The following is a 56,923-nucleotide window of genomic DNA, read 5'->3' as shown; positions in this document are numbered from 1 at the left end:
GTAGCCCCATCAAAAATACTGCCGAAGCAAATGTAAAAGATGCAGTTAAAAAGTTTGGCCCCACTGCCACAGAAGCGACCACTGCCTTATCGCAAGAAACAACGGATCTGCATGGAGCGATTGCAAAACGCTATGAGTGCGTAGTTGATGAAATGGCGCTGGATCGTTGGATTAAAAAAATTGAAGGCGCTGCTCTTACGGCAGTTGATACTGAGACCACTAGCTTAGATGCACTGGCTGCAGAGCTTGTCGGTATTTCGCTTTGCGTCACCCCTGGAGAGGCTTGTTATATACCGGTAGCGCATCGTAATGGAGAAGCTCAGCTCAGTCGAGAACTGGTTTTGGCGCGCATGAAGCCTTGGCTAGAAAGCGCGACTAATTTAAAGCTAGGGCAAAACCTCAAGTACGACAGTCATATCTTTGCGAACTATGGCGTTGCTTTGCAAGGTATTACTTTTGACACCATGTTGGAATCTTATGTGCTCGAATCGCATATGCCTCACAACATGGATAACTTAGCCGAGCGACATCTCGGCATGAAAACTATTAAGTATGAAGAGGTATGCGGTAAGGGCGTCCATCAGATTGGCTTTGATCAAGTAGATCTGAAAATTGCCACCGACTACGCAGCAGAAGATGCTGACATTACTCTACGGTTGCACCATGTATTGTGGCCACAAATTCAGGCAAGTCCTGGCCTTCTTTACATTTATGGAAATATCGAGATGCCAGCAATGCGGGTCTTGGGCATCATGGAGCGTAATGGGATTCGGATTGACTCTGCCTTGCTATCTCAGCAAGGTCAAGAAGTTGGCAAACGACTGTTAGCTCTAGAGGGTGAGATTCATAAGCTAGCTGGGCAACCATTTAATATTCAATCCCCTAAGCAGATCGCAGAGATTTTATTTGGGCAGTTAGAGCTCCCCGTAATTAAAAAGACACCATCGGGTGCGCCATCGACTGATGAGGAAGTGCTGCAAAAGTTGGCGGAAGACTATCCCTTACCTGCGCGTATCTTGGATTACCGCAGTCTCGCTAAATTGATGTCGACTTATATCGAGAAGCTCCCACGTATGGCTGACCCTAAAACGGGACGAGTACATACGAGTTTTTCTCAGGCGACTGCGGTGACTGGACGTTTGGCTTCAAGCGATCCGAACTTGCAGAACATTCCTGTGCGCACGGAAGAGGGCCGTCGCATTCGGGAAGCGTTCATTCCGGCTGAGGGTTGTAAGTTACTTTCTGCCGACTATTCTCAAATTGAATTGCGCATCATGGCGCACATTGCTGAGGATGAAAATCTATTAGCTGCATTCGCTGCTGGTAAAGACGTACACCAAGCTACCGCTGCTGAGATCTTTGGAGTGCCATTAGAAAGCGTTAATTCAGAGCAGCGCCGCTATGCCAAGGTCATTAACTTTGGCTTAATTTATGGCATGAGTGCCTTTGGTCTAGCCGGTAATCTGGGTATTGAGCGCTCAGCAGCCCAAAACTACATTGCTAAGTACTTTGATCGTTATCCGGGAGTGGCTCAGTATATGGAGCGCACTCGCTTGGAGGCCAGAGAGAATGGTTATGTCGAGACGGTCTTTGGTAGGCGTCTATGGCTCCCAGAAATTAAGGGGAGTGGTCCTCGCCGCCAAGGAGCAGAGCGGGCTGCAATTAATGCGCCAATGCAGGGGACAGCGGCCGACCTGATCAAATTGGCCATGATTGCGGTCGAAAACTGGTTAGAACAAGAGCAGTTGAAGACCCGCATGCTCCTTCAGGTCCACGATGAGCTGGTATTTGATGTGCCGCTAGATGAGCTGGAGCTTTTGCAAGCAAAGCTACCTGATTTAATGTGCAAGGTAGCTGAACTAAAGGTTCCTTTGGTAGTTGGTATTGGGATTGGCGATAATTGGGAAGAAGCGCACTAAATTAGGAGACTAAGAGATGACAACGAAAAAAGATCAGGGTTCAAACATGGTGTCCAGCGATAGAAGGGGTTTTATGAAAGCCTCTGCTGTCACAGCAACAACTATGGGAATTGGTTTTGTAGCCGCTTCTGAGCCAGTCATGGCCGCAGCGATCCAAACGGATTTCACTGGCATTAAGGCGGGCGAGCAAATGATTCCAGTAGGAAGTTTTCAGATGCCTGCCTATGTTTCACGTCCAGAAAAAGCCAAAGGTAATTTGCCGATTGTGATTGTTGCTAGCGAAATCTTTGGTGTACACGAATACATTGCAGATGTCACTAGACGTTTTGCTAAATTGGGTTACCTAGCGATTGCCCCAGAATTTTTTACTCGTGCTGGCGATCCGAATACTTACGGCACCATTGCCGAGATTCAAAAAAATATCGTTGCCCCAACGGGAGATACTCAAGTTCTCAATGACTTACAAGCAGCCTTAGTATGGGCCGGCAAGAACGGTGGCAACTTGAAAAAAGTTGGCGTTACTGGATTTTGCTGGGGTGGTCGCATTACTTGGTTATCGGCCACACTGCCTCAGGTTAAGGCTGGCGTAGCTTGGTATGGTCGTGTTATTGGTGAGAAAACGGAAGGTAATCCGCGCCACCCAGTCGATATTGCTGCTGATCTCAAGGCGCCAGTACTTGGCTTGTATGGTGGCGCTGATACTGGCATCTCCCTAGAGAGTGTTGAGCAAATGCGTGAAGCGCTTGCAAAAGCAGCCCCCAAAAATCCAGCAGCCAAAGCCTCTCGCTTTGAGATTTATCCTGATGCACCGCATGCCTTCCATGCAGATTACCGAGCTACTTATCGCGAAGGTCCTGCAAAAGATGGTTGGGAAAAATGTATTGCTTGGTTTAAACAAAACGGGGTTGCCTAACTTCCATGTCAGTACTGCAAAGCATCTTGTTGGTAACGGCGCTAGCGGGAACCGCTAGCGTTCTCGTTGCCGCAAGTTTTTCTTTGTCTTTTCTGTCGAAGATGGTTCACAGCATGGTGAGTGTGTCAGTGGGTATTTTGCTGGCCACCGCCTTGCTGCATTCATTACCCGAGGCATTTACGATGCCGGGTGTGAATCCTCAGCTCTTATTTGCCACCTTGCTTGCAGGGCTCTTAGGTTTTTTCTTGCTTGAGAAAATCTCTTTATTACGTCATAGCCATCATCACGAAGGGGATGGTCATGATCATCACCATGGTCATGATGCAGAAGTAGCGGGTCGCAGTGGTTGGATGATTTTGGTCGGCGATGGCATACACAACTTTGTTGATGGTGTTTTGATTGCTGCTGCCTTTATGGCGGATTACCAGGTGGGTATCTTTACTGCGATCGCCATCATTGCTCACGAGATTCCGCAAGAAATTGGTGATTTCATCGTACTGCTGAATGCTGGATTTACTCGCACTCGTGCTTTGATGTACAACTTAATTTGTGGCTTAGCTGCGGTGCTAGGTGGCGTCTTGGCGTACTTCTTTTTGGAGAGGGCGCATGCGGCAATGCCGTATTTGTTAGTCATTGCCTCAAGTAGTTTTATTTATATTGCGGTGAGCGATCTGATACCACAAATGCACCGGCGCCCACATTGGGCTGAGTCTTTGCGTCAAACGATTTTGATTGCCTGTGGTGTTGGCTTGGTAATTCTGCTTTCACTCTTGCATTAAAGAGCTACTGGTCGGCTTGGGTCGGCACACCATTCACTCCAGCTACCTGCGTATACACGTGAGCCCTTGAGGCCAGCGAGTTCCATGGCTAGTAGGTTATGACAGGCCGTAACTCCAGAGCCACATTGATGAATCACCTCGGAAGGTTTGGTTGAGCCCAAGAGATCTACAAAGTCTTTAAAAAGTTGTTCTGGAGCCTTAAAACTTTTTCTGGAAAGATTTTCTCTAAAACAGTAATTAATTGCGTTAGGGATATGTCCACCTACAGGATCTAAAGTTTCATTTTGACCATGGAAGCGATCATTTGCACGAGCATCAATAATGAGATTTGTTTTTGCCTGGAGATTGTGAACAACTTCTTCTACTGTCACTAAGCCAACATAAGGCATTGTAGGCACTGGCGTTGTTGTTGGATTGGATTCGCGTGGCATAGTGCCAATCGGACCATTCCAAGCATCTAGACCGCCATCTAATACTTGAACATTGGCATGGCCAGTAGCTTTAAGCATCCACCAGAGGCGACTGGCATATACAGAACCCTGATTGTCGTAGGCAATCACTAAGGTATTGGAGTCAATGCCCAGACGCGATTTGGTTTGGGCCCAGGCTTCTGGGGTGGGAAGTGGGTGACGACCATTCTTGCCCGTCTTTTCACCAGATAAATCGTGGTCTAGGTCCACAAAGAGTGCGCCTGGAATATGGCCTTCTAAATAAGACTTACGACCAGCTAGCGGATCGACTAAATCAAAGCGGCAATCGCACAGCAAAACATTCTCACCACTATTAATGATTTCTTCTAACTGGTTTGCAGTAATGAGAGGCGTCATGATGGTTTCCTATTGAGGGCGAGATTGGTGTTGCTTAATTATGCGCCTTGATAATTCATGGCACGACGATACCATTCATGGAAATGTTGCATGCCATCTTCCATGGGGCTTTGGTATGGACCCACTTCATTTTGACCGCGAGCTAACAGAGCAGCGCGACCAGCATCCATACGCTCCGCAATTTCATCATCCTCAATACAAGTTTCCATATAGGCTGCACGCTCTGCCTCTACGAATTCGCGTTCAAAGAGCGCGATTTCTTCAGGGTAATAAAACTCCACTACATTACGTGTTTTATTAGGGCCCATTGGATGTAAGGTGGAAACACATAAAACACCGGGGTACCACTCGACCATCACGTTAGGGTAGTAGGTAAGCCAGATGGCGCCATGGCGCGGGGTCTTGCCTTCATGGTGGCGCAATACTGCTTCATGCCACTTTTGATACACGGGTGAGCCAGGTTTCTCTAAATTCTTGTGAATACCGACCGTCTGCACGCTGTGCCAGTCACCGAATTCCCAGCGCAAGTCTTCGCAAGAAACAAACTTACCTAAGCCTGGATGAAAGGGCACTACGTGATAGTCCTCAAGATAGACCTCAATAAAAGTCTTCCAGTTGTAATTGCATTCATGGACCTCAACATGATCTAGAACGTAGCCTTCAAAGTTGAGATCATCAGCTACGCCAAGCTTGGCAAGATCGGTACGCACATCACGTGGACCTTCAAATAAGAGTCCTTGCCAATTCTGCAAAGGTGATTTACCGAGATTAAGGCAAGGCTTATCTTCAAAATGGGGTGCGCCCATGAGCTGACCGTTTAAATCGTAGGTCCAGCGGTGCAGGGGGCAAACAATATTGTCTGCCTTACCTTTGCCATTGAGCATGAGTGCTTGGCGATGACGGCAGACATTAGAGAGGAGTTCAACGCCGGCTTGGTTTCTAACCAATAGGCGGCCTTCATTCTCAGATGTCAAAGTTTGGTAGGAGCCCATCTCGGGAACCATGAGTTCGTGACCAACATAGCCTGGGCCCCGCTTAAAAAGCAGTTCAATTTCACGCTGATAGAGATCAACGTCAAAATAGGCCGAAACCGGCAGTTGTAAGTTGGACGGCGCAAGCTGCTGCGCGGTAGCCAGATTAGTCATTCTCCCCACCCCCGAAAACGTCAGCCGAAGCTAAGCGGAATAACCAATCCAACCATCGACGGATCGATATTGGAAAGGAAGGAAGCGATTATACCCATCTGACCCTCATCTCGCTTTAATATAGGGGGCTACATCTCTAAGAAATTTGAAGGAAATAAGCTAATGCCAGCGAAGAAATCTGAAGATCAGAAGCCCGGTCTTGAGCTGCAAATCGACCCTAATTTGCGTTATGAGCAGGCTGTCAAGGAGCTGGAAAAGCTGATTTCGGATATGGAATCGGGCAAATTCTCTTTGGAAGAGACACTTTTGGCTTATCAGCGTGGTGCAGCACTTCTAAAACATTGCCAGGCTATGCTTGCTCAAGTTGAGCAGCAAGTTCGGGTATTTGAGGCCTAAGCCCCTCTAAGACTTTGCCTTATGAACCACGCACTTTCATTTGAAGATTGGGTTCGTGCTCACGGGCAGCGAACTGAATTGGTTCTCGAGAGTTTGCTCGATGCTGCAAATGCTAATCCTGTACGTTTGCACGCAGCCATGCGTTACGCCGCTCAAGGTGGCGGTAAGCGTATTCGTCCTTTATTGGTTTATGCCGCTGGTGAGCTAGGTGATGATTCCGGTGAAGAGAAAAATAACGCTCTAGATTCTGCTGCGTTTGCAATTGAATGTATTCACGCCTACTCTTTGGTCCACGATGATTTGCCTTGTATGGATGACGATGATTTACGCCGTGGACGTCCTACTGTACATAAGGCTTATGACGAGGCGACTGCTTTATTGGTTGGCGATGCATTACAGACTCGTGCATTTGAGGTTTTGGCAAATACGCAGTGCGATGGGAATACGCGCTTGGCAATGATCAGTGCATTGGCTAGTGCGTCTGGTTCGCGCGGTATGGCTGGTGGTCAGGCAATTGATTTGGAGAGTGTGGGTAAAAAATTAGATCTCACAGGCTTAAAACAAATGCATGCGATGAAAACAGGTGCTCTACTTTCTTGTTCTGTGCAGATGGGCGGCATTGCTGCCAAGCTCAATGCGATTCAAATGCAGCATCTCAAAAACTACTCTGAAGCTTTAGGCCTAGCCTTTCAAATTGTGGATGATGTTTTGGATGTCACCGCAGATAGTCAAACTTTGGGTAAAACCGCAGGAAAAGACGCAGCCAACGACAAGCCCACCTATGTGACCTTGATGGGTTTAGACTATGCCAAGAAAGCGGCAACCGATTTACAAGAAACGGCAATTGCCAGCTTAGAGAGTTTTGGCGCTAAAGCTCAAGCCCTGAAAGATTTGGCTCTATTAGTGGTTAATAGAGGTAAATAAGATTACTAAAGATTTGATGACTTTAAATTCCATTCATTCCCCTGCAGATCTAAAAAAACTCTCTCGCGAGCAACTGCCTGCGCTTGCAGATGAGTTGCGCCAGTTTGTGTTGGATTCAGTATCTAAGACGGGCGGACATCTTTCTTCTAACTTGGGTACGGTCGAGTTATCCATTGCCTTGCATTACGTTTTTGATACACCGCAGGATCGAATTGTGTGGGATGTGGGTCACCAAAGTTATCCGCACAAAATTTTGACTGGCCGTCGTGAGCGTATGGGTAGCTTGCGCCAGTTGGATGGTTTGTCAGGTTTCCCCCGTCGCGCTGAAAGTGAATACGATGCCTTTGGTACCGGCCATTCTTCAACGAGTATATCTGCGGCGATGGGCATGGCTCGCGCTTTTCAAACTAAGGGTGAGAAGCAAGTCGCCGTTGCAGTGATTGGCGATAGCGCCATGACGGGTGGAATGGCATTTGAAGCCATGAACAATGCGGGCGTGTATGAGGACCTACCATTAGTAGTCATCCTGAATGACAACGACATGTCGATCTCGCCAGCTGTAGGTGCACTCAATCGACATCTCGCTCGACTATTAAGTGGCAATATTTACTCTGCAACCAAGAAGGGTATCGACAGCGTTTTATCTATTGCACCGCCTTTGCGCGAGTTTGCTAAACGCTTAGAAGATCATGCAAAGGGCATGGTTTCTCCATCCACCATTTTTGAAGAGTTTGGTTTCAACTATTTCGGCCCAATCGATGGCCATGACTTAGATGCCCTCATTCCGATGTTGCAAAACGTACGCCGCTTGGCGCTTGAGGGGCGCGGTCCCCAGTTCTTGCATGTAGTCACTCGCAAAGGTCAAGGCTATGAGTTGGCTGAAGCAGACCCAGTGCTCTATCACGGTCCGAGCAAGTTCAATCCAGAAGAGGGTCTGAAGAAGTCCACCACTCCTTCTCCCAAAACCTTCACTCAAGTGTTCGGTGAGTGGTTGTGCGATATGGCGCACGCCGATCCATTATTGATTGGTATTACCCCAGCAATGCGTGAAGGCTCTGGCCTAGTGGAATTTGAAAAGAATTTCCCTAAGCGTTATTACGATGTGGGTATCGCTGAGCAGCATGCAGTGACTTTCGCTGCTGGTATGGCATGTGAAGGTATGAAGCCAGTAGTAGCTATTTACTCAACATTCTTGCAGCGCGCCTACGATCAACTGATTCATGATGTCGCGATTCAGGATTTGCCAGTGTTGTTTGCATTGGATCGTGCAGGATTAGTGGGTGCAGATGGCGCAACACATGCTGGTGCGTATGACATTCCGTTCTTACGTTGTATTCCGAATATGTTGGTCTTGACACCGGCAGACGAAGCGGAGTGTCGTGATTTATTGACGACTGCATTTCATCAGCCGCACCCAAGCGCAGTGCGCTATCCACGCGGTGCTGGTGTCGGAACGATTCCTTCTAAAGAATTACGTACTGTGCCATTAGGTAAAGGTGAAGTACGTCGTCAGTCGAGTGCGCCTGCCGGTCAGCGCATAGCGATCTTGGCTTTCGGAACTCTGCTCTATCCAGCACTTGAAGTGGCTGAACAAATCAATGCCTCAGTGGCCAATATGCGTTTTGTTAAACCATTAGATCTTGAGCTTCTCAAATCTTTGGCGCAAGACCATGATTATTTTGTGACGATTGAAGATGGTGCCATTCAGGGTGGTGCAGGCAGTGCGTGCTTGGAGGCACTTTCTGCGATGGGGATAAACAAACCCCTTTTGCAATTAGGTCTACCTGATGTATTCGTGGAGCATGGTGATTACAAACTCTTGATGAGTCAATGTGGCTTGGACGTTGCGGGGATTGCAAAGGCTATTTCCCTGCGTTTTCTAGTTAAAACTGCAACAAATCCTGTGGCTGTAGGCAAATAAGTCATTTTTGCCTGAAAATAGAGCCATGAACGACATCAATACCGCCTTCCTCAAACCGCAATCCATGCCAGACATACAGTCTTCGCATGACGAGCGCGCTTTACCAATTGAGCAGGTGGGGATTCGGGGATTACGTCATCCATTGAATATTCGCACTCAGACGGGTGTAATGCCAGCGGTTGGCCATTTTGAAATGGATGTAGCTTTGCCTGCGCATGTGAAGGGCACTCACATGTCTCGCTTCATTGCACTCTTGCAAAAACACAATGAGCCTATTGATAGTGCATCCGTTGTTGTCATGGTGCGTGAGATGCTGCCCCTGCTCAATGCCACTGAAGGTCGCATTCAATTTACCTACACCCACTTCGTAAAAAAAGCCGCGCCTGTATCTGGTGTTGAAAGCTTGATGGATTACGAAGTGACTTGGACTGCAAGAGCAAAACAAAATGCATCTGGTGCAATTGATATTGAGTTAAATCTGCGCGCTCTAGTTCCGGTGATGAGCCTATGCCCTTGCTCTAAAGAGATTTCGGAGTATGGTGCGCACAATCAACGCTCACACGTGACCATGTCAGTAGAGCTGGATTCGCAAACCAAGATGACGGTAGAAGATTTGGTTGCAGCCGCTGAGAGCCAAGCATCCAGTGAGTTGTGGGGCTTACTCAAGCGACCTGATGAGAAGTGGGTTACCGAGCGCGCTTATGACAATCCGAAGTTTGTGGAAGACTTAGTGCGCGATGTAGCGGGCCAGCTTAAAGGTGATCAGCGTATTTTGTCTTTAGTGGTTGAGGCTGAGAACTTTGAGTCGATTCATAACCATAGCGCCTACGCCAAAATTAGTCTGACTAAGTAATAAACCCCGCAATAATCTAAGTAAGATTATTGCTCGCCAAATCCCAGCGGGGTTTGATATCAAAAGCGCCTGAAGTTGTAGAGCCGTTATTTTCTGCCAACATGCGCAGTGCTCCAGCAAAAGCAATCATGACACCGTTATCGGTACATAGATTGACCGGTGGGTAGTGCACTTCGAAGCGATTCTTCTTGGCACTGGCATTCAGTGCCGCGCGTAATTGCAAATTGGCACCCACACCACCTGCTAGTACTAAGTGTTTACAGCCGGTTTGTCTGAGTGCTTTCTCTGATTTGCTCACTAGTACCGCAACTAAGGCATCGACAAAGCTTCGTGCGAGATCCGCATGAAAAGTGGCTATCTCATCAGAATCAGTAATTCCCAGCGCCTCAAATTTTTTCACCTGGTTCAGAACCGCTGTTTTAAGTCCAGAGAAAGAAAAGTCCAAATCCCCTGAGTGCAGCATTGGCCTTGGCAAATCAAATCTTCCGGATTGCCCTTTTTCTGCCAATTTGGAGATGGCGGCACCGCCTGGGTAGTCCAAGCCTAATAATTTGGCTGTTTTATCAAAGGCTTCACCCGCAGCGTCGTCCAGGGTTTCACCCAGAAGTTGGTACTTACCAACTCCGCTCACCAGCATGAGCTGGGTATGTCCACCTGAGACTAGGAGGGCGATAAAAGGAAATTCCGGTACAGAACCCCCCAAAAGTGGTGAAAGCAGGTGCCCTTCGAGGTGGTGCACCCCAATCGAGGGTAAATTGAGCCCCTGAGCTAGGGATTTGGCAAAAGCACTGCCCACGAGCAGAGCGCCAGCTAATCCAGGGCCCTGGGTATAGGCGATGGCATCAATATCCCTTAATTTAAGCCCAGCCTCATGCAAAGTGTCATCCAGAAGGGGTAAAACCCGTCTGATGTGGTCTCTGGAGGCCAATTCTGGAACAACGCCGCCATAGTCTCGATGCATAGCAATTTGGGAGTGCAGTGCCTGTCCTAGGATGCCCTGATGGGCTGGGGCATGGTTTTCCCAGGAGGTAGTGTCATAAAGGGCTACCCCGGTCTCATCGCAAGAAGTTTCTATGCCTAAAACAATCATTTTTTTGCTTGGTCGTGCTAGAATCGCATTTCAGTTAATTTATCGATATTTTTCGAGCATATACGAGTTAAACAAGTATGACTACAGTCCGCCTCCGTGAGAACGAACCTTTTGAAGTGGCATTGCGCCGTTTCAAGCGCACCATTGAAAAGAATGGCCTTTTGACAGACTTGCGTGCCCGCGAGTTCTACGAGAAGCCAACGGCTGAGCGTAAGCGTAAAAAGGCGGCTGCTGCTAAACGCCATTACAAGCGTATTCGCAGCCAGATGTTGCCTAAAAAGCTTTACTAATCGAATTTAAAAGCTCTCCTCACCGAGAGGCTTTGAAACCCGCTGACGGTGAAACGCAGCGGGTTTTTGCTTTTGAGTCGCCAGCAATTTATGAGATATTTAATACCGGGAAAAATGCCATGAGTCTAAAAGATCAAATTACTGAAGATATGAAAAACGCGATGCGTGCAAAAGAAGTAGCGCGCCTTGGAACTATTCGTCTTCTATTGGCCGCCATCAAGCAGCGCGAAGTGGATGATCGCATTGTGATGGATGATGCCAGTGTCATCGCCACCATCGAGAAGATGATTAAGCAGCGCAAAGACTCCATCTCTCAATTTGAAAAAGCCAATCGTGATGATTTAGTAGCGATCGAAGCAGCTGAGATGGTCATTCTGCAAGATTACTTACCCGCACAGTTGTCTGATGCTGAAGTAGAGGCGGCTGTGGCTGCAGCAGTTGCATCGACTGGTGCTGCTGGTCCACAGGATATGGGCAAAGTGATTGGCATTCTCAAAGGTCAATTGGCTGGTAAAGCCGATATGGGCAAAGTTTCTGGTTTAGTAAAAGCGGCGCTGGCTAAGTAAGTTAATCAGCTAAGCCTCATCCCATACTGATGGCTCTCATACCCCAATCCTTCATCGCCGATTTATTAAATCGGGTTGACATCGTGGATGTGGTTGGGCAGCACGTGAAGTTAAAAAAAGCGGGCGCGAACTTTCAAGGTTTGTGCCCCTTTCATTCTGAGAAATCTCCTTCATTTTCAGTATCACCTACCAAGCAGTTCTATCACTGCTTTGGTTGTGGAGCGCACGGCTCTGCCATTAGTTTTCTGATGGAGTACTCCGGTCTTGGTTATGTCGATGCCATTGAGGACTTAGCTCGTTCTGCAGGATTGGACGTACCGCGTGAAGAGCGAACTGCAAATGATGTTGCCCGCCAACAGCAGACTATGGCGTTAAGTGAAGTGATGAGTGCTGCTGCCGATTGGTATCGCCAACAACTCAAAGTAGCACCGCGTGCAGTGGAATATTTGAAGGGGCGCGGCCTTACCGGTGAGATCGCTAAGCGTTATGCCTTGGGTTATGCGCCTGATGGTTGGCAGGGTCTTGAAGCAGTCTTTGGCACTTATGCCAATGATGAAGTGGCAAAGACTTTGCTTGAAGGTGGTTTACTCATTCAGAGTGAGCAGACTGACAATAACCAAACTGCCAGACGCTACGATCGCTTTCGTGATCGCATCATGTTTCCGATTCGTAATCCTAAGGGTCAGACTATTGGCTTTGGTGGACGCATCTTGGATCAAGGTGAGCCCAAGTATTTAAATTCTCCAGAAACACCACTGTTCTCTAAAGGCAATACGCTGTACGGATTATTCGAGGCAAGGCAAGCTATCCGCTCGCAAGAATATGTTTTGGTGTGCGAGGGCTATATGGATGTTGTGGCACTTGCGCAATTAGGCTTTCCGAATGCTGTAGCCACATTAGGTACAGCTTGTACTGCAAACCACGTACGCATGTTGTTGCGCCAAACTGATCGTATTGTGTTTTCCTTTGATGGTGACTCTGCTGGACAACGTGCGGCGCAACGTGCCTTAGAAGCATGCCTCCCATTAATGTCAGATGACAAAGAAATACGTTTCTTATTTTTGCCGACAGAGCATGATCCCGATAGTTATGTCCGTGCCTATGGTGCGCCTGCCTTTGAAAAAGTCATCAAAGAAGCCATGTCGATTTCCAGTTTCTTCTTTAAGATTGCAAGTCAAGATCATGAGCTGACAACGCCTGAAGGAAGGGCGCAAACGCATCATGCAGCAAAACCGATGTTGCTATCCATGCCGCCAATCGCTCTGCGTACGCAAATCTTGCGTGAGCTTGCTATCCGTACGAATTCAACACCTGCAGAGTTAGAGTCTTTCTGTGGATTGACGATAGTGCCTGCACCAGTGCAGCAAGGTTCATATGCAACAACGAATCAACGCGCACCCAACTTTGTGCAAGCTAATAGCGGCAACCGAACCCAGGGCGCGCCTTGGCAGGCTTCTAAGGTTTCAGCTAAAAGAGCGCCTGTAATCAATATCCCACCTCCGCAAGCTCCTACCGATTTGGCTGAGCAAATGTTGCGCGTCTTGATTCAGTTTCCGCATTTAGGAAAAGCACTCGATGCTAACAAGAGGGCGCTTGCTTTACAGGCTTCCGAGCTGCGCTCAGAAAAAGCATTAGAGCTCATGAAGGATTTATTGACTCAGTGTGATCAGGTTGAATTGATTCCCGGTGAAAACGGTAAGCCACCAGCGGTAGGTGCTGGGGCTTTTGCTTTATTCCAAGAGCAGCTATCTCGCAGCGAGTTGGCACCGCTCTATGAAGTCTTAAGAAAGCGGGTAATGGGCTCGGATTTAGAGATTGAAGGAGCGATGGCAGATTTAGATGGGGCTTTCAAAAAACTGGAGCTGACCCATCTGAAAACAGAAATGACAGAAATCGCCCAAAAGATTGCCGGAAGCACTGCTACAGAGCAAGATCGGGCTCGATACCGCGAACTGGGCGAAAGACTGAAATTCTCCTAAGCATTTTCTGATTTAAGCCCAGAAAACCCGAAATTTACCCCATATTTTGAGTGCAGATCGGGGTAAAAAAGTCACAATCGACTATAATCCTCTATTCCCAGAAAAAAACCGATTTAATTCAGCCACTTGCGCTTTATTTTGAAGAAATTTGGGGCAAGTGGACTTAGTGGCTGCGCCTATGCAGTCGAGAACAATCATCAGTAACGTGAGTAAGTGCTAATAAATGCCTAATACCAAGAAAAAACCAGCAGCTAAATCAACTAAGCCAGCTAAGCCAGCAGCAAAAGCCAAAGCACCAACCAAGCCAGCGGCAAAAGCCAAGGCACCTGCTAAACCAGTAGCCAAAGCCAAAGCACCAGCAAAAGCATCAGCTAAGCCAGTAGCGAAAGTCAAAGCAACAGCCAAGCCAGTGGCAAAAGCTAAAGCGCCTGCTAAACCAGTAGCCAAAGCTAAAGCACTAGTAAAAACATCAGCCAAGCCAGCAGCAAAAGCTAAGGCGCTAGCTAAACCAGTAGCTAAAGCTAAGGCACCAACAAAAGTAGTAGCTAAGCTAGTGAAGGCCCCCGCTAAAGCGGTAAAAGCTGCAGTAAAGACCATCGCTAAACCAGTAGCAAAAGTGGAAGCACCTAAAAAAGGTAAAGTCGCCACTCCTAAGGTTGAGTTAAAGCCTGCTAAGGCAGCTAAAGCTTCTAAGGAAGTTCCGGAAGCCAAAGAAGTCAAAGGTAAAAAAGCAAAAGCAGTTGAGACTGAGATTGTTGCGACTGAAGAGGTAAAAAAAGGTCGTAAACCCAAAGCGGATGCTCCTGCGGAAGGTGCTGAGCCAGTTCTGACTGATCGTCAAAAAGCGCGCGAGCGTAAGGCAAAAGAAAAAGCACTCTTAAAAGAATTCGCAGCACAACAGTTAGGCTCTGAAGAGCAGCAAGAACTACGTCGTACCCGTCTAAAGACATTGATCAAAATGGGTAAGTCCAAGGGTTACTTAACTCATGGCGAAATGAATGACGTGATGTCTGATGAGTTGTCAGATGCCGATGCATTAGAAACATTGATCAGCCTCTTAAACGACATCAACATTACTGTGTATGAGCAGGCTCCAGATGCTGAGACGCTCCTCCTCAATGAAAATGCTTCAGCAACCACTTCCGAAGAAGAGGCTGAAGAAGAGGCTGAAGCTGCTTTAGCTACTGTTGACTCAGAGTTCGGCCGTACAACCGATCCAGTGCGTATGTATATGCGCGAGATGGGTACTGTCGATTTGCTGACTCGCGAAGGCGAGATCGTGATCGCGAAGAAGATTGAAGCAGGCCTTAAAGATATGGTGATGGCTTTGGCTGCTTGCCCTGTCACCATTGGCGAGATCTTGGCTAACGTAGACAAGATTGCTAGTGGCGAGATGGAGATTGATCAGTTTGTAGATGGATTGGTTGATCCTAATGCTGAAGATATTAAGCTTGGACCTGAAGAGCCAGAGATTGACCCAGATGCTGAAGAGGGCGACGATGAAGGCGGTGAAGATGAAGGCGGCGGCGGTGGTGCAGCTACAGCTAACGCTAAGCAACTCGAGGAGTTAAAGCAGATCTCTCTAGAGAAGTTTGCAATTGTGCGCACCCAGTCTGACAAGATGCGTCGTGCTTTTGATAAAGAGGGCTATAACTGTCCAGCGTATATCAAGGCGCAAGAAGCTATTCGTGGCGAGTTGCTTGGTTTCCGCTTGACTGCAAAAAGTGTTGAGAAATTATGTGACACCATGCGTTCACAAGTGGACCAAGTTTGGAAGCTCGAGCGTGGCATTGTGAGCTTGTTGGTAGATAAAGTTGGTGTTAATCGTAGCGAAGTATTAAAAGACTTCCCGAAAATGTCGATGAATCTAGAGTGGGTAACTAAGCTCCTCAAAGAAAACAAGCCATACACCGCATTGCTGCAACGTAACGTCCCAGCGATTCAGGAATTACAGCAGAAGTTGATCGACATTCAGACGCGTGTTGTATTGCCACTCCCAGAATTAAAAGAAGTAAACAAGCAGATGATTGCTGGTGAGAAGCGTGCGCGTGAAGCGAAACGTGAGATGACGGTTGCCAACTTACGTTTGGTAATCTCGATTGCTAAGAAATACACTAACCGTGGTTTGCAGTTCTTGGACTTGATTCAGGAAGGTAATATCGGTTTGATGAAGGCGGTAGATAAGTTTGAATACCGTCGTGGTTATAAGTTCTCTACTTATGCGACTTGGTGGATTCGTCAGGCGATTACCCGTTCTATTGCTGACCAGGCACGTACGATCCGTATCCCAGTTCATATGATTGAGACGATCAACAAGATGAACCGTATTAGCCGTCAAATCTTGCAAGAGACTGGTCATGAGCCAGATGCTGCAACCTTGGCTCTCAAGATGGAAATTCCTGAGGACAAGATTCGTAAGATTATGAAGATTGCTAAAGAGCCAATCTCCATGGAAACACCAATTGGTGACGATGCGGACTCAAACTTGGGTGACTTCATTGAAGATAGCAATACTTTGGCACCAGCTGAAGCAGCTTTGCATGACTCGATGCGCGATGTAGTGAAGGACGTTCTAGATTCATTAACACCACGCGAAGCAAAAGTATTGCGTATGCGCTTTGGTGTTGAGATGAGCACAGACCATACTCTCGAAGAAGTGGGTAAGCAGTTTGATGTGACACGTGAGCGTATTCGTCAGATTGAAGCTAAGGCCTTGAGAAAAATGCGTCATCCAAGCCGTAGCGACAAACTCAAGACCTTCCTCGAAGAGGATTGATCCAAAGACTAACGGGCCTATAGCTCAGTTGGTTAGAGCAGAGGACTCATAATCCTTTGGTCCCAGGTTCAAGTCCTGGTGGGCCCACCAGAAATGAAAATACCAGTCTTCGGGCTGGTATTTTTTTTCATTTCTTTTGATTCTATTTTGAGGTTAAATATATAAATGCCTATAAATCACACCACTTTTGAAGCTCTGTTAAAAGAAAAGGGATTTCCTGCGGCTGTGTTGGTTGAGCGTGATGCTGGTGAGCTAGGTCCGCATCGCCATGATTTTGAGCCCATGGCTCTTGTTCTCGATGGGGAAATAGAGATCGAGATTAATGGAAAAACGACTGTCTATCGATCTGGGGATGTCTTTCATTTAGAGCCGAATCAATTACATTCTGAGCGTTATGGCGTGAAAGGTGTGCGCTACTTGGCCAGCCGTAAAGAATAAAGTGATTGGATTAATTGCTATAAGCTAGCCTTCAGTTTATAGGGCTGAATTATTTTTTTATGACACACTTTTCGGTCCTATTTGTTAGATTAATAATCTAATATCCTAGAACCTAGATTCAGGTCTTGGTGGACTCACCAGAAATATCAACGACTTAGGGGAAAATTCCTAGGTCGTTTTTTATTTGCGCTTAGGTTGACAGTTTTTATTCAGAAACTCGACTAACAGGGCAGAGGATGGAGATAGTGCGGAGCCTGCATTGGTAGCTAACAAGAGATTTCGTGCCGACCAAGGATCCCTGATTTTTATGGCAGCAAGATCCATAGCCTGCAAGTGAGCGGAGCAAGCTTGAATCGGCATCACTCCGATTCCTAAATTGGCAGAGATCATTTTGCACATCGCATCATAACTACGTACCTGAATACGCAGGCGCATCCGTTCCCCCAACTTTTCTGCATGCCTTGACGTGAGTTCCAGCAAGGCGCTACCGCGATTTAGGCCAACAAAGTCATATTGAAGACAATCTTTAAACGAAACGATCTTATTTTTATTTTTGTGGAGCGGGTGATCTTTACTGCATGCAATCACAAGTTCATCACCGCCTATAACTACAGTGTCTAGGCCGGTGACCGGTGTCCCCTCGGCAAATACGCCAATATCTGCAATACCATCAACCAACGCTTTGACGATATCGCTACTGAGTTGCTCCTCAACCTCAACCTGGATTTGGGGGTGCTGTAATAAAAAAGAGGCAAGTGCTGAGGGTAGAAATTCAGAGAGTGCAGACATATTGGCCCAAAGTCGCACATGCCCTTTAATCCCCTTTGAGTAGTCGCCGATCTCATTGCTGAATTGCTCGAAGCCTTGGAACAGCCGTAATGCATGTTGCATAACGGTATGACCAGCTTGCGTCAGGGTCACACCTTTTGCGGAGCGCTCCAATAAAATAAGACCCACGGTTTCTTCTAGTTCAGACATGCGCCGGCTAGCTGCCGAGAGAGCTAAGCTGCATTCTTGAGCGCCTTTGGTAATGCTTTGCGCTTTTGCAACAGCACAAAAGAGCTTGAGGGTGACAAAATCGACTCTGCCGGGATTGATTGGATTGTGCATGAAGCTATTCTAGCTAAGCCTTCGCAAAATGAGAAGGCTTGTGCTGTATAAAGCAATTCACAAAAGCCTTAAACCGACATAAAGTAAGACAACCAAATTATCTTAAGAATGACCATGGAGCCTTTAGCAAATCTCAAAGTAATTGAAATGGGTCAGCTCATTGCTGGGCCTTTTGCTGCAAAAACATTGGCCGATTTTGGTGCGGATGTTATTAAGATCGAGGCACCAATTGTTGGAGATGCCCTGCGCAAATGGCGCTTGCTAAAAGACGGTACATCGGTTTGGTGGCAGGTTCAGTCGCGTAATAAGCGTTCACTCTCATTGGACTTGAAACTCTTTGAAGCGCAGGAGATTGTCAGGAGTCTGATAAAGGAGGCGGATATTCTGATTGAGAATTTTCGTCCAGGCACCTTGGAGTCTTGGGGTCTAGACCCTCAGGATTTGCTGCTGATCAATCCCAAATTAATCGTGCTGCGCATTAGTGGTTATGGGCAGACAGGTCCTTACCGTGATAAGCCTGGATTTGGCGTAGTAGCTGAAGCAATGGGTGGTTTACGACATTTAACTGCTGAGCTTGGGAGAACTCCAGTACGAGTCGGTGTCAGCATTGGAGATACTCTCGCCGCACTGCATGGTGTTATTGGAATACTGCTCGCATTACAGGAGCGGCACACCAGTGGCAAAGGACAAGTCATCGATATTGCACTGTATGAGGCGGTGTTTAATTGCATGGAGAGTTTATTACCAGAATACAGTGCGTTTGGTGAAGTCCGCCAAGCAGCTGGCAGTGCATTACCTGGTATCGCGCCATCCAATGCATACCAGTGCCAGGATGGAAAATACGTTTTGATTGCAGGCAATGGCGATAGTATTTTCAAGCGCCTCATGAAACTCATAGGACGAGAAGATTTGGCTGAAGATGCAGAATTCGCCAGTAATGATGGGCGAGTGAAGCGGGTTGATGAGTTGGATCAGGCAATCGGCGTTTGGGCCAGTCAGATTTCGGTAGAACAGGCTCTTGAAGCACTGGATCATGCCAGTGTTCCTGCCGGAAAGATATTTACGATTGAAGATATTGCCAAGGATCCGCACTACCACGCCCGCGGAATGATCGAAACAATTTACTTGAAGGATGGCAGTGCACTTCAGGTTCCTGGCATTATTCCAAAGCTATCAAGAACCCCGGGCTCGATGAAATCGTTAGCACCCGAGGTGGGGGAGCAAACTGATCAAATCTTGCAGGAGATTGGACTTACTAGCCAGCAGATTGCCGCTTTAAAAGATAAAGGTATTGCATTTACACACTGAGATGAATATGAATCGAATTTACTTTAATGAAGTTGCCACGCGGGATGGTTTTCAGATTGAGCCAAACTTTATTCCAACCGATCAAAAAATTGAATTGATCGACGCCTTAAGTCAATGTGGTTATGCAAAGGTAGAGGTCACCTCATTTACATCGCCCAAAGCAATTCCGATGCTGAAAGATGCTGAAGAAGTGATGAGCCGAATTCAGCGCAATCCCAAAGTGGAGTATTCGGTTTTGGTGCCTAATTTACGGGGCGCACAGCGCGCCTTAGATTCAAAAGCAGATGAGCTGAATTTAGTCATGTCAACTTCAGAAACCCATAATCGCAGTAATTTACGGATGGGGCGTGAAGAGAGTTTCTCAGCTTTGCGTGAGGTTATTGAATTCATCAACGGCCGAATCCCAATCAACGTTTCTTTATCAACTGCATTTGGTTGCCCGATGGAAGGGGACGTTCCCCAAGATGTTGTTATGAATTATGTAAGTCGTTTTGATAACTTAGGCGTTCGTGGTGTGACCATTTGTGACACGACGGGTATGGCTCAGCCTGTGCAGGTGAAAAAAATGATCGACGTCCTCCACAATCAATTCAAACACCTGCAGCTCACCATGCATTTTCATAATACGAGGGGCATGGGATTAGCGAACATACTAGCTTCGGTAGAGTCTGGAATTACCCGATTTGACGGCTCATTGGGAGGTTTAGGGGGCTGTCCTTATGCCCCTGGAGCTAGTGGTAACGTATGCAGTGAAGACGCCATTCACATGGTGGATGCGATGGGATATGACACAGGTATTCAATTAGATGCACTGCTGTCGATTGCAAAAGGACTCCCCCGGATTGTGGGGCATGATATTCCTGGTCAAGTCGCTAAAGCCGGGCGCATTCATGATCTGCATCCAGAGCCGCCATGCCAATAGGGAGAGCGATATGATTGATCACTTAGACCACCTGGTTTTAACAACCGCAAAAGAAGCGGCCTGCATTGATTTTTACACCCGGGTACTCGGTATGCAGCTCGAGTCTTTTATTGGCGGAACGCCGCCGGTTGAACGCAAAGCCTTTCGTTTTGGTAATCAAAAGATTAATCTACACATCAAAGGGAAAGAGTTTGAGCCCAAGGCCGATATTCCAACGCCGGGATCCTTGGATTTATGTTTTATTGCTGACCGACCACTGAATGAAGTAATGGCCAAGTTAAATCAAGTGCAGTGGCCCATTATTGAGGGGCCAGTCATTCGGACAGGCGCAACTCAAAAAATCAATTCCGTTTACGTACGCGATCCCGATCAGAATTTGATTGAGATTTCCGAGCTAACTACTTAAGGACTAAATACCATGCTCAAAAATATCAAATTAATTGCAACCAGCCTCATCTGTATTTTCTTTGCATCCGCTGGTGTACAGGCTCAAAGCTGGCCTAATAAGCCAATCACCTTAGTTGTGCCAACAGCGCCGGGAGGAACAACCGATTTTTCTGCGCGGCTGGTGGCGGAATCCATGAGTAAGACATTAGGTGTCCCGGTACTAGTTGACAATAAACCCGGAGGATCCGGCAATATTGGAAATCAATTCGTTGCCCGATCCAAGCCCGATGGCTATACCTTGCTCGTGAGTTACAGCGGATACCATGTTGGAAATCCCCATTTATTTAAGCAGGCGGGCTGGGACCCGATTCGTGATTTTGCTCCAGTAGGGATGATGACGGTAGCTCCGCAGGTGATTGCAATTAACCCTAAGTTACCAATTAATAATTTGAAGGAACTGATTTCGTATGCAAAGAAGAATCCTGGTAAGCTGAATTACGCCTCTTCGGGATCTGGATCCATTCAACACATTGCAGGTGAACTCTTTAAACAACAAACAGGAACATTCATTACCCATATTCCTTATCGCGGATCGGGCCCTGCAGTTCAAGATTTAATAGGTGGGCAGGTTGATATGTTTATTACAACTCCAGCTGGCGTTGTCAGTCAAATTCAAGCGGGAAGCTTGCGTGGTTTAGCCGTAACTGGAAAGAAGCGCCTTGGCGCTTTGCCACAGATGCCAACAACAGATGAGGCTGGCTTGCCAAATTATGAATTAGATTCATGGTTTGCCATGTTTGCGCCTGCAGGCACTAATCCAGAGATCATCCAAAAACTGAATCTAGCACTGGGATCGGCTTTGAACTCGCCAGAAGCCAGAACTAGAGCGGACGGCGCTGGAACAACTATTCAAACAATGACGCCTGCAGAGCTGGGTGACTTCACACGCAAGGAGTTGGATCGCTGGGGTAAAGTGATTCAAACTTCTAAAATGACAATTGATTAAAGCAGGACTCATAACCAGAGAACCTAAATAGGACCTAAAACTCACAAAAAGCTAGCTTTTGAGACTAAAGGTTAGGTTTAATCATTTGAGCGTTACTTTAAGTAACGCTTGGAGGGTCAAAAAGTGTGTAGGCAAAATTGCACAGTTTTAATGGCAGCCCCATAGATAAATCGGTTTGAAATTAGAGTTATGAGGTGTTTATAGATTTTGGTGAATTATTATGAGTCTGTGTGCTGAACGGATTTTTTTGGATCGGAATATACAGTGTCATAGTGCATGTCTTTTGCATGAATTTCATTCTTACAGAAGTCGCACATTACTAAAGGTGTGAAGTCATGCCCACATTTTTGATGGCTCAATATGATTGGAGGACCATCTTTGGATAGCCACTTATCCCCCCATGCAAGCATGGCCATAAAACTAGAAAATATTGCTCGACCTTTTGGTGTCAATCGATATTCAAAGCGCTCTGGATTGCTTTGATACTGAACTTTTTGAAACATACCTTCATTTAAAAAGTGATTAAGTCGGTTAGCTAAGGTGTTGGGTGCAATTCCCAGCTTAGCTTGGATTTGATCAAATCGCCTCACCTTGAAGAATGCCTCCCTAAGCACCATGAAGCCCCACTGATCCCCAATAGTTCGTAATGCCCTAGCAACCGAGCTTGGTCTTCTTCTTTCAATCAATAAAGGGTCAGCGGACTTACGAAGTTTAGGTCCCGGATACGCGGACTCAAGTCCAAATCCTGGCCCATTTCTATAGGTAACTTCTGAGGCAGTAATTTCTTGTCTGCAATGGGGGCACCCTACAAACGGGTGGGATTCGTGATTACATATTTTATGTTTTAACTTTAGGGGTTGTTTTGGAGATGCATCAATCCACTTATCTCCATATGACATTAGCGCAATCATCACTTTATATAAATCAATACCTTGTTTCGTAAGTCTATATTCAAGTCGTTTTTTACTTGGGTCGGATGTTGTCTTTCTCAGGATATTTTCAGCAACCAACGTATTCAATCTTGCCGTTAGAGTTCCGCGAGGAATATTTAAGATTTCTTGAAAATCTTGAAAGCGGCGTACGCCAAAGTAACATTCTCTTAGAATCATAAAAGACCAGCCATCACCAATTATGTTGACTGTTCTTCTGACGGAGCATGCCTCCGCCATGATTGGTTCAATGTTTTCTGCGAGTTTGTTCACTATGAGTGATATTTTCTACTATTTTTTAAATATGGCCGTAATTTCACCAACAACGCCTCGACGAAAAGCCAAGACACAAACAACAAAGATAAATCCAGTTGCAATAGTGCTCCAAGATCCAATATTGGCTAAATAGTTTTGCAAGCCGACCACAATGCCGGCGCCAACCACTGGACCAAGAATGGTTCCCATGCCGCCCAATAAGGTCATCAAAACAACTTCGCCTGACATATGCCAGTGAACATCGGTCAACGTTGCTAACTGGAATACTAAAGACTTCATCGACCCTGCCAAACCAGAGAGGGCGGCTGAAATCACGAAAGACATTAACTTAAAACGGTCAACGTCGTAACCCAAAGAAACTGCACGCGGTTCATTCTCACGAATAGCTTTTAAAACCTGGCCAAAAGGAGAATGCACAGTACGAACGATCAGCGCAAATCCAAGCAAGAAAATAGCCAAAACAAAGTAATACATGCTGACGTCATCTTTTAAATCAATCAAGCCAAACAGCATGCCACGTGGCACCCCTTGAATGCCGTCCTCGCCACCAGTGAATGGAAGTTGTACCGCCAAAAAGTAAACCATTTGGGAAAGCGCCAATGTCACCATCGCAAAATAAATGCCTTGACGACGAATTGCTAAGGAGCCAATCAAAAATCCTAAAATGCCAGAGCCCAAGACGCCCAAGACAACTCCCAACTCAGGGGATAGGCCGGCTTCTTTACAAAAATACGCAGTAATGTAGGCGGCGGTTCCAAAGAAGGCGGCGTGGCCAAAAGAAAGAAGACCAGTAAAGCCTAGTAACAAATTAAAGGCGCAAGCAAAAAGGGCGAAGCACAACACCTTCATTGCAAACACTAAATAGATAAAGTCCTGAAAGGGCAGCAGCAGGGCAATTAAAACCAAAATGCCATAAAGCAATTTTATTTTTAAACTCACTTATTTCTCCCGGCCGAAAAGTCCAGCAGGGCGAATGAGCAACACAATTGCCATGATCACAAAAATAACCACGCCAGATGCTTCTGGATAAAACACTTTAGTTAAGCCCTCAATCAAACCTAAAGCGAGGCCAGTCAAGATAGAACCCATGATGGAGCCCATGCCACCAATCACGACAACTGCAAAAACTACAATGATGAGGTTCGAACCCATCAGTGGGTTGACTTGAAAAATAGGTGCGGCCAGAACACCAGCAAAACCAGCCAAACCAACACCATAGGCATAAGCCAAAGAAATCATCAAAGGGACGTTGATGCCGAACGCCTGAAGTAGTTTTGGATTTTCAGTTCCAGCGCGAAGATAAGAACCCAACTTCGTTCTCTCAATGACATACCAGGTGGAGAAACAAACCACCAAAGAGGCAATCACTACCCACAAACGATATTTGGGCAAAATAATGCCAATCGACTCTAATGGAATAACGCCTTGTAATAGTTCAGGTGCCGGATAACTCTCGCCAGAAATTCCGTACCAATGGCGGAACATGCCCTCAATAATCAAAGCCAATCCAAAAGTTAATAGCAGGCCATAAAGGTGATCAAGGTGATATAGGCGTTTGAGCATTGTGCGCTCAAGAATTAAACCAAAGCCTGCCATTACCAAAGGCACCAAAATTAATGCAAACCAATAATTAATTGAGAAATCAGGAAATCCAAACCATTGGCCAACTTGAGTCAAACCAATCCACGCAATAAAAGCTCCCATGGTGTACTGAGCACCATGCGAAAAATTAATGATGTTGAGTAAGCCAAAGATAATAGCTAGGCCCAAACTCAAAATGGCATAGAAAGAGCCATTAATAAGCCCCACTAAGAGCTGAGCAGCCAGCCCTTGTGGGGTAATTCCAAGAAGTTCAAACATATAAATTAGACCCCTAAGTATTCATTTAGCAATACTGTTTTTGCTGCTAACTCGTTTTTCTTAACTACTTCAACAATCTTGCCATGCTCAACAACATAATGTCGATCTGCTAGAGGTGCTGCAAAGCGAAAATTTTGCTCAACCAGAACAATCGTAAACCCGCGATTTTTGAGTTTTGTGACCACTTTCCCAAGCCTTTGGACAATTACAGGAGCCAAGCCTTCGGTGATCTCATCTAGCAAAAGCAGTTTTGCGCCGGTTCTTAAAATCCGCGCCATCGCTAACATTTGCTGCTCACCCCCAGAGAGGCGTGTGCCAGGGCTATGGCGCCTTTCATATAGATTTGGAAACATCTCGTAAATTTCATCTAAGTTCATCCCGCCATCTGCTATTTCTGGGGGCAACAAAAGATTTTCTTCAGCACTTAAGCTTGCAAAAATTCCTCGCTCTTCTGGACAGTAGCCAACTCCTAGGCATGTAATTTTATGAGATGGAAGTGCGATAGTGTCGGAGCCATAAATATTTACTACTCCAGTACGGTGATCAGTAAGGCCGAGAATTGATTTAAGTGTAGTGCTGCGTCCTGCACCGTTTCTACCAAGAAGGGTAACGACTTCACCATCATCAACAGTAAAGTCAATTCCGTGCAGTATATGAGATTCTCCGTACCATGACTGTAGATTCTTTACCTCCAGTGCCTTTGTGCTCATACTGTCACCTCTGTGTGACTGCCCATATAAGCTTCAATTACAGCCGGATTATTAGATACTTCTTTGTATGGACCTTCTGCCAATATGGATCCACGTTGCAATACAGTAATTCGATCAGCAATTGAAGCAATAACATTCATATTGTGTTCAACCATCAAAATCGTACGTCCTTTTGCAACACGGTCAATTAATTCAGTTACACGCTCTACATCCTCATGACCCATACCTTGTGTGGGCTCATCTAGTAGCATAAGTTCGGGCTCCATAGCCAGAGTTGTTGCAATCTCGAGCGCTCTTTTTCTACCATATGCTAAGTTCAATGTTTCTTCATTGGTAAATTTTTCCAGCCCTACTTCAACCAATAGTTCTTCTGCGCGTTCATTGAGAACATTTAAAGATGACTCAGGTTTCCAGAAGTGAAACTCAGTCCCTAGTCCACGTTGCAAGGCTACACGTACATTTTCTAAGACTGTTAAGTGGGGGAAGACAGCGGAGATCTGGAATGATCTGATTACACCTCTTCTTGCGATTTGAGCGGGCTTCTCATTGGTAATATCAAGTCCATTGAAAAATATTTTTCCCGATGATGGGCTTAAAAATTTCGTCAACAAATTAAAGCATGTGGTTTTTCCTGCGCCATTAGGACCAATTAGAGCGTGAATACTCCCTCGTTCTACCGATAGGTTGACATTATCTACTGCAGTAAATCCTTTGAATGATTTAGTCAGCTCTTGAGTATTGAGAATTACATCATGTGAATTCACGGCGTCACCACTTTATTAAAAAAGAAGCCCCCTTAAGGAGGCTTCGTTAGACATGATTCTTATTATTTCTTTACCAAGTAGCAGGAACTTTCACTAAGTGGGCGGAATGCTTGTGCTGCAGGAATTGTTTCTTTGATTGAGAGGTAATCCCATGCGTATTTGGATTCAGCAGGAGTCTTGACTTGATAAACATACATATCATGGACCATACGACCATCTTCACGAATACGTCCATTGGTAGCGAAGAAGTCATTAATAGGTGTTGACTTCATCTTTGCCATTACTGCACCAGTTTCATCTGTACCTGCGGCCTGAATCGCTTTTAAATAATGCATAGTTGAAGAGTAGTCACCAGCATCACCCATATGTGGCATACGCTTCATGCGATCTTGGAATCGTTTAGACCATGCACGAGTCTCAGGGGTTCTATCCCAGTAAAATGCTGTAGTCATGATCAAGCCTTGTGCTTGTTTTAAACCTAGCGCATGAACATCGGTATCCCAAACTAATAGTCCTGCTAAGGTTTGGCCGCCTCTGGTTATTCCGAATTCTTGGGAGGATTTAACAGCGTTAATAAAACTTTGACCTGAGCCAGCCATTGCAACTACTTTTGCCTTTGAGGCCTGTGCTCTTAAGAGGAAGGATGAATGATCTGCAGTATCCATTGGGTAGCGTGTAGAACCAACTACCGTTCCTCCTAATGCTTTAATGCTAGCTGTGGCGTCGCCCTCAAGTGCGTGACCAAATGCATAGTCAGCAGTTAAAAAATACCAAGTATCTAAATTCTTCTCTTTGATTAAGTATTTTGTTGTACCAGTAGCTAACGCATAAGTATCGTATGCGTAATGAATGCTAACGGGAGTACATCCTTCATTGGTGATCTTAGAGCTACCCGAACCATTAATAATTGCTATTTTATTTTTATCTTTTGCAACGTTAGTTACGGAAAGTGCGACCCCTGAGTTTATTAGACCGGCAATCATATCAATGCCTTTGTCGTACCACTCCCGCGCTTTTGCGGCTCCAATATCAGGTTTATTTTGATGGTCAGCAAATATCACTTCAATTGGCTTCCCCAGAACCTTCCCGCCAAAATCTTCAACCGCCATCTTTACCGCTGCAACTGAGCCTTCACCAGCTTCATGTGAGAATTGACCTGTCATATCAGTAAGTACGCCGATACGAATTACGTCATTTGACGCTTGAGCGAAAGCAGGTGGAGCTACCATGGCGGATGACATTGCTAGGATGCTGATCGATGCAATTAACTTTTTCTTAAACATTTAAAAACTCCTTGTCTCTAGGTGCACTTATGGTTGGTCTTGCTACAGATTGAATACTAGTAATATAAGTTCATTAAGACAAGTATAAATTTTTAAGCAATAAATCTATTTCTAAGGTTAAATTAAAAATAAGTTCTTTATAAACAATAAGTTAAACACTTTTATAAGTGTTTATACCTAATTTTGAAAAAATATTTTTAATATAATATTGTTATATGGTCTAATAATAATAGTTACTTTAGGGTTAATTTAGTCCCTCTTTTAGGCTGTCAAATAGAGGTCTTAAATTAAATAGTTAGAGGGATTGTGAATGATTAAGACGGACGTAATAAAGCCACTTGGCAAGCTTTTGGAGCAAAGAGCGGTTCAATATGGGTCAAAAGTAGCCTATTGGGACAGCTATAAAGAGGCTAGCTACTTTGAATTAAACCGTCAAAGTGGAAATATTTCCAAAAAGCTTCGAAGTCAGGGATTCTTAAGCGCTGATAAGGTCGCCATCTATCTACCCAATTCAGTGAATTGGGTATTAAGTTGCTTTGGCGTAGTTCGCTCCGGCTTAGTGGCTGTTCCAATATCTCATGATGCGGCCCCTGGAGAGGTCAGTTACAGAATTACCGATTCTGGGGCTAAGGCAATCATCACAACTAAAGATCGTTTAGCTCTGCTTGGCGGACTCAAAGATGAGATAGGTACAAGTCTTCAAATTATCATTGTTGACGAAGATCGGGCATTAGGATGCGAAAATTTTTCTGAATACTGTGCAGATTCTCCTCAATTAGTCGAGGAGGAGATTCAAACTAGCATTGATGAAGTCGCCTTTATTGTTTATACCTCTGGAACAACTGGTAAAGCTAAAGGTGTTCAGCTAACGTTGCGCTCAATGCTTTGGGTGGTAGCAGCGTGCTGGATCCCAATTGCTGAGATAAATGACAAAGATGTTGTTCTATCGCCGTTACCCTTGTTCCACTCTTATGCTCTGAATTTTTCAGTGCTCTCTATTATTGCCGCCGGTGCTAGTGAATTTATTGTTGAGAAATACTCATCTAGTCAAGTATTAACTTTGTTGAAAACAGGAAACTTTACGGTCCTTCCTGGCGTGCCAACAATGTTCCATTACATTCTTGAGTCTGCAAAAGCAGATTCTGCAGTTAAATTAAATGGTATGCGTTTGTGTATCTCGGCGGGCGCAATATTGCCAGCAGATCTTAATAGAGGGTTCGAAGAGTTTTTTGCCATCAAGTTGTTAGACGGATATGGCATTACCGAAACCTCAACAATGGTCACAATGAATTCTCCTGTTTGGGGCAGAACCCTTGGTTCTTGTGGATTGCCAGTAGTTGGTGTGGCAGTTCGAATCGTTGATCCTACTACCGGTGCTGACTTGGGTCCGGGACAGGAGGGCGAACTTATCGTTCGCGGCCCAAATGTAATGGTTGGTTATCACAATAAGCCAACCGAGACTGCAGCAGCATTAAAGAATGGCTGGTATCACACTGGTGATTTGGCAAAAGCAGACGCTAATGGTTATCTCACTATTACAGGTCGCTTAAAAGAGCTCATTATTCGAGGCGGTCAAAATATTGCGCCCGGAGAAATTGAAGAGGCAGTCCTGCGTCACCCAGCAATTCTAGATTGTGCTGCAGTTGGAATTGAGCATAAACATCTCGGAGAAATTCCAGTTGTTTTTATAGTTCTCAGGGATGGTAAGTCAATAGGAGCTGAAGAGCTAATTGATTTTACAAAAGGCCATCTCTCCTCATACAAAGTTCCTGCGCAAATTCATGTGGTGAAAGAGATACCAAGAACGGGCTCCGGAAAAGTAATGCGCTTTAAATTAAAAGAAGCAATCTAGAAATTTAGCAAGGGGCAAACATGCAATTTGACTTTCACTCAACACGTTCAATTCTTGTCGAAAGAGGCGGAGCTAGAAATCTTGCTAAAAGAATTGCTGAGAGGGGCGGAAAATCAGCCTTCATTGTTACCGATCCAGGAGTTTTATCTGCTGGCTTACTAGAAAAGGCTTTGCCCCAATTTAAAGAAATTAGCTTGCCAGTACAAATATTTTCGGATGTACAGGCTGATCCACCGGTATCGGTTATTGATTCTGCTGTAAAAGCTGCCCAAGATTCCAAGGCGGATTACATCATTGGCTTTGGTGGTGGCAGTTCAATGGATGTGGCCAAATTAGTTGCCCTATTAGCTTCAGGTAAAGAAAAATTATCAGAAGTATATGGCGTCGGTATGGCCAAAGGTCCACGCTTGCCTTTGATCTTGGTTCCCACAACGGCGGGTACTGGCTCTGAGGTAACAACTATTTCTATTGTTACTGTTAGCGAGAGTGAGAAGAAGGGTGTGGTTTCCCCTCAATTACTTCCAGACGTTGCCTTGCTTGATGCCGAACTAACTTTAGGACTTCCGGCTCATGTTACAGCTGCAACTGGAATTGATGCGATGGTTCATGCTATTGAAGCCTTTACAACAAAGCGATTAAAAAATCCTGTTTCTGATTGCTTGGCCAAGGAGGCTTTACGTTTATTGGCTAGCAATCTTCATCAGGCTGTTAAAGCTGGTGGCGATATTGATGCACGCGAAAACATGTTGTTAGGCGCCTGTCTCGCCGGAATGGCTTTTACTAATGCACCAGTAGCAGGTGTGCATGCATTGGCTTACCCAATAGGTGCAAGATTCCACGTTCCACATGGCCTTTCAAACTCACTTATGCTTGGACCTGTCATGCGCTTTAATTTGGAGGCTGCACATAGCATGTATGCTGAGCTGGGGCAAATTATCAAACCTGGTTTGCAAGGTTCAACCGTAGAGCAGGCTACTCAACTAGCCAACTATCTTGGGGGCCTTGCAGGTGCACTAGGTTTGCCACAAAGATTGGTTGAGGTAGGCATCACTGCGGAAGATGTAGATCAATTGGCTACAGATGCGATGCTTCAAACGAGGTTATTGCAAAATAGCCCCCGTGAAATTACTTTGAATGATGCTGCACAACTATATAGAGAGGCTTTATGAGCGATAAAAAACCTTCCCCACCAGTACGTTCTGACTTTGTGGCGTTTGAAGATGTTCATTCAAGATGGATGGATAACGATGCTTATGGGCATATCAATAATGTCGTGTACTACTCTTTTTTTGATACAGCAGTAAATCGCTATCTTATTCAGAGAAATGTTTTGGATGTGGTTAAAAGTGAAACCATCGGATTGGTGATTGAAACTCAATGTAAGTATTTTTCACCAATTGCATATCCAGACATGATTCATGTTGGACTGAAAGTGGCACATTTAGGAAATAGTAGCGTGAAATATGAAGTAGCAATTTTCAAAAATGAAGATGATATTGCTTCTGCGATGGGTCATTTCGTACACGTTTATGTTGATCGAAAGAGTAATAAGCCAACGCCACTTCCACAAAACGTTCGCGACGTATTGCAACAACTTGTAAAGCCAAATTAATTAATAAATCCTCACCCGGAGAATTCAGATGGATATGGTAGGCGAAGCGCGATTAGAGGCATCACGAAGTGTTGTTTGGGATGCCTTGAATGATCCGGAGATTTTAAAAAAGAGCATACCTGGCTGCGAAGAATTACAAAAGCTATCTGACACTTCCTATACCGCTGTAGTGGTTTCTAAAGTCGGGCCAATTAAGGCTCGTTTTTTGGGAAATGTAAGCCTGTCCGACATTAAGGCGCCAGCAAGCTATACATTGGTTGGAGAGGGTCAAGGCGGCATGGCAGGATTTGCTAAAGCAGAGATTAGGGTTGAGCTTGAAGAGCTTGACCAATCTTTGACTTTACTTCGCTATACAGTAAAGGCAAATGTAGGTGGGAAATTGGCTCAACTTGGATCAAGGTTAATTGATGCAACAGCGCGGAAAAATGCAGATGATTTTTTTGAGAATTTTGGTAGAGCTGTTGGCGGTTTAGATGCAAAGCCAGCAGCAGGCCTTGATTTCTCTCAATATCAACAGGAGTCTTTAGGTGCTGCGCCGGCCCTGCCAGCAAGAGCAGCAAGTTTAGTAGTCGGTAGTGGGGATGCAAAATTAGGTTATGGCATAGGTCCGACTGCATTTATGTTTGGATCTAATGATCCAGATGTGATGGATGTGTGGGTTGATGACAAGATCAAAATATGGATTTCTGATCATATTGCAGTGGTTACTTTGAATAGACCTAAAACAAAAAATGCCATGTCTTTGGGTATGTGGAAAGCTATTCCTGGAATTTTAGGCGCGCTAGAAAGAGACCCAAATGTCAGAACAGTAATTCTGACGGGTGCTGGTGAGGACTTTAGCGCTGGTGCTGATATAACTGAGTTTGGAAAAGTGCGCTCTACAGATAAGCAGGTTTGGGATTATGAGGTGGCTGTTGATGCATGCTGCGATGCTATTGCAAATATTAATAAACCAACTATTGCAGTAATTCGTGGCTTTTGTTTGGGTGGTGGCGCTCACTTAGCTATGTCATGTGATTTCCGATACGCAGCTAGCACTTCAAAATTTGGCATTCCGGCAGCTCGTCTATCAATTATCTATGGTGTAAAAGGCACTCAAAAACTACTCAATCTAGTTGGGTTAGTGCAAGCTAAGAAAATTTTGTTTGGCTCGCAACGTTTTGGTGCTCCTGAAGCCCTAAAGTTAGGCTTTATTGATCATATGACTGGAGCAATTGAGTCTGAGGCTAAGCCAACTTTACTCGAGAGTTTGTTTGGTAAAAAGAAATCAGTGGATCAAAAATTGTCAGATGATCCAATGGTGACTGCTCGAGGATTTGCAAAGCTGCTTGCTTCTAATGCTCCATTAAGTATCTCCGGGGCCAAATATTTGCTCAATGGTATTGCTATGGGCCGTGGCGCTTTAGACAGTGATTTAGCTGAGGAGTTAATTGCTGCTGCAGGTAAAAGCAATGATTACCATGAGGGCCGAAAAGCCTTTGCAGAAAAACGCGAACCACAGTTTCAGGGAAATTAATGAAACCAGTTCCGTTTAACTATCTTTGCGCGTACTCTTTAGAGGAGGCGTTACAACATTTACGCCACTCAGATGATGCCAAAGTCATAGCTGGCGGCCAAAGCTTGATGCCCATGCTGAATTTTCGGGTGGTTCAGCCATCGTTATTAATTGATATTGGGAAGTTAGTTGAACTTGATTTTATTCGAGAAGAGGGTGATCAAATTACGATTGGATCTCTTACTCGTCATAGCGCGGTGGCAAGTTCCAATCTTGTTAAAAAAGATTTACCCGTAATGCATGAAGCCTTAAAACATGTAGCTCATCTTGCAATTCGTAATCGTGGAACGATTGGCGGCAGCTTATCTCATGCTGATCCTGCGGCCGAATATCCCATGTTATGTCTTTTGCTCGATGCAAAAATATATTGTGAATCTATAGATCAAAAGCGCACTATTCAGGCTGATAAATTTTTTGCAGGATCATTGTCTACTGTTTTGGCTGAAGATGAAATATTGACGCAAATTCAGTTTTCAAAATTGAAGGCTCACACTGGTTGGGCTTTTGAAGAATTTGCACAACGTGATGGCGATTTTGCCCTGGCAGCAGTTGGTGTATTGGTAGATAAAGACGCGGATAGCCGAATTCAAAATGTCAAGATAAGCATGATGGGCGTTGGCGAGACTGCTTTAAGGCTTGATTCTATCGAGTCGCGCCTTAATGGCCAGACTTATTCTGATGGATTATTAGAAACGGTTCGAGAAAGTTTAGGTGATTTTCTTATGCCTAATACAGATTTACATGCATCTTCTGAGTACCGTCTGCATTTAGCTGGACAGTTATTCAAGAGAAATTTTAAATCCGCATGGAATAAGGCGACTATAGAGAAATAATATGGGTGAAATTGAAAAAATCTCTTTATGGGTCATTGTGAATGGTGTAGTGCACGAAGATCTGGTTGATCCAAGGCTATTGCTATCTGATTATTTACGTATCAATTTAGGATTAACTGGCACTCATGTGGGCTGTGAGCATGGTGTATGTGGCTCATGTACTATTTTAGTGGATGGTGCCAGCTCAAGATCGTGTTTAATGCTTGCGGTTCAGGCTAACGGCTTAGAAATTTGCACTGTTGAAAGCTTAGGCTCTCCTGATAATCTCAATCCATTGCAAAAAGCGTTTAATGAGAATCACGGTCTTCAGTGCGGATTTTGTACACCTGGAATGCTGATGACTTCCACTGAGATGCTGCAAAAGTACCCTTTAAAAACTGACGAAGAAATCCGAGAGCTATTGTCCGGAAATCTTTGTCGCTGTACGGGGTATCAAGGGATTGTTGATGCCGTTCGGGAATGTGCTCGTAAACGTGATGCTGGTGTTATCAGCATTGAGGATATCTCACCTAGAACGGAGCGGTCATTATGAAAATGCACGCGTTATCAGGCGGTCGCTTAAAAATGCGTAAGAGTGTGTATTTGCCTGCTGCTGAAAAAACTGAAACTATTGAGTTACCAGTAACCTGTTATCTCATTCGTCACGAGCAGGGCAATATCTTATTTGACACTGGGTGCCATCCTTCAGTAGCTAAAAATGCTGAAGATCGTTGGGGTTCTATGGCAAAAGTAATGGTCCCAATAAATTCGCCACAAGATAATTTAATAACACAGCTGGACTCTGTAGGCCTCAAACCAGATGATATTGATGTTGTTATAAATTCACATTTCCACTCAGATCATTGTGGGTGTAATGAATTTTTTAAGCGCGCTACTATTTTTTGTCATTTGTTTGAATTAGAAGCTGCACAAGCTGAAGATGGCTTACAAAAAGGTTACATCCCTAAAGATTGGAAGCATGCAAACGAAATTAAAACTATCACCGGTCAATATGATCTGCTTGGTAATGGCAAAGTTGTGTTACTTCCCTTGCCAGGTCACACACCTGGAATGATAGGCGCCATGGTGAATTTAGATAAAGATGGCTCCTTTTTATTGGCCTCAGATGCTGTCCCAATGCAGGCAAATTTAGATTTGGAACTTAATCCTAAAAATACATGGAATCCAGACCTATCTTTGGCATCCATGGTTGAGGTTAGGCGCATTCAATCGGGCGGTGCAAAGATTTTATTTGGACATGACGATGCCCAGTGGCAATCCATGCGTAAGGGACCAGCTTTTTATGAGTAAGGTTTTTTCGTCCTTAGTGCATGAGCGAGGATATGAGCCTGTGAAAAGTGGCTCAGGGGAACGTCTGGTTGGTCAGCCTGTTCGTCGCACTGAAGATGCGCGCTTACTTTGTGGCATGGGTAGATATGTTGACGATATTGAGCTTGGCGATATTTTGCATATGAGTGTTTATCGTAGTGATAAGCCTTATGCAAAAGTACTATCAATCAATACTGAGGAAGCTAAAGCACTTCCTGGCGTCTACGGTGTCTATACCTGGCAGGATATTGCCGATCAGGTTAAACCTGCAGTTGCTTTTTCTAGGATGGCCGACTACCAGTCAACAGTAATTTATCCATTGGCTAATGGCGTAGTTCGTTATGTAGGTGAGCCTATTGCGGTGATTTTGGCGTCTAGTCGATATATTGCAGAAGATGCACTCAATTTATTAGAGGTAACTTTGGAGCCTTTGACTATTGAGTTTGATCCAATTAAGGCCAGTCAACCTAATGCTCCTTTATTACATGAAGATTTAACTAGCAATATATTAGTTAAGAGATCTTTTGTTAAAGGTGAAGTTGATCGGGCATTTGAGAGCCCTCACGCATTAATTGAGGCGGAGTTCCGTTTTCATCGAAAAACTTCTGTAGCAATGGAAAACCGGGTTTACCTTGCGGACTATGAAAAAAGTAGGGGCGCTATTAAGCTTTACACATCAAGTCAGGTACCAGGAATTATTCGCGATGCTTTGGCTGAACTATTGAATATGTCTGGTAGCCAATTAAGCGTTACTTCACCAGACGTCGGTGGTGGTTTCGGAGGCAAAACATCCCTCTATCCCGAAGAAATGATTGTTTGCGCTTTGGCAAAAAAGGTCCAAAAATCTATCAAGTGGACAGGGGATCGCCTTGAGGATTTAATTTCCACAAGTCAGGCATTTGATGAGCGTATTAAGGCGCGATTAGCTGTTGATGCCTCGGGAAATATCTTGGGATTAGCTGCTGAGGTGATTAGCGATATTGGTGCCTACTCTATCTATCCCTGGACAGCAGGTATAGAGCCAGTTCAGATTATTAGTTTTATGCCGGGACCTTATCGTGTGCCCGCATATCATGGCAGTGTGATTGCAGTGACTACACCAAAGGCGCCAACAGGTCCATATCGTGGTGTTGGCAGACCTACATCCACTTTTGTGATGGAGCGTTTGATGAATATGGCTGCAAAAAAGCTGGGTATGGATCCAGTCGAACTGCGGTTAAAAAATATGGTTCGCCCCGAAGAGTTTCCATACAAAACCCCGAGTGGCATTGTTTGGGATAAGTCAGCATTTACCGAAGGATTGGTAGCAGCTGGTGAAGCATTTTCTTATAACGAAAGACGAGAGTATCAATCTAAAGCTCGAGCTGAAGGTAGATGGGTCGGTATTGGTGTTGCCTCTTACGCAGAACTCTCTGGAATTGGTTCGAAAATTTCAGCATCACCTGGAATGCCGATCAATACTGGCACAGATACGTGCATCATTTCTTTAGATTCAACTGGCGCAATCACTGCTGCATTTGGATGTGCTGCACATGGTCAAGGTCATGAAACTACATTAGCTCAAGTGGTGGCGGATGAATTAGGTGCCAAGATTCAGGATATTCGCGTTATTACGGGCGATAGTTCAGCAGTTCCACATGGAACTGGTAGTTATGCTAGCAGAACAGCAGTGCTTAGTAGCGGTGCAGGCATATTAGCTGCGCAGGAGTTGAAGAGTCGGATGGCCTCTATGGCCGCATACTTATTTAATACTAGTGTTGAGGATTTGCGCTTTATGAATAGCTCGATCGAGCAATTAAGCGCATCAAATAGTATTGATTTTTCTAAATTGGCTAAAACCGTGTACTCGGAGATGGGCAGAATTCCTGCTGATCATAGATTGGAATTAACTGTTACCAAAACATATGACCCAATTTTTGGTACCACGAGTAGCGCTACTCATATGGTTGAGGTTGAGGTAGATCCAATTACATTTAAAGTGGATATCAAGAGGTATGTCATTGCGGAAGACTGCGGGCAAATGATTAATCCATTGATCGTTGATGGACAAATTCGAGGTGCGGTTGCACAGGGAATCGGAGCGGCATTGCTAGAAGAGGTTGTGTATGACGAAGTTGGGCAAGTACTTACAGCTAGCTTGGTAGATTATGCAATTCCTACCGCCCTTGAAATACCTGATGTCAAGATAGTTCACATGGATATTAAAGCTCCTAATACGCTTGGAGGTTTCAGAGGTGTGGGAGAGGGCGGCACTATTGGTGCTCCAGCTGCAATTGCGAATGCAGTTACTGACGCGTTATCTAGTTTTGGGTGTGAGGTGAATGAGCTTCCCGTGACTCCAGAGCGTATTTTTCAGCTAATTAATAAAAATTAATTCTTAAAAAAGACTATAAGGAAAAAATATGAAGACAGATCTTACGGGAGGAGTTGCTCTTATTACTGGTGGCGCGCGTGATGTGGGTCGTGAAATTTCGCTTGCCTTAGCAGCTGATGGTGCAGCAGTAGTAGTTAATTACAACGGATCAAAAGAGCGCGCCGAAGCTGTAGTTAAAGAAATTCAAGATCTTGGCGGCAGGGCAATGGCTATTGGTTGCGACATCTCTAATATAGATTCAGTTAAGGCGATGGTTGCTAAAACTGTAGAAGAGTTTGGAGGATTAAATATCCTCGTAAATAATGCAGGGTTAGTTTTTAGAAAGCGGTTTATTGATTCCACCCCGGAAGAGTGGCGCCAGCAAACTGATGTTTGTTTTTATGGAACCCTCAATTGCTGCCATGCTGCTTTGCCTTATCTTGAAAAAGGTAACGGTAGAATTATTTCAATCGTCGGGGATTCATCACGTGTCGGTGAATCGGGATTGGCTTTGGCTGCAGCAACTCGCGCAGGTAACGTGGCTTTAATGAAATCTTTGGCGCGTGAAACACGTTCCGGCATGACTGCTAATGCGATTGCATTAGGCTTAATTGAAACAGCTCATGATCCTGCATTTATAGAGGCTAATCGTGAAAAACTCACTAAGTTTTACCCATTAAGAAGACTTGGCACTCCTGCAGACGTTGCTCCTATGGTTGTACTTTTGGCTTCTGACGCGGGTAGTTGGATTACCGGTCAAATTATCAGCATTAGCGGTGGATTTAGCATGACCTAATTCCCCAACAGGAAACAAATCTTCTTTGAAATATATTAATCGAGCAAATACAACATGAGTAACTTGCCTTTCAAGTTTGAAAAAGCCTACATTGATGGCCAATGGGTTGATGCTGATAGTAAAGAGACTATCAAGGTAACTAATCCCGCTACTGGTGATCTAATTGGTACAGTCCCCAAAATGGGAGTAGTTGAAACACGAAGAGCAATTGAGTGTGCCAATAAAGCATTGCCAGCATGGCGAGATAAAACAGCAAAAGAGCGGGCTAAGATTCTACGTAATTGGTTTGATCTTATTATGAAAAACCAGGAATCCCTTGCACAACTAATGACTGCTGAACAAGGCAAGCCTTTGGTTGAGAGTCGGGGTGAAATTGCTTATGCGGCCTCGTTTATTGAGTGGTTTGGTGAAGAGGCTAAGCGTGTGTATGGTGAAACCATTCCGCCGCACGGTGCCGATAAACGTTTAGTCGTTATTAAGCAGCCTATTGGTGTATGTGCGGCGATTACGCCTTGGAATTTTCCTGCTGCAATGATTACTCGTAAGGTGGGCCCTGCCTTAGCAGCTGGGTGCACCATCGTATTAAAGCCTGCAAGCCAGACTCCATTTAGTGCTCTAGCTCTTTGTCAGTTGGCCGAGGAGGCGGGTGTTCCTGCTGGTGTGTTCTCCTGTGTCACTGGATCTGCCGCTGAAATCGGGGGTGAACTTTCTTCTAACCCAATAGTCAAGAAGTTGAGCTTTACTGGGTCTACTGAAATTGGCAAGTTGCTGATGGTTCAGTGCGCTACTACAGTTAAAAAGACTTCGATGGAGTTGGGTGGCAATGCGCCATTTATTGTCTTTGATGACGCTGATTTGGATGAAGCTGTTAAGGGTGCAATCATTTCAAAATATCGGAATGCGGGTCAAACTTGCGTATGTGCTAACAGGATCATGGCGCAAGATATTATCTATGATGCATTTGTTGAAAAACTAGCTAAAGCTGTAAGTACTTTAAAAGTGGGAAATGGTGCCGAAGATGGGACCATTATTGGTCCACTAATTGATGACAAAGCCTTGGCCAAAGTAGAAGAGCATGTTAATGATGCAATAAATAAAGGTGGAAAGCTTGTTATAGGTGGTAAGCGCCATGCATTGGGTAAGTCTTTCTTTGAACCAACTGTTGTATCAGGTGCCACCAAAGATATGCTGGCCTTTAGAGAGGAAACTTTTGGCCCACTTGCTCCAGTATTCAAGTTTTCTTCTGAAGCAGAGGCTATTGAGATGGCAAACGATACAGAGTTTGGATTGGCTGCATATTTCTATGGTCAAAACATCAGTCGAATTTGGCGTGTTGCAGAGGCCCTTGAGTACGGAATGGTTGGTATTAACGAAGGCTTAATTTCTACTGAAGTTGCTCCTTTTGGTGGAGTAAAGGAAAGTGGATTAGGCCGCGAAGGATCTAAGCATGGAATAGAGGACTACTTAGAAATTAAATATCTTTGTATGGGCGGAATTAAGGCGGCAGCTTAATATGCCCTTTTATGAAATAGACGGTATTAAGCCAGTCGTACATCCTAGTGCCTTTGTGCATCCAGAGGCAGTTGTTATTGGCGATGTATTAATTGGCCCTAACTGTTATATCGCACCATTTGCTGCTCTTAGGGGTGATTTTGGGCGCATTATTCTAGAGGCTGGAGTCAATATTCAAGATTCCTGCGTTCTGCATGGATTTCCAGAGACTGATACTTTGGTTGAGGAAGATGGTCATATTGGACATGCTGCTGTTTTACATGGCTGTATTGTGCGTAAAAATGCATTAATTGGAATGAATGCAGTCATTATGGATAACGCGGAAATTGGGGAATCATCAATTGTGGCTGCGTGCGCATTTGTTAAGGCTGGAATGGTTGTGCCCGCAAAAATGCTGGTAGGGGGAATGCCGGCAAAAGTTATGCGTGAGTTAAGTGATGCAGAGATGGCTTGGAAAATAGAGGGTACGGATATGTACAAGGAACTTACTAGACGTAGCCTAAATAGCCTTAAGATCTGCACTCCACTATCTAAGGTGGAGTCTGATAGAAAGACTTTTAACTTACCTAGCAATAAACCATTAATTACATTCAAAAAGCAAAATTGAAAATGAAATCTAAATCCGTATCTGATGCGATCAAATCTAGAATGTCCGTAAGAGCATTTACAAAAGATCCGGTTGAAAGGGATATAGTTATGAGTATCCTCAATCTATCTGCTCGCGCTCCATCTGGAACGAATACTCAGCCTTGGAAAGTTTATGCGCTAGAGGGAGATATATTGCAGGATTTATGTACAAAGGTATGTGCTGCCTATGACAATATAGCCATTAATCCTGATTTAGCTCTGGAGTATCAATCGGAGTATGACTATTACCCAAGTAAATGGTTTAGCCCATACATAGACAGGCGTCGTGAGAATGGATGGGGTCTGTATGGACTACTAGGAATAACCAAGGGCGACAAAGAGAAGATGCATGCCCAGCATCGTAAGAATTTTGAGGCATTTGGTGCGCCGGTATGCCTGTTTTTTACTATAGATAAAGAGCTAGGAAGAGGTTCAATGCTCGACTACGGAATGTTTTTGGAAAATATTATGATCGCAGCAAGAGGCGAAGGGCTCGCTACTTGCCCACAAGCTGCTTGGAATGACTACGCCAAAATTATCTTGCCGCTAATTGGGGCAAATAAGAATGAAATGCTGGTATGCGGTATGGCATTGGGTTATGCGGATCAACATGAATTAGTAAATACATTTCATACTCCTCGCGTTAGTGCAGATGAATTTACAACTTGGCTTAAATAGTTTTATTGCTGTCTCCTGATTTTAGCCACCTTCGGGTGGCTTTTTTTTGAGTGTTACTTTAAGTAACGCATATTACCCAAAAAGTACTTTGGAGCAACGAAGTGCGAAACGGTTGCTCCAAAAATCCTTTGGTTTTGAAAACCAAAGAGTGACCTCGCACTTCTCTTAAATCCACAAATTTGCTTACACATTTGCTTGCACACCGACACTGACCACCCGCAGACCCCCTGTTTATATGGCTCTATCTTGGGCTTCTGCTCTCATAATCCTTTGGTCCCAGGTTCAAGTCCTGGTGGGCCCACCAGAAAAGCAAACCCTCATCAGTAATGGTGGGGGTTTTGTTTTTTTTGGGGTTACATTACGTAACGCTAACCTGACTTTATTAACGTGCCTATTCTCCACCGAGAAATAGGCGCTGTAGTCTCTTTAAGCCCTAGGGACTTTGTTTGGATGCCTGATTCGCTTGTAAATCAAAGCTACTGCTTACAACAGTGACCATACTGACTTTCTTTTTGCTAAAGAGAGCTTAGTTTGATATGCTGTAATGAAGGCGTACCCACATTGGGGCCGTCATAAAGTATCGCTAATGCTGACTTGATCAGTGGTCACAGATTGATTCGATAAGGATGTCAATATGATTCAAAAAAATTTTGCGGCCGCGCTTGCGACTATCTTTGCAATGAGCCCAATAGTCGGAAATGCCTGTACAAGTTTTTTATTAAAAGGCAATGACGGTGGCTATGTATATGGTCGTACGATGGAATTTGGTTTGCCGCTGAAGTCTCAACTTACAGTCATTCCACGCAACTACAAGGCATTAGGTATCGGCGTTGATAGTAAGCCCGGATCTGGTTTGAATTGGACCACTAAATATGCAGCGGCGGGTATGAATGGTCTTGGTTTGCCAGTATTGGTTGATGGCATGAATGAAAAAGGTTTAGTTGGAGGCTTGCTAAATGCGCCCAATACCGCCGAATATCAAAAGGTAAGCTCTGCAGACTCGGCAAATAGCATCGCCTCTGTGCAAATATTAATGTATGCATTAACTAATTTTGCAACTGTCGATGAAGTGAAGGTGGGTTTTGGGAAAATTAAAGTGAATCGTTCAATTATCCCGGCATTCCATAATCAATCAGCTCCAGTGCGTATGACATTGCATGATGCTAAGGGAAAAAGTATTGTGATTGAATACCTAAAGAGTGAATTGGTCATTACCGACAATCCCACCACTGTCATGACAAATGATCCGGCTTTCAGAGAGCAATTGAATAATATTGGTAACTACGCTAATTTAACTCCTGTTGAGAAAAATCCTATGGTAATTAATGGTGCGACCTATAGCCCACCTAGTTCTGGTAGTGGTTTACATGGCCTACCTGGCGATTACTTGAGTCCTAGCCGTTTTATCCGCGCACTATTCTTATCAAAGTCTGCACCCACGAATCTCAATACCGAACAGCAAGCGCATACAGCTTGGCATATTTTAGGAAGTTTTGATATTCCACCTGGAGCGATCAGCTTGCCGGCAACCAATTCCTATGGTGGCGGTGCTGGTGGTGTTGAGATTACAGAGTGGACCGTTGTGGCGGATAACAAGAATATGAAGTACTACGTCAAGATGTTTGAGACTACAAACGTTCAGGCTTTTGACATGAGAAAAGTAGATGTGAATGCGAAAGAAGTTAAATTCTATGATTTGAATAAGCCTCAATCTTATATTTTGATTAATTAAAATTCATGAATGATAGTTTTGTGAATTAGAACAAAGGCTTAGGAGGAAACTCCTAAGTCGTTTTTCTTTCTGCGCCACTTAGTGTGTATGTAATCTACAGATACCTTCCACTGCAACCCTAATCCGTATATGGTTCTACTATTAGAGTAGTGAGCTTCTTGTGGATTGCAATGACTGGTATTGGCAAATCATTTGGAAGTTTGATAGATGCGTCATTGACGTATCGTTCACTGTATTACGACATGAAGGCTGGCGGTATTTTACAAAAGAATATGATGCATGGCCCACAAACTGCTGTTGCTTTTAAATTCTGAACTTGAAAGATTGGCCCTATGAAATTATTCAAACGTATTCTTGTAATTAGTGTAACTGCTGCATTGTCAAGCTTGGTATCTGCTCAAGGTAGCGCTTCTGATGGTGGTACGGATAAGGTTGATATTGCTAAAAAACTAGCCAACCCGATTGCCGATATGATTTCAGTGCCACTGCAATACGAATTTAGTCGAGGCGTTGGTAAAACCCAAGGTGGCTCTCAGCAAACCCTACTTTTTCAACCAGTGATGCCATTTAATTTGGGTGGTGGAGACACTTTTATTGTTAGGCCTATTGTTGCTGGAGTAAGGGAGGTGAGTGTTCAGGCTGCTAATGGGCAATCATTTTCGGGTTATGGGATTGCCAGTGTCACGATTGAATCTTTTTATGCGCCCAATACAAATTCATCTTGGATTTGGGGTATTGGCCCCTATGCCGTATCACCATCCGGCAATAGCGGCAAATTTGGTTCGCAACAAACTGGTGCTGGAGTGACGGGGGTTGTTCTCAATCGTCAGGGTCCATGGACATATGGATTGCTTGGTTATCAATCATGGAATATGGGTGGTAATCCAGCCTTTGGGACACAAAACAACTTATATGGTCAGCCCTTTATTGCCTTCACCACTAAGAATGCATTTACCTATACAGTCAATATGGAAGCTCAATATAACTACGATACGCATCGAACTTCCAATCCACTCTATGCTGGTGTGTCTAGATTAATGGTATTTGATGGTGTCCCATTGCAATTAGGTGCTGGCCCGATGTATTACGTTAGCAATACCCCTGGGGGTCCATCAGGCTGGGGGGCTCGAGCCACTGCAACTCTAGTGATTTTGAAATAATTTAATTCAAATTAGCAATGGTGGGGATTTTGTCTTTTGAGTCGTGCTTCATAAAACAATGACGACTAAGCATCCTGGCAAATTACGGATGAATCTCCCGCTCTAACGAATGGTGAAAATCAATCAGTTTTCTAATGTCTTCTACGTTTCTTCCATTTATAAGGCTCGCCATTGGGGAATTTACCGCTAGTGATACCGTCTACTCCAAACTTACCTGCAATTTCTAGGTCATTAAATTTAATCGTTACAAATTCCCCTAGTTGCTTAGCCCACTCCATAGCTTCATCAAGCGTCTTAAATTCGTACGTTTTTGCCTTATGTTCTATGGTTATCACTTTGAGTCCGGCTTTGTTTAAGGGATTGAATTATTAAACAGTCTCTAGCTTAGCCCGCTTTAGGAAATTTAAGCAATAGCCTCTTCTTTTGCACCCTGAATAGTAGCGACATGGGTTATTTCGCCATACAAAACACTACATGCTGATAAATACGCGCTGTATCTACTTAAAATCTTTCTGGTTTTCTTTTGGTAACTACCTTCATAATTCCTTGGCTCTAGGTTTAAGTCTTTGTGTAGTCCGTTAGCAATGAAAATACCAACCTTCGGGTTGGTATTTTTTGTATTGTGTTAAGTTTAATTACTTACATAAATCAGCTTAGTATTACTGTAGGTTAAATCAATATACGAATGGTATTTATGTCATCAGATGCATTATTTCCTGGATTTCAGGCACGTGTTTTTGAGGTAAATGGGATTCAAATTACCGGTCATGTGGGTGGGTCTGGTTCACCACTATTGCTGTTGCATGGACATCCCCAAACCCATGCCATTTGGCATAAGGTTGCGCCTGAGCTCATGAAGAATCACACATTAGTAATGACTGACCTACGAGGCTATGGGGACTCTTCTAAGCCACAGGGTGCAAGTGACCACAGCAATTATTCAAAGAGAGTGATGGCACAGGATCAGGTGGAAGTAATGCAGCAGCTTGGATTTAATCGTTTTGATGTGCTGGCGCATGATCGTGGTGCGCGAGTCGCACATCGTTTGGCGATGGATCATGCCGCCTCAGTCAGAAGCTTGATCATGCTCGATATTGCGCCTACTCTCTCTATGTATGAAAAAACCAATGATGCATTTGCGAAAGCCTACTGGCACTGGTTCTTTCTAATACAGCCCTCGCCCTTACCAGAGCGACTGATTGATGCGGATCCTGCAGCCTACATTCGGGATTTAATGGGAAGGCGTCATGCCGGATTAAAACCCTTTGACCCTAGAGCTTTAGCTGAATACATGCGTTGTATTGCCTTACCTGGAGCAGCACATGGGATGTGCGAGGATTACCGCGCTGCAGCTGGAATTGATTTGATTCATGATCGTGAAGATATTGCAGCTGGTAAGAAGTTGGAGATGCCAACGATGGTGCTATGGGGCGCAGACGGAGTGGTTGATAAATGCTTTAAGCCCCTAGAGGAGTGGCAGGCGATTTGTCGAAGTGTGATTGGCGGGACCTTACCTTGCGGACACTATCTTCCAGAGGAAGCTCCAGAGATTTTGCTGGAAAAAGTGACGACATTTTTAAATCGGGATAGTTGATGAGCGCTAAAACCCTATATCAAAAATTAGTGGATTCTCATACGGTAGTGAAGTTGGATGAGGAGAATGTGCTGCTCTTCTGCGATTTGCACTTGATGAATGAATACACCAGTCCACAAGCGTTTTCAGGTCTGGATGAAAAAGGTCGTGGAGTACTTATTCCGGGGCAAAACATCTCCGTGGTTAGTCACATCATTCCTACTCATAATGAAATGCCCAGAATGATTGCTGATCCAGCCTCTTCATTGCAAGCCCTTAATCTGAAGAAAAATTGTGTGAAGCACCATATCCCCTTATTTGATACCAATCATCCATTGCAAGGTATTGAGCATGTCGTATCCCCTGAGCATGGCATGGTACGTCCGGGTATGGTGATCATTTGTGGCGATAGCCACACTACTACCTACGGAGCCCTAGGAGCCCTAGGTTTCGGTATTGGCACATCCGAAGTTGAGCACGTGTTGGCTACGCAAACTTTAGTCTACCGCTTAGCTAAAAATATGCACATCAAGATCAATGGCATATTGCCAGTAGGTACCACCTCTAAAGACATGATATTGAACATCATTAGTCAGATTGGTGCAAAGGGTGCAATTGGCTACGTAGTGGAGTTTAGTGGATCTGCGTTAAAAGATTTGAGTACTGAGGCGCGCTTTACTTTATGCAATATGGCAGTGGAGTCAGGTGCTCGTGGAGCTTTAATTGCACCAGATCAAATAGCCATTGATTACGTATTTGCAAGATGTCCTGATATCACTGGTGAGATCAAAGAGCGTGCATTAGCGCATTGGGCAAGCTTATATTCAGATAAAGATGCTCGGTTTGAAAAAGAATATGAATTCGATGCAACTGATATGGCACCCTTTGTAACCTGGGGAACCAGTCCAGATCAAGCGATTGCCATTAATGACTCTATTCCTCAAAAGGATTCTATTAAGGATCCGCTAGATAAGCTGAGTCTTGAACAAGCGTTGAGATATACCAAGTTATCTGATGGTCAAACTTTAGAAGGCACACCAATTGACCACGTCTTTATCGGTTCTTGCACTAATGGCCGCATTGAAGATTTGCGGAACGTACTTGCCGCAATCGGTGATCGCAAAGTAGCAGCTGGTGTTCGAGCCATGGTTGTGCCTGGCTCTGGCGCCGTTAAAGCCCAAGCTGAAAAAGAGGGAATTGCCGACAAGCTGATTGCTGCTGGTTTTGAATGGCGTAAGCCTGGTTGTTCTATGTGTCTTGCCATGAACGATGATGTTCTGACTTCTGGCATACGCTGTGCTTCCACAACTAATCGCAACTTTGAAGGTCGTCAAGGTAGAGGTGCCATTACCCATTTGATGAGTCCTGCTATGGCTGCCGCTGCTGCAGTGATGGGCAAGATTACAGATGTACGTAAATTACAAGGAGCTAGCAATGCATAAGCTTTCTAAAATTAATGGACATGCCGCCGCATTGCGTATTACCAATTTTGATACTGACCAAGTCATGCCAAAGCAGTTTTTGCGCGGCATCGATAAGTCTGGCTTAGCGCAGGGCTTATTTTATGACCTGCGCTTTGATGATCATGGAGAGCTAAAGCCTGACTTCTTTTTGAATCAAGTTACTTATGCAGGAACTAATGTGTTGATTACGGGCCCAAACTATGGATGTGGCTCTAGTCGTGAACACGCTGTTTGGGGAATGCAGCAGTTTGGATTTAAGGCAGTCATTGCTTCAAGCTTTGCAGAGATTTTCTACTCCAATGCAATGGGCAACGGCTTATTGTTGGTTGTGCTGCCTGAAGATCAAGTACAAGCCTTAATGAAAGAGGCTGATGATCAGGGTGCACCAATAAGCCTAGATATTGATATTGAGAGCCTCACGGTTCGCACTCTGCATCATGAGTTCACATTCACCATGTCAGCAAGACATCGCCGCATGTTCTTGGAAGGTTTGGATGTGATTGGCCTTACCTTAAAGTACAAGGCAGAAATCGATGCTTTTGCCCAAAAGCACTGGAATAAGCAACCTTGGGTAAAGGATGTTGCCAGAAAAACTATGGATAGGTTAAATTGAGTTTATTAAGCAGTCATTTAAATTGCTTGCTATGTTTTGTATCTTCTTCAATATCTGAATGTAATAAATGAATATCAACTCTGACTACAGCAAGAGAGTCGTGATGAATCATCATGATTTGCCTTGGGTTCCTAGCCCTGAAGCGGGTATTGAGAGACGTATGTTGGATCGTATTGGCGATGAAACTGCCAAAGCAACCTCGATCGTTCGTTATTTGCCTCATTCTCAATTTCCAACTCACACTCATGAATTTGGTGAAGAGATATTCGTCCTTGACGGGGTATTGAGCGATGAAAACGGTGATTATCCAACTGGCACTTACATCATGAATCCCCCCGGATCTTCTCATGCACCCCATAGTAAAACTGGCTGTACTCTTTTTGTGAAACTACGACATCTTGGAGTTGAGCAGGTGGAGCGAGAGCTCGTTGATACAAAATCAGCTTCTTGGCATCAAGGCATGGTCCCTGGTCTCCATGTAATGCCCCTCATGCGGCAGGGTAATGGATCCACTTTGGTTCGATGGGCTCCCCAAACCTATTTCAATCCACACAAGCACTATGGCGGTGAAGAAATCTTTGTAGTGGATGGTGTGTTTGAGGATGAGCATGGACGCTATCCCGCTGGCTCATGGATCAGAAGCCCTCATCTGAGTTTGCATCAGCCTTTTAGTAAAGAGGGATGCACTATATTTGTTAAGACTGGGCATTTATTAGATTGATTGTATTTACGGGATTTTTATGAAAAATGTATTTAAGGTATCTTTATCAGCCCTATTTTTTATTGGCTTGACTCCCTTGTGCGTTCAAGCAGCTCCACCACTTCCACCTTTTTATGAAGCAGTCACAAAAATGAGCCCCGTAGGAAAATTAGGGCAAATCGTAAAGCAAGAGAAAATTAAAACATCAGTGAAGGGCGCACAAGCATGGAGAATTGCTTACATTTCATCTGATGTAGCTGAGCGCAAGACTATTACTACGGGAGTCATTATTGCTCCTCTGGGAGCTGCCCCAAAAGAAGGAAGACCTATTTTGGCCTGGGCGCACGGCACCACGGGATCGGCTCAAAATTGTGGCCCCTCCCAAATAATTGATCCGACAGCACCTTTGAATGAATATTTTTTGGCGGATGGCAACTCTTGGACCGACTACGGTATCCCGAATGTTGAGCAATTCATTAAGGAGGGGTATGTGATTGTTGCCACCGATTATCAGGGGCTGGGTGGTGGTGGTAAACATCAATATGCGATTGCGGGGACCAATGGCAGGGATGTTATTAATTCTGTAAGAGCAGCAAGCTCGATGAAAGGGCCTGGTGCTGGCAAGAAGGCGATTGCTTATGGCTGGTCACAGGGTGGCGGAGCAATTCTGGCAGCTGCAAGTTTGCTTGACTACCAATCCCTTCAAGGCACTGCAGCAGACAATCTTCAATATCTTGGGTTTGTTGGCTTGGCGCCAGATGATCAAGCAGCTATGCTCCGCAACCCGCCGACTGATGAGCTTGGCGCGAATAAGTTGATCAATGAATTTACTCAAGCCAATGTCCCGAATATATTTTTATTCGCTCACTATGTGATGGGTCTTTGGGGTGCTCAAGCCGCATACCCACATCTCAAGCTAACAGACATCCTGACTAATGAGGGTGCAGAGTTCGTGGATAAATTGGCTAGCAATAAGTGTGTACATGTGATGGCCGATTCATTCAATTATGCCTATGGAGAAAAGTACAAGTCTTTATTGAAGCCTCAGGCTAGCAACTCCTTGGCCTGGGTAAAAGCATTAATTGATGGTAGTGTGAAACCAGTTAAGCCTGTTGTACCAGTTGTTATTTACTGGGGCACTAAAGACACTGCAGTTCCCCCAATTGAGCATGAGTTATATCAAAAGCAGATGTGCGCTATGGGTGCAAACATACAGAGAGTCCAGTTGCCAGGAGAGCAAACCCACTTTAGTACTCCCGGCGTCTCAGCTCCTATGTATCTGGCTTGGATTAAAGATCGTATTGCTGGAAAGCAATTGGCCAATGGATGTCCAGTTAATTAGATCGACATTCACTTCCAAGGCGCTAAACTCTAAAATAGAAACTCATCTTAACGGCCTACTTTTTACTTATTATGAAAAATATCTCATCATTGATTGTTTTGCTTACTGCAAGCTTCGTATCGGCAGGATTAACTCATGCAGCAGAAGATGTCAGCCCCATTCCTACAGTTTCTGAAGCCTGGCGCTTTGAAGTAACACCATACATTTGGGCTCCTGGTATTAGAGGCACTCTTGGCCTTGATAGTGGATTTGCGAAGTCGGCTAGCTTCAATTCAAGTGATGTTGTGAGTAATCTCAAATCTGGAGCCATGATTTCTGCAGAAGCGCACAAGGGTAATTGGGGCGTCATGGGTGATCTAGTTTCTGCCACTTTGCAAAAATCGGGCGCGATTCCAAATACGGGTAATACCATCGGAGATAAAATTACTCTGCAGCAGACGATATTGACTGGCCTTGCAAGCTATACAGTGGCTAATTCTAAAGAGGTCTATATGGATGCCTTGCTTGGTGTAAGAGCAATCTATGCGACAGCCACATTGAATGTGAGTGGGGTAGGTACCGCATCTAAAACTACTTCAACAGTCGATCCTATTGTTGGCGCTAAAGGGCGTTACCGAATTGCCGATTCGACTTGGTACGTTCCGTTCTATGGCGATATTGGTAGCGGGGGCGGCACTACAAACTTAACTTGGCAAGCGATGGCTGGAGTAGGTAAAACTTTCGGTAAGTTGATTGATGCGTCGCTGACCTATCGTGCCTTGTACTATGACATGAAAGAGGGTGGTGTTTTGCAAAAAACCACTATGCTTGGTCCTCAGGTTGCTGTGACATTCAAATTTTAATTTTCTGAAAAGACAGCCCATGTGTCCCTATAGTCGATTCTTGCTAATAGGGGCAAAAAGTTTGACTTGTATCAACTAGACTCCACATATTAGGTTCAGAATATGAGAATCGTTTGCTTATTCTCAATAAAGTGAGTTCCTATGAAGCTTGAATTTGTTGGTCCTGTATCTGTTTTAACGAATGGTGACGTTTCATATCCAGCAATCCTCGATGGCAAGCCTTTTAAATGTAGCTTTAGTTATGAGGCCCTGCAAGACTTGGATCCTGAGGGTATTGAAAAAAATGTATTGCAATTGTTTAAAGCGCACCAATTAAAGCTACTCTCGATAGCCGAGCAAAAGATTTTGAATGGCCATGCTGTAGATGGTGCTGTACACCTATTTAGCCATGATCTCATTTTGGATTAATTATTTTTATTAATTTTGTACCCCGTTGTAATCATTAGAAAGAAGATATATGTCATTTAATCACTCAGTAATTTGGATTGACCATCAAGAAGCGCATGTTATTTATTTCAATCCCACTGCAAGTGAGAGCGAAGTCATCAAGACCAGATCTACCCATAAAAATGTCCATCACAAAAGTGGCTCTGTTAGTGGTGCGCGTGCTGAACCAGATCAGCATTATTTACATGAAGTTATTCAGGCGGTCATGGAATCTAAAGAGATTTTGATTGTGGGGCCAGGCTCTGCAAAATTGGATTTGATGAAGCATGCCACTAAGCATGATCATGGCATTGCTGAAAAGGTAGTTGGTATTGAGACTGTTGATCATCCAAGTGATGGTCAACTATTGGCATATGCCAAAAAGTACTTTGCCAAAGTCGATGCCTTGAAAGGCGATACCATCATTACTGGTTGATTATTTATCCCCCTAACAATGGGGGATAATTTAACGATGTTGCTCATCACTGCCTTCATCATTAATGGATCTCTAGCACTTATTACGATCCTATTGCACTATGAAGCTCTTTTTCAGCTGGATAAACTGCTGCCTAGAATATCCCACATTGCACCTCGTTTTCGGGTGTTAGTTGGAGTTGGCGCTATTTTCATGGCCCATGTTGTGGAGATCTGGCTCTTTGCTTTAGGCTACTTTTTTACCTTGCAGTTCCCTGTCATGGGGGGTCTCGTTGGTGAGCTTTCGGGCCATGGCATTTTGTTGGATTGCGCCTATCTCTCATTTGTTACCTTCACAACTTTAGGTTACGGAGAGATTGTGGCGCAGGGCTACCTTCGCTATTTGACTGGAGTGGAGGCGCTGACTGGTTTTATCTTGATTACTTGGTCTGCTTCATTTCTGTTCATTGAAATGCAGAAGTACTGGACTACTTATAAATCGAATCAGTACTGAGTAATACAAATCACAGCAAACGCATTGTAGGGTAAGTCAGCCGTATTGCTTTTCAAACTGAAGTGCGGTTAGGATGGTCTGAAAATGAATATCTACAGTTGACTGAATTTCTCTGCCATATCCACCAGCCATTGAGAAGGCAATTGGAATCTGGCGATCTAAGCCATACTGAAAAACGGCTTCATCTCGCTGGCGCATTCCTTCTTGAGTCAGGCTGAGCTTGCCTAAGCGATCCCCTTCGTGGGGATCGGCTCCCGCTAAGAAAATAATGCAGTTGGGCTTAAAGCTCATATCTAATATTTCTAGGCTTTGATGAAGCGTCGCTAAATAGGTCGCATCTCCCGTTTTGTCTGGTAAACCCACATCAAGATCGCTACGCTCTTTTGTAAAAGGGAAATTGTTCTCCCCATGTATCGATAAGGTAAATATGGAAGAGTCATTTTCTAAAATAGCAGCAGTGCCATTACCCTGATGAACGTCCAGATCAATGATGGCAATCTTCAAGTGTGGACTAATTTCCTTTTGGAGTGCTCTAGCGGCAATAGCGGAATCATTAAAAACGCAAAAGCCACCTCCTTTATCACGATAAGCGTGATGCGTACCGCCAGCGAGATTAGCTGCTAAGCCCTCATTCAGTGCCACCTTCGCAGCAGCAAGGGTGGCACCAGCAGAGCGACGTGAGCGCTCCACCATGAGCTCGCTCCAAGGAAAGCCAATTTCTTGCTGCTCCTTAGGGCTCAAATTGCCCGAGAGGATTTTGATGAGATAACTAGGATCATGCGCATACAGAATTTGAGTATCAGATACGGCGGGAGCCTCAACTAGCTCTAAGCCTACTAGCTGACTTACTAAATCACGTAGCCGGCTGTACTTTTCCATCGGAAAGCGGTGTCCCGGCGGAAGTGGTAAAACATAGTGGTCAGTATAAAAGGCTTTCAATGCGATTTGGTCTTTTCTTGGTTCTTGAATGTGTTGAATAGTCTATTCGTTTTTGAATAGGTAAGTATGGCTCGAGCTGAAAAATTGGGTTTTAAGGGAAACAAATCATTTTTGCCTAGTAAGACTTGTCTGGTCTGCGGTAAAGAAATGACTTGGCGTAAGTCCTGGGCTAAAAATTGGGATGAAGTGAAGTACTGCTCTGATGCTTGCCGCTCTAAAAAATCAACTATAAATACCGCAGCTAGCACTAGTGGAAACAATCAGTGACAGTCATCATCTATTGGTTTCGAAATGATTTACGTTTGGCAGATAATCCTGCCTTTGTAGAAGCATGTTTAAAGGCTGACCAGCTCGTGCCGGTTTATGTGCACGATTCAAAAGAGCAAGAGAGCGTTTACGGCTTTGAGCGACAAGGACCCTATCGGCAGACTTTTTTAAGGGCATCCTTGGATGATTTAAAGGCTCAGCTTCAAGTTCAAGGGTCAGACCTGTTGGAGCTATCCGGTAAGTCGGCGGAAGTTTTACTGCAGCTAGTCAAAGATACTGCTGCAATCGCAATCTATTGTGAGCAAATTGAAGCCCCTGAAGAAATTGAGCAAGTCCAAATTTTGCAGGAACAAGGTGTTGATGTTGAAGAGTTCTGGCAATCAAGTATGTTGGATCCACAAGACTTTCCATTCGTCTTGGAAAAAATGCCCGATGTATTTACGGCATTTCGTCGTGAGGTAGAACGGGCGCAACTCAAGTTTGCTCAGCCCATCGATGCGCCTAAGCAGATTCCGATGTTGCCGGCAGTCTTACCTCGGAGCTCAACATTGTCCTGTAACCCTCAATCTGAGTCTCACCTTCACCCTTTCTTTTTGGGAGGCGCTACTGCTGCACAAGCACACCTCAGTCAATATCTAAAGCGACGCCTTCCTGATAGCTATAAGGAGACCCGCAATCAACTCATTGGCAGAGATTACTCTAGTAAGTTTTCAGCATGGTTGGCTTTAGGTTGTATTTCAGCGCGGAATATCGCAGCGCAAATCAACGAGTATGAAAATCGCTATGGCGCCAATGATGGTACTTATTGGCTTTGGTTTGAGTTGCTTTGGCGTGACTACTTCCGCTTTATTCATTTCAAGTATGGTCAGAAGTTGTATCGTGCCAGTGGCTTAACTGGTGTACCCGTAAAACCTTCTTATGCGCCTAGCTTTGAACAATGGCGTTCAGGCACTACGGGCACTGCTTTAGTTGATACAGGCATGCGTGAGTTGCATCAGAGTGGTTATCTATCCAACCGTATGCGTCAGATTGTGGCTAGTTATTGGATATACGATATGAAAGGTGATTGGCGCGCAGGTGCAGCGTGGTTTGAATCTCAGCTAATTGACTATGACGTTTATAGCAATCAAGGTAATTGGCTTTACATTGCTGGACGCGGAACGGATCCCAGGGGTGGTAGACCTTTTAATGTGGCCAAGCAAACTCAAGACCACGATCCAAAAGAAATCTATCGCAAACTTTGGCTCTCACCTCAATAGAGTCTTATAACTGCTCTACTGCTGCATATTGTTCTAGCACTTCTAGCGAGACTTTCTCCAAGGCTTTGATGTGCGTGCTCTCTAGCTTAATCCTAGGCGCACAGTTTGCTTCTAAGGCTTCAATCCAGCGGTTCAAACAAAGACACCACTGATCTCCAGCAATCAGTCCTGGGAACTGATACTCAGGACGCGGGGTAATGAGATCGTTACCACGCTTGAGACTAAATTGTAGAAAGTCATTGCTCACAATCGCGCAGACTAGGTGACTACCAAGATCTTGTTCATTAGTCTTGCAGCAACCATCTCTAAAAAATCCAGTGAGCGGATCAAACGAGCATGCAACCAGGGGTTGACCTAAAACATTGAGGGGTAGTTCAGTAGACATGAATGCTCTTTAAGTGGTGATGTATGGACGATTGATGGAGTGACGCATAAAGTTAGGGGCTAGGGTAGAGCTTATGGGACAAAGCTTGACCAGATGAATTTACTTTTACCAAAATCATATCCCCTGAATTAAGAACCTTGCCAGTAAAGGATTGGATATTGACGTGGTGGGTCACCATGATGATCGGTACTTTTGGATATTTGATGCGCTCATCGCGAATGAGATTGGCTAAATCATCAGTTTGTTTTTTGGCTTGACTCATATCGTCGAAAAAAGAACCCAACGCTGCTTCCTTAGTAACGGCACCCTTATTCAGAAGGATTGCTGTATCAAAGCAACGACACCAAGGACTGCTATAGACCTGAGCTTTGGTAATGCCCTGCTTGGCTAGCCACTCACCAGTTAGCTGAGCCTGGCGCTTGCCTGCTTCACCCAGGTTGCGTTGGGTGGAGCACTGCGTTAATTGATAGCCTGCTGGATCTCCATACCCAGGCGCGTCAGCATGTCGCATGAGTAAGACATGCTGGCCATCTTGCATTGCGTTAGCCAACTCAGTTTGGGCGAGAGCGCTGCTATGGGCTCCAATGAGAGTAGTGAGTGCAATCAGCAATGGGGATAAAAATTTGATCATCATGATTGGGTTACCAAGGTAACTTTTCTCCGGAGTAACTCAGAAAAATTCCTGAATCAGTTTTTTGAAGTGAGAGTAAAACCGCAAGCATATCGCTTGCAGCATCTAAAGCTGGTCTGCCTATGTGCTCGCCCTTAAAGGGCTTGGATAAACGGGAGTTTACGGTTCCCGGATGCAGTGCCACTAAGGCCGTATTGGGTTTGGTTCTGGCAAATTCAATTGAGGCTGTTTTGATCAGCATATTCAGGGCCGCCTTAGAGGCGCGATAGCTAAACCAGCCCCCCAAACGATTGTCCTCAATGCTGCCGACTTTAGCGGAGAGGGTTGCCATAACGGATCCCGCTGGGTCGAGTAATTTGGAGAAATGCTTGATTGTGAGTCCAGGGCCAATGGCATTGGTCTGCATCAATATCTGTAACTGTTCAGCGTTGAGGTCATCCAATTTCTTTTCAGGCATCCAGTGCTCAGAATGCAATACACCTATCGTATTGATAATGAGCTGAAAAGGACCTTCCTGAATAAGACTAGCTGCAGCAGATTCAATCGTGCCGAGATCTTGGTAGTTAATTGGCTGCGCCGAGTTGCGACTGAGGCCCCAAACCACCTCACAATCAGGAGAAGCTTCTAGAAGCTCCATAAATGCTGACCCAATAGTCCCAGAGGATCCAATAATCAAAGCGCGAAAGGGTTTTGGAACTAGGGGCATAGATAGAGAGGCTTAAGTATCGGGTCAATGCGGGCTCAGCTAGTTTATTGAATAAGTCTTAAACTTGCTTGATGGACACCAAGATAACTCAAGCACTCTCCGCCGCCGATCTCTCACGGGTGATCGAGATGGCATGGGAAGATCGCACGCCATTTGATGCGATTGAGCAAAATTTTGGACTATCCGAGCCACAAGTCATTGCGCTGATGCGTAAAGAGCTCAAGAGAGGCTCGTTCAATCTATGGCGTCAGCGGGTAACTGGTAGGGCAACTAAGCATGTCGCATTAAGAAGTAAGTTGGTAACCCGCGCCTATTGCTCGATGCAATACAAGCAGAAGTAGTGGCCATGAAGAAACTCACTATGTTCTACGATGGTCTTTGTCCTCTTTGTCAGGCAGAGATTCTATTTTTGTCTGACCGCAATCAAGCTGGTTTATTGAGCTTCGTAGATGTGAATTCAAATCGTTATAACGCTGATGAGGTTGGCGTATCTTGCCAACAGGCCTTGGATTCGATGTACGCTCAGTATGATGATGGTGAGCTGATTAATGGTGTGGATGTTTTCTCAGCCGCCTATGCGAGAGCAAATTTACCGAAGTTAGCTTGGTTATTTTCTCGATCAAGCCTGCGTCCTATATTGACCTTGGCCTATCGTTTTTTTGCCAAAAACCGACATGCTATTTCTGGTCTATTTGGACCATCTGCCTTATGGTTGGTGAATACAACTCGTAAACATAAATAAAGGGACGATGATGAAAATAATTTCACAAGGTAGTACCGCCCTATGGCTTTCTTTAGCTCTGCTGAGTACTCCCATATCAGCTAAGAGCTTGGCACACATTGAGGGCGTGATTAATCAAGTGCAGCCTCAGGGTACTGGCCGCCTCAACTTTTGGGGTTTTCATGTTTATGACGCGACCCTGTATCGCCCTGCGGGCAAGGATTCTGCTGAATTTGCCTTGGATATTAAATATCAAAAATCATTTTCTGGGGCGGCCATCGCAAGCCGTACTGCTGATGAAATGAAGGGTATTGGTATATCTGAGGCGCAGTCCGCCATTTGGGGAAAAGAGCTTGCTGCAGTTTTGCCCAATATAGAGTCTGGGCAAACACTCACTGGTGTTTACTCACCAAAACAAGGCACCACTTTTTTTTATGACGGTAAGAAAATTGCTCAATTTCCTGGAGCAGATTTTTCAAGGGCATTTTTTGGGATTTGGCTTGATTCCAAAACGAGCGTACCCAAGCTGAGATCTGAATTACTGGGCAACGGTTGCCCACCCCCACTAATCACTGGAGCCTGTTAATGTCTAAGATCTATTTCGTTAAAAAGTATTTAGCTATTGGTTTGATTGCATTTGGCCTATTCGGTTGCTCTTCACCTTCAGTCAATCAATACGCACAAGAAACACCTAAGCTTGATCTAAGTGAATACTTCAACGGCACGATTGATGCGTATG

General features: G+C 44.8%; 61 protein-coding genes and 1 tRNA gene (2 of these 62 only partly in view). 46 read left to right on the top strand and 16 right to left on the bottom strand.

Translation table 11 applies throughout. The annotated features are described in order from the left end of the window. The 3 genes in view from polA to CL55_RS08600 are tightly spaced (at most 16 nt apart) and all read left to right on the top strand, a layout consistent with a single transcriptional unit that may run on beyond the window. Positions 1-1,919: the 3' portion of a DNA polymerase I gene (gene polA, locus CL55_RS08610; protein WP_046330717.1), read on the top strand. Its footprint begins 907 nt before the window's first position; 1,919 of the gene's 2,826 nt are visible here — the last part of the coding sequence; its start codon lies off the left edge, out of view; its stop codon occupies positions 1,917-1,919. Between the two features lie 16 nt (positions 1,920-1,935). Then, entirely contained in the window at positions 1,936-2,832 is an 897-nt protein-coding gene (locus tag CL55_RS08605; RefSeq protein WP_046330716.1) for a dienelactone hydrolase family protein, read from the top strand. 5 nt (positions 2,833-2,837) lie between these two features. Then, entirely contained in the window at positions 2,838-3,611 is a 774-nt protein-coding gene (locus CL55_RS08600; protein ID WP_046330715.1) for a ZIP family metal transporter, read from the top strand. On the opposite strand, the gene CL55_RS08595 is transcribed toward CL55_RS08600, so the two are convergent. Next, positions 3,608-4,438, bottom strand: coding sequence for a sulfurtransferase (locus CL55_RS08595; protein ID WP_046330714.1), 831 nt, complete (start codon positions 4,436-4,438; stop codon positions 3,608-3,610). The genes CL55_RS08600 and CL55_RS08595 overlap by 4 nt on opposite strands. Before the next feature lie 38 nt (positions 4,439-4,476). After that, positions 4,477-5,583: an aromatic ring-hydroxylating oxygenase subunit alpha gene (locus tag CL55_RS08590; protein WP_046330713.1), complete on the bottom strand. Its 1,107-nt coding sequence runs from the start codon at positions 5,581-5,583 to the stop codon at positions 4,477-4,479. A gap of 162 nt (positions 5,584-5,745) precedes the next feature. Here CL55_RS08590 and xseB point away from each other — a divergent pair, with 162 nt between their 5' ends. The 4 genes from xseB to folE2 are packed head-to-tail and all read left to right on the top strand — an operon-like array spanning position 5,746 to position 9,677. Beyond that, a complete protein-coding gene (gene xseB, locus CL55_RS08585; protein ID WP_046330712.1) occupies positions 5,746-5,979 on the top strand; it encodes an exodeoxyribonuclease VII small subunit in 234 nt (77 codons plus the stop codon). 21 nt (positions 5,980-6,000) lie between these two features. Beyond that, positions 6,001-6,903, top strand: coding sequence for a polyprenyl synthetase family protein (locus CL55_RS08580; RefSeq protein ID WP_046330711.1), 903 nt, complete (start codon positions 6,001-6,003; stop codon positions 6,901-6,903). Between the two features lie 16 nt (positions 6,904-6,919). Continuing rightward, on the top strand, positions 6,920-8,824 hold the full coding sequence (dxs, locus tag CL55_RS08575; RefSeq protein ID WP_046330710.1) for a 1-deoxy-D-xylulose-5-phosphate synthase: 1,905 nt from the start codon (positions 6,920-6,922) through the stop codon (positions 8,822-8,824). 25 nt (positions 8,825-8,849) lie between these two features. After that, a complete protein-coding gene (gene folE2, locus CL55_RS08570) occupies positions 8,850-9,677 on the top strand; it encodes a GTP cyclohydrolase FolE2 (RefSeq protein WP_046330709.1) in 828 nt (275 codons plus the stop codon). A 16-nt stretch (positions 9,678-9,693) separates the two neighbouring features. Here the strand turns inward: folE2 and tsaD are convergent, their stop codons facing one another. Then, on the bottom strand, positions 9,694-10,767 hold the full coding sequence (gene tsaD, locus CL55_RS08565; protein WP_046330708.1) for a tRNA (adenosine(37)-N6)-threonylcarbamoyltransferase complex transferase subunit TsaD: 1,074 nt from the start codon (positions 10,765-10,767) through the stop codon (positions 9,694-9,696). Positions 10,768-10,844: 77 nt separating this feature from the next. Here tsaD and rpsU point away from each other — a divergent pair, with 77 nt between their 5' ends. The 3 genes from rpsU to dnaG all read left to right on the top strand — a co-directional run bounded on the left by rpsU (position 10,845) and on the right by dnaG (position 13,602). Continuing rightward, positions 10,845-11,057, top strand: coding sequence for a 30S ribosomal protein S21 (rpsU, locus tag CL55_RS08560; protein WP_011903537.1), 213 nt, complete (start codon positions 10,845-10,847; stop codon positions 11,055-11,057). A 119-nt stretch (positions 11,058-11,176) separates the two neighbouring features. Then, positions 11,177-11,623: a GatB/YqeY domain-containing protein gene (locus CL55_RS08555; RefSeq protein ID WP_046331274.1), complete on the top strand. Its 447-nt coding sequence runs from the start codon at positions 11,177-11,179 to the stop codon at positions 11,621-11,623. A 29-nt stretch (positions 11,624-11,652) separates the two neighbouring features. Next, positions 11,653-13,602, top strand: a complete 1,950-nt coding sequence (gene dnaG / locus CL55_RS08550; RefSeq protein WP_046330707.1) for a DNA primase — start codon at positions 11,653-11,655, stop codon at positions 13,600-13,602. A gap of 216 nt (positions 13,603-13,818) precedes the next feature. Here the strand turns inward: dnaG and CL55_RS10800 are convergent, their stop codons facing one another. Further along, positions 13,819-14,250, bottom strand: a complete 432-nt coding sequence (locus CL55_RS10800) for a hypothetical protein (protein ID WP_237150492.1) — start codon at positions 14,248-14,250, stop codon at positions 13,819-13,821. On the opposite strand from CL55_RS10800, the gene rpoD reads away from it, so the two are divergent. The 3 genes from rpoD to CL55_RS08535 all read left to right on the top strand — a co-directional run bounded on the left by rpoD (position 14,219) and on the right by CL55_RS08535 (position 16,816). After that, positions 14,219-16,378 (top strand): RNA polymerase sigma factor RpoD, encoded by a 2,160-nt coding sequence (gene rpoD, locus CL55_RS08545; RefSeq protein ID WP_237150491.1) that lies wholly within the window; start codon positions 14,219-14,221, stop codon positions 16,376-16,378. The genes CL55_RS10800 and rpoD overlap by 32 nt on opposite strands. A 13-nt stretch (positions 16,379-16,391) precedes the next feature. Continuing rightward, positions 16,392-16,468, top strand: a tRNA-Ile gene (locus CL55_RS08540). Positions 16,469-16,543: 75 nt separating this feature from the next. Further along, positions 16,544-16,816: a cupin domain-containing protein gene (locus CL55_RS08535; protein WP_052728812.1), complete on the top strand. Its 273-nt coding sequence runs from the start codon at positions 16,544-16,546 to the stop codon at positions 16,814-16,816. A 180-nt stretch (positions 16,817-16,996) separates the two neighbouring features. Here the strand turns inward: CL55_RS08535 and CL55_RS08530 are convergent, their stop codons facing one another. After that, entirely contained in the window at positions 16,997-17,926 is a 930-nt protein-coding gene (locus CL55_RS08530; protein ID WP_046330705.1) for a LysR family transcriptional regulator, read from the bottom strand. Positions 17,927-18,040: 114 nt separating this feature from the next. On the opposite strand from CL55_RS08530, the gene CL55_RS08525 reads away from it, so the two are divergent. The 4 genes from CL55_RS08525 to CL55_RS08510 are packed head-to-tail and all read left to right on the top strand — an operon-like array spanning position 18,041 to position 21,549. Further along, positions 18,041-19,234, top strand: a complete 1,194-nt coding sequence (locus CL55_RS08525) for a CaiB/BaiF CoA transferase family protein (RefSeq protein WP_046330704.1) — start codon at positions 18,041-18,043, stop codon at positions 19,232-19,234. Positions 19,235-19,241: 7 nt separating this feature from the next. Then, positions 19,242-20,156, top strand: a complete 915-nt coding sequence (locus CL55_RS08520; RefSeq protein WP_046331272.1) for a hydroxymethylglutaryl-CoA lyase — start codon at positions 19,242-19,244, stop codon at positions 20,154-20,156. A 10-nt stretch (positions 20,157-20,166) separates the two neighbouring features. Beyond that, entirely contained in the window at positions 20,167-20,562 is a 396-nt protein-coding gene (locus CL55_RS08515) for a VOC family protein (protein WP_046330703.1), read from the top strand. 12 nt (positions 20,563-20,574) lie between these two features. Further along, positions 20,575-21,549, top strand: coding sequence for a Bug family tripartite tricarboxylate transporter substrate binding protein (locus tag CL55_RS08510; protein ID WP_046330702.1), 975 nt, complete (start codon positions 20,575-20,577; stop codon positions 21,547-21,549). A 218-nt stretch (positions 21,550-21,767) separates the two neighbouring features. Here CL55_RS08510 and CL55_RS08505 read toward each other — a convergent pair whose 3' ends face one another. From CL55_RS08505 to CL55_RS08480, 6 genes are all read right to left on the bottom strand, one after another. After that, positions 21,768-22,718: a winged helix-turn-helix transcriptional regulator gene (locus CL55_RS08505; protein ID WP_046330701.1), complete on the bottom strand. Its 951-nt coding sequence runs from the start codon at positions 22,716-22,718 to the stop codon at positions 21,768-21,770. 51 nt (positions 22,719-22,769) lie between these two features. Next, on the bottom strand, positions 22,770-23,693 hold the full coding sequence (locus CL55_RS08500) for a branched-chain amino acid ABC transporter permease (RefSeq protein WP_046330700.1): 924 nt from the start codon (positions 23,691-23,693) through the stop codon (positions 22,770-22,772). Continuing rightward, positions 23,694-24,614, bottom strand: coding sequence for a branched-chain amino acid ABC transporter permease (locus CL55_RS08495; protein ID WP_046329347.1), 921 nt, complete (start codon positions 24,612-24,614; stop codon positions 23,694-23,696). A gap of 5 nt (positions 24,615-24,619) precedes the next feature. Then, the gene (locus tag CL55_RS08490; RefSeq protein ID WP_046330699.1) at positions 24,620-25,324 is read right to left on the bottom strand and encodes an ABC transporter ATP-binding protein; all 705 of its coding nucleotides are present in this window, start codon (positions 25,322-25,324) and stop codon (positions 24,620-24,622) included. Beyond that, the gene (locus CL55_RS08485; protein WP_046330698.1) at positions 25,321-26,088 is read right to left on the bottom strand and encodes an ABC transporter ATP-binding protein; all 768 of its coding nucleotides are present in this window, start codon (positions 26,086-26,088) and stop codon (positions 25,321-25,323) included. Before CL55_RS08485 ends, CL55_RS08490 begins: the two co-directional genes overlap by 4 nt. 62 nt (positions 26,089-26,150) lie before the next feature. Then, complete coding sequence (locus CL55_RS08480) at positions 26,151-27,371, bottom strand: ABC transporter substrate-binding protein (RefSeq protein ID WP_046330697.1); 1,221 nt, start codon at positions 27,369-27,371, stop codon at positions 26,151-26,153. A gap of 310 nt (positions 27,372-27,681) precedes the next feature. Here CL55_RS08480 and CL55_RS08475 point away from each other — a divergent pair, with 310 nt between their 5' ends. From CL55_RS08475 to CL55_RS08410, 14 genes are all read left to right on the top strand, one after another. Then, positions 27,682-29,223, top strand: coding sequence for a class I adenylate-forming enzyme family protein (locus CL55_RS08475; protein ID WP_046330696.1), 1,542 nt, complete (start codon positions 27,682-27,684; stop codon positions 29,221-29,223). Between the two features lie 20 nt (positions 29,224-29,243). After that, positions 29,244-30,392: an iron-containing alcohol dehydrogenase gene (locus tag CL55_RS08470; RefSeq protein ID WP_046330695.1), complete on the top strand. Its 1,149-nt coding sequence runs from the start codon at positions 29,244-29,246 to the stop codon at positions 30,390-30,392. Then, positions 30,389-30,835, top strand: coding sequence for an acyl-CoA thioesterase (locus CL55_RS08465; protein WP_046330694.1), 447 nt, complete (start codon positions 30,389-30,391; stop codon positions 30,833-30,835). The genes CL55_RS08470 and CL55_RS08465 overlap by 4 nt, the downstream gene beginning before the upstream one ends. A gap of 28 nt (positions 30,836-30,863) precedes the next feature. Next, a complete protein-coding gene (locus tag CL55_RS10735; protein WP_205621269.1) occupies positions 30,864-32,351 on the top strand; it encodes an enoyl-CoA hydratase-related protein in 1,488 nt (495 codons plus the stop codon). Next, the gene (locus CL55_RS08455) at positions 32,351-33,223 is read left to right on the top strand and encodes an FAD binding domain-containing protein (protein WP_046330693.1); all 873 of its coding nucleotides are present in this window, start codon (positions 32,351-32,353) and stop codon (positions 33,221-33,223) included. Before CL55_RS10735 ends, CL55_RS08455 begins: the two co-directional genes overlap by 1 nt. Before the next feature lies 1 nt (position 33,224). Beyond that, positions 33,225-33,755, top strand: a complete 531-nt coding sequence (locus CL55_RS08450; RefSeq protein WP_046330692.1) for a (2Fe-2S)-binding protein — start codon at positions 33,225-33,227, stop codon at positions 33,753-33,755. After that, complete coding sequence (locus CL55_RS08445; RefSeq protein ID WP_046330691.1) at positions 33,752-34,513, top strand: N-acyl homoserine lactonase family protein; 762 nt, start codon at positions 33,752-33,754, stop codon at positions 34,511-34,513. Before CL55_RS08450 ends, CL55_RS08445 begins: the two co-directional genes overlap by 4 nt. Then, positions 34,506-36,905, top strand: coding sequence for a xanthine dehydrogenase family protein molybdopterin-binding subunit (locus CL55_RS08440; protein WP_082091920.1), 2,400 nt, complete (start codon positions 34,506-34,508; stop codon positions 36,903-36,905). The genes CL55_RS08445 and CL55_RS08440 overlap by 8 nt, the downstream gene beginning before the upstream one ends. 28 nt (positions 36,906-36,933) lie before the next feature. Beyond that, positions 36,934-37,680: an SDR family NAD(P)-dependent oxidoreductase gene (locus CL55_RS08435; protein WP_046330690.1), complete on the top strand. Its 747-nt coding sequence runs from the start codon at positions 36,934-36,936 to the stop codon at positions 37,678-37,680. A 54-nt stretch (positions 37,681-37,734) separates the two neighbouring features. Next, entirely contained in the window at positions 37,735-39,192 is a 1,458-nt protein-coding gene (gabD, locus tag CL55_RS08430) for an NADP-dependent succinate-semialdehyde dehydrogenase (protein WP_046330689.1), read from the top strand. Between the two features lies 1 nt (position 39,193). Beyond that, a complete protein-coding gene (locus CL55_RS08425) occupies positions 39,194-39,799 on the top strand; it encodes a phenylacetic acid degradation protein PaaY (protein WP_046330688.1) in 606 nt (201 codons plus the stop codon). A gap of 2 nt (positions 39,800-39,801) precedes the next feature. Then, entirely contained in the window at positions 39,802-40,497 is a 696-nt protein-coding gene (locus CL55_RS08420) for a nitroreductase (protein WP_046330687.1), read from the top strand. A 634-nt stretch (positions 40,498-41,131) separates the two neighbouring features. Further along, entirely contained in the window at positions 41,132-42,229 is a 1,098-nt protein-coding gene (locus tag CL55_RS08415; RefSeq protein WP_046330686.1) for a linear amide C-N hydrolase, read from the top strand. 332 nt (positions 42,230-42,561) lie between these two features. After that, complete coding sequence (locus CL55_RS08410; protein ID WP_046330685.1) at positions 42,562-43,389, top strand: hypothetical protein; 828 nt, start codon at positions 42,562-42,564, stop codon at positions 43,387-43,389. 131 nt (positions 43,390-43,520) lie between these two features. On the opposite strand, the gene CL55_RS08405 is transcribed toward CL55_RS08410, so the two are convergent. Further along, entirely contained in the window at positions 43,521-43,724 is a 204-nt protein-coding gene (locus tag CL55_RS08405) for a hypothetical protein (RefSeq protein WP_046330684.1), read from the bottom strand. A 359-nt stretch (positions 43,725-44,083) separates the two neighbouring features. Between CL55_RS08405 and CL55_RS08400 the strand changes: the two genes are divergently transcribed. The 9 genes from CL55_RS08400 (at position 44,084) to CL55_RS08360 (ending at position 51,276) form a co-directional block, all read left to right on the top strand. After that, on the top strand, positions 44,084-44,983 hold the full coding sequence (locus CL55_RS08400) for an alpha/beta fold hydrolase (RefSeq protein ID WP_046330683.1): 900 nt from the start codon (positions 44,084-44,086) through the stop codon (positions 44,981-44,983). Beyond that, a complete protein-coding gene (gene leuC / locus CL55_RS08395; RefSeq protein WP_046330682.1) occupies positions 44,983-46,404 on the top strand; it encodes a 3-isopropylmalate dehydratase large subunit in 1,422 nt (473 codons plus the stop codon). Before CL55_RS08400 ends, leuC begins: the two co-directional genes overlap by 1 nt. Then, positions 46,397-47,038: a 3-isopropylmalate dehydratase small subunit gene (gene leuD, locus CL55_RS08390; protein ID WP_046330681.1), complete on the top strand. Its 642-nt coding sequence runs from the start codon at positions 46,397-46,399 to the stop codon at positions 47,036-47,038. Before leuC ends, leuD begins: the two co-directional genes overlap by 8 nt. Positions 47,039-47,105: 67 nt before the next feature. Continuing rightward, complete coding sequence (locus tag CL55_RS08385; RefSeq protein WP_046330680.1) at positions 47,106-47,759, top strand: cupin domain-containing protein; 654 nt, start codon at positions 47,106-47,108, stop codon at positions 47,757-47,759. Between the two features lie 19 nt (positions 47,760-47,778). Beyond that, complete coding sequence (locus tag CL55_RS08380; RefSeq protein WP_046330679.1) at positions 47,779-49,080, top strand: lipase family protein; 1,302 nt, start codon at positions 47,779-47,781, stop codon at positions 49,078-49,080. A 71-nt stretch (positions 49,081-49,151) separates the two neighbouring features. Further along, entirely contained in the window at positions 49,152-49,922 is a 771-nt protein-coding gene (locus CL55_RS08375; RefSeq protein WP_046330678.1) for a hypothetical protein, read from the top strand. 141 nt (positions 49,923-50,063) lie between these two features. Next, positions 50,064-50,330: a DUF1488 family protein gene (locus CL55_RS08370; RefSeq protein WP_046330677.1), complete on the top strand. Its 267-nt coding sequence runs from the start codon at positions 50,064-50,066 to the stop codon at positions 50,328-50,330. Positions 50,331-50,379: 49 nt separating this feature from the next. Next, positions 50,380-50,784, top strand: coding sequence for a translational machinery protein (locus CL55_RS08365; protein ID WP_046330676.1), 405 nt, complete (start codon positions 50,380-50,382; stop codon positions 50,782-50,784). Between the two features lie 36 nt (positions 50,785-50,820). Beyond that, entirely contained in the window at positions 50,821-51,276 is a 456-nt protein-coding gene (locus CL55_RS08360) for an ion channel (RefSeq protein ID WP_046330675.1), read from the top strand. 36 nt (positions 51,277-51,312) lie between these two features. On the opposite strand, the gene CL55_RS08355 is transcribed toward CL55_RS08360, so the two are convergent. Next, on the bottom strand, positions 51,313-52,215 hold the full coding sequence (locus CL55_RS08355) for a histone deacetylase family protein (RefSeq protein ID WP_066024300.1): 903 nt from the start codon (positions 52,213-52,215) through the stop codon (positions 51,313-51,315). Between the two features lie 66 nt (positions 52,216-52,281). Here CL55_RS08355 and CL55_RS08350 point away from each other — a divergent pair, with 66 nt between their 5' ends. Both CL55_RS08350 and CL55_RS08345 read left to right on the top strand, forming a co-directional pair. Then, positions 52,282-52,482: a DUF2256 domain-containing protein gene (locus tag CL55_RS08350; RefSeq protein ID WP_046330673.1), complete on the top strand. Its 201-nt coding sequence runs from the start codon at positions 52,282-52,284 to the stop codon at positions 52,480-52,482. Then, positions 52,479-53,741, top strand: coding sequence for a DASH family cryptochrome (locus CL55_RS08345; RefSeq protein ID WP_046330672.1), 1,263 nt, complete (start codon positions 52,479-52,481; stop codon positions 53,739-53,741). Before CL55_RS08350 ends, CL55_RS08345 begins: the two co-directional genes overlap by 4 nt. 4 nt (positions 53,742-53,745) lie before the next feature. Here the strand turns inward: CL55_RS08345 and CL55_RS08340 are convergent, their stop codons facing one another. The 3 genes from CL55_RS08340 to CL55_RS08330 are packed head-to-tail and all read right to left on the bottom strand — an operon-like array spanning position 53,746 to position 55,463. Further along, positions 53,746-54,126: a DUF2237 family protein gene (locus CL55_RS08340; RefSeq protein WP_046330671.1), complete on the bottom strand. Its 381-nt coding sequence runs from the start codon at positions 54,124-54,126 to the stop codon at positions 53,746-53,748. A 52-nt stretch (positions 54,127-54,178) separates the two neighbouring features. Next, on the bottom strand, positions 54,179-54,760 hold the full coding sequence (locus CL55_RS08335; RefSeq protein WP_237150490.1) for a histidine phosphatase family protein: 582 nt from the start codon (positions 54,758-54,760) through the stop codon (positions 54,179-54,181). Positions 54,761-54,767: 7 nt separating this feature from the next. Next, positions 54,768-55,463, bottom strand: coding sequence for an SDR family NAD(P)-dependent oxidoreductase (locus CL55_RS08330; protein ID WP_046330670.1), 696 nt, complete (start codon positions 55,461-55,463; stop codon positions 54,768-54,770). Between the two features lie 71 nt (positions 55,464-55,534). On the opposite strand from CL55_RS08330, the gene CL55_RS08325 reads away from it, so the two are divergent. The 4 genes in view from CL55_RS08325 to CL55_RS08310 are tightly spaced (at most 7 nt apart) and all read left to right on the top strand, a layout consistent with a single transcriptional unit that may run on beyond the window. Then, a complete protein-coding gene (locus CL55_RS08325; protein ID WP_046330669.1) occupies positions 55,535-55,804 on the top strand; it encodes a TIGR03643 family protein in 270 nt (89 codons plus the stop codon). Between the two features lie 5 nt (positions 55,805-55,809). Beyond that, positions 55,810-56,205 carry a thiol-disulfide oxidoreductase DCC family protein gene (locus CL55_RS08320; RefSeq protein ID WP_205621268.1) on the top strand — a complete coding sequence of 132 codons (396 nt, stop codon included), beginning with the start codon at positions 55,810-55,812 and terminating at the stop codon, positions 56,203-56,205. A gap of 7 nt (positions 56,206-56,212) precedes the next feature. After that, entirely contained in the window at positions 56,213-56,770 is a 558-nt protein-coding gene (locus tag CL55_RS08315) for a chalcone isomerase family protein (protein ID WP_237150489.1), read from the top strand. Next, positions 56,770-56,923, top strand: the beginning of a protein-coding gene (locus CL55_RS08310; RefSeq protein WP_046330667.1) for a DUF3833 domain-containing protein. 401 nt of this gene lie beyond the right edge of the window; only the first 154 of its 555 coding nucleotides appear in the window; its start codon is at positions 56,770-56,772; the stop codon falls past the right edge of the window. The genes CL55_RS08315 and CL55_RS08310 overlap by 1 nt, the downstream gene beginning before the upstream one ends.

It is taken from the genome of Polynucleobacter duraquae, from assembly GCF_000973625.1.
GTDB classification, from domain to species: domain Bacteria; phylum Pseudomonadota; class Gammaproteobacteria; order Burkholderiales; family Burkholderiaceae; genus Polynucleobacter; species Polynucleobacter duraquae.
Note: the sequence above shows the minus strand (reverse complement) of the source record. Positions and strands in the feature narration are given on the sequence as shown.

Bases quoted from the DNA above. Each gene is read 5' to 3' on its own strand.
- CL55_RS08445 (WP_046330691.1), top strand. From the start codon at position 33,752: ATGAAAATGCACGCGTTATCAGGCGGTCGCTTAAAAATGCGTAAGAGT.
- CL55_RS08455 (WP_046330693.1), top strand. From the start codon at position 32,351: ATGAAACCAGTTCCGTTTAACTATCTTTGCGCGTACTCTTTAGAGGAG.
- CL55_RS08360 (WP_046330675.1), top strand. From the start codon at position 50,821: ATGTTGCTCATCACTGCCTTCATCATTAATGGATCTCTAGCACTTATT.
- CL55_RS08440 (WP_082091920.1), top strand. From the start codon at position 34,506: ATGAGTAAGGTTTTTTCGTCCTTAGTGCATGAGCGAGGATATGAGCCT.
- CL55_RS08335 (WP_237150490.1), bottom strand. From the start codon at position 54,760: ATGATGATCAAATTTTTATCCCCATTGCTGATTGCACTCACTACTCTC.
- CL55_RS08490 (WP_046330699.1), bottom strand. From the start codon at position 25,324: ATGAGCACAAAGGCACTGGAGGTAAAGAATCTACAGTCATGGTACGGA.
- CL55_RS08465 (WP_046330694.1), top strand. From the start codon at position 30,389: ATGAGCGATAAAAAACCTTCCCCACCAGTACGTTCTGACTTTGTGGCG.
- CL55_RS08480 (WP_046330697.1), bottom strand. From the start codon at position 27,371: ATGTTTAAGAAAAAGTTAATTGCATCGATCAGCATCCTAGCAATGTCA.
- CL55_RS08525 (WP_046330704.1), top strand. From the start codon at position 18,041: ATGGAGCCTTTAGCAAATCTCAAAGTAATTGAAATGGGTCAGCTCATT.
- CL55_RS08375 (WP_046330678.1), top strand. From the start codon at position 49,152: ATGAAAAATATCTCATCATTGATTGTTTTGCTTACTGCAAGCTTCGTA.
- CL55_RS08400 (WP_046330683.1), top strand. From the start codon at position 44,084: ATGTCATCAGATGCATTATTTCCTGGATTTCAGGCACGTGTTTTTGAG.
- CL55_RS08530 (WP_046330705.1), bottom strand. From the start codon at position 17,926: ATGCACAATCCAATCAATCCCGGCAGAGTCGATTTTGTCACCCTCAAG.
- CL55_RS08325 (WP_046330669.1), top strand. From the start codon at position 55,535: ATGGACACCAAGATAACTCAAGCACTCTCCGCCGCCGATCTCTCACGG.
- CL55_RS08495 (WP_046329347.1), bottom strand. From the start codon at position 24,614: ATGTTTGAACTTCTTGGAATTACCCCACAAGGGCTGGCTGCTCAGCTC.
- CL55_RS08370 (WP_046330677.1), top strand. From the start codon at position 50,064: ATGAAGCTTGAATTTGTTGGTCCTGTATCTGTTTTAACGAATGGTGAC.
- gabD (WP_046330689.1), top strand. From the start codon at position 37,735: ATGAGTAACTTGCCTTTCAAGTTTGAAAAAGCCTACATTGATGGCCAA.
- CL55_RS08385 (WP_046330680.1), top strand. From the start codon at position 47,106: ATGAATATCAACTCTGACTACAGCAAGAGAGTCGTGATGAATCATCAT.
- CL55_RS08520 (WP_046331272.1), top strand. From the start codon at position 19,242: ATGAATCGAATTTACTTTAATGAAGTTGCCACGCGGGATGGTTTTCAG.
- xseB (WP_046330712.1), top strand. From the start codon at position 5,746: ATGCCAGCGAAGAAATCTGAAGATCAGAAGCCCGGTCTTGAGCTGCAA.
- leuD (WP_046330681.1), top strand. From the start codon at position 46,397: ATGCATAAGCTTTCTAAAATTAATGGACATGCCGCCGCATTGCGTATT.
- CL55_RS08435 (WP_046330690.1), top strand. From the start codon at position 36,934: ATGAAGACAGATCTTACGGGAGGAGTTGCTCTTATTACTGGTGGCGCG.
- CL55_RS08555 (WP_046331274.1), top strand. From the start codon at position 11,177: ATGAGTCTAAAAGATCAAATTACTGAAGATATGAAAAACGCGATGCGT.
- dxs (WP_046330710.1), top strand. From the start codon at position 6,920: ATGACTTTAAATTCCATTCATTCCCCTGCAGATCTAAAAAAACTCTCT.
- CL55_RS08350 (WP_046330673.1), top strand. From the start codon at position 52,282: ATGGCTCGAGCTGAAAAATTGGGTTTTAAGGGAAACAAATCATTTTTG.
- CL55_RS08330 (WP_046330670.1), bottom strand. From the start codon at position 55,463: ATGCCCCTAGTTCCAAAACCCTTTCGCGCTTTGATTATTGGATCCTCT.
- rpsU (WP_011903537.1), top strand. From the start codon at position 10,845: ATGACTACAGTCCGCCTCCGTGAGAACGAACCTTTTGAAGTGGCATTG.
- CL55_RS08340 (WP_046330671.1), bottom strand. From the start codon at position 54,126: ATGTCTACTGAACTACCCCTCAATGTTTTAGGTCAACCCCTGGTTGCA.
- CL55_RS08320 (WP_205621268.1), top strand. From the start codon at position 55,810: ATGAAGAAACTCACTATGTTCTACGATGGTCTTTGTCCTCTTTGTCAG.
- CL55_RS08475 (WP_046330696.1), top strand. From the start codon at position 27,682: ATGATTAAGACGGACGTAATAAAGCCACTTGGCAAGCTTTTGGAGCAA.
- CL55_RS08600 (WP_046330715.1), top strand. From the start codon at position 2,838: ATGTCAGTACTGCAAAGCATCTTGTTGGTAACGGCGCTAGCGGGAACC.
- CL55_RS08415 (WP_046330686.1), top strand. From the start codon at position 41,132: ATGATTCAAAAAAATTTTGCGGCCGCGCTTGCGACTATCTTTGCAATG.
- CL55_RS08380 (WP_046330679.1), top strand. From the start codon at position 47,779: ATGAAAAATGTATTTAAGGTATCTTTATCAGCCCTATTTTTTATTGGC.
- dnaG (WP_046330707.1), top strand. From the start codon at position 11,653: ATGGCTCTCATACCCCAATCCTTCATCGCCGATTTATTAAATCGGGTT.
- tsaD (WP_046330708.1), bottom strand. From the start codon at position 10,767: ATGATTGTTTTAGGCATAGAAACTTCTTGCGATGAGACCGGGGTAGCC.
- CL55_RS08365 (WP_046330676.1), top strand. From the start codon at position 50,380: ATGTCATTTAATCACTCAGTAATTTGGATTGACCATCAAGAAGCGCAT.
- CL55_RS08605 (WP_046330716.1), top strand. From the start codon at position 1,936: ATGACAACGAAAAAAGATCAGGGTTCAAACATGGTGTCCAGCGATAGA.
- CL55_RS08315 (WP_237150489.1), top strand. From the start codon at position 56,213: ATGATGAAAATAATTTCACAAGGTAGTACCGCCCTATGGCTTTCTTTA.
- CL55_RS08420 (WP_046330687.1), top strand. From the start codon at position 39,802: ATGAAATCTAAATCCGTATCTGATGCGATCAAATCTAGAATGTCCGTA.
- CL55_RS08580 (WP_046330711.1), top strand. From the start codon at position 6,001: ATGAACCACGCACTTTCATTTGAAGATTGGGTTCGTGCTCACGGGCAG.
- CL55_RS08515 (WP_046330703.1), top strand. From the start codon at position 20,167: ATGATTGATCACTTAGACCACCTGGTTTTAACAACCGCAAAAGAAGCG.
- leuC (WP_046330682.1), top strand. From the start codon at position 44,983: ATGAGCGCTAAAACCCTATATCAAAAATTAGTGGATTCTCATACGGTA.
- CL55_RS08505 (WP_046330701.1), bottom strand. From the start codon at position 22,718: ATGGCGGAGGCATGCTCCGTCAGAAGAACAGTCAACATAATTGGTGAT.
- CL55_RS08535 (WP_052728812.1), top strand. From the start codon at position 16,544: ATGCCTATAAATCACACCACTTTTGAAGCTCTGTTAAAAGAAAAGGGA.
- CL55_RS08590 (WP_046330713.1), bottom strand. From the start codon at position 5,583: ATGACTAATCTGGCTACCGCGCAGCAGCTTGCGCCGTCCAACTTACAA.
- CL55_RS08410 (WP_046330685.1), top strand. From the start codon at position 42,562: ATGAAATTATTCAAACGTATTCTTGTAATTAGTGTAACTGCTGCATTG.
- CL55_RS08450 (WP_046330692.1), top strand. From the start codon at position 33,225: ATGGGTGAAATTGAAAAAATCTCTTTATGGGTCATTGTGAATGGTGTA.
- CL55_RS08425 (WP_046330688.1), top strand. From the start codon at position 39,194: ATGCCCTTTTATGAAATAGACGGTATTAAGCCAGTCGTACATCCTAGT.
- CL55_RS08595 (WP_046330714.1), bottom strand. From the start codon at position 4,438: ATGACGCCTCTCATTACTGCAAACCAGTTAGAAGAAATCATTAATAGT.
- CL55_RS08470 (WP_046330695.1), top strand. From the start codon at position 29,244: ATGCAATTTGACTTTCACTCAACACGTTCAATTCTTGTCGAAAGAGGC.
- CL55_RS10735 (WP_205621269.1), top strand. From the start codon at position 30,864: ATGGATATGGTAGGCGAAGCGCGATTAGAGGCATCACGAAGTGTTGTT.
- folE2 (WP_046330709.1), top strand. From the start codon at position 8,850: ATGAACGACATCAATACCGCCTTCCTCAAACCGCAATCCATGCCAGAC.
- CL55_RS08510 (WP_046330702.1), top strand. From the start codon at position 20,575: ATGCTCAAAAATATCAAATTAATTGCAACCAGCCTCATCTGTATTTTC.